The 57,671-nt window shown below is 57.0% G+C and carries 43 protein-coding genes and 7 pseudogenes (1 of these 50 running past the window's edge); 34 read left to right on the plus strand and 16 right to left on the minus strand.

Translation table 11 applies throughout. The features are described 5' to 3' along the window. Positions 1–224: 224 nt before the first annotated feature. The 5 genes and pseudogenes from AFK24_RS29830 to AFK24_RS32000 all read right to left on the minus strand — a co-directional run. Positions 225–446: pseudogene (locus AFK24_RS29830) on the minus strand (transposase domain-containing protein); the annotation flags it as partial. A gap of 104 nt (positions 447–550) precedes the next feature. Beyond that, positions 551–2,212 carry a group II intron reverse transcriptase/maturase gene (ltrA, locus tag AFK24_RS09865; protein ID WP_065833061.1) on the minus strand — a complete coding sequence of 554 codons (1,662 nt, stop codon included), beginning with the start codon at positions 2,210–2,212 and terminating at the stop codon, positions 551–553. Between the two features lie 592 nt (positions 2,213–2,804). Next, positions 2,805–4,133: pseudogene (gene tnpC / locus AFK24_RS09870) on the minus strand (IS66 family transposase); the annotation flags it as partial. Between the two features lie 81 nt (positions 4,134–4,214). Next, on the minus strand, positions 4,215–4,550 hold the full coding sequence (gene tnpB / locus AFK24_RS30655; RefSeq protein ID WP_065833062.1) for an IS66 family insertion sequence element accessory protein TnpB: 336 nt from the start codon (positions 4,548–4,550) through the stop codon (positions 4,215–4,217). Between the two features lie 55 nt (positions 4,551–4,605). Beyond that, complete coding sequence (locus tag AFK24_RS32000; RefSeq protein ID WP_139110480.1) at positions 4,606–4,878, minus strand: transposase; 273 nt, start codon at positions 4,876–4,878, stop codon at positions 4,606–4,608. Between the two features lie 300 nt (positions 4,879–5,178). Between AFK24_RS32000 and AFK24_RS29845 the strand changes: the two genes are divergently transcribed. Then, positions 5,179–5,502 carry a helix-turn-helix domain-containing protein gene (locus AFK24_RS29845; protein WP_080482121.1) on the plus strand — a complete coding sequence of 108 codons (324 nt, stop codon included), beginning with the start codon at positions 5,179–5,181 and terminating at the stop codon, positions 5,500–5,502. A 265-nt stretch (positions 5,503–5,767) separates the two neighbouring features. Here the strand turns inward: AFK24_RS29845 and AFK24_RS09885 are convergent, their stop codons facing one another. Both AFK24_RS09885 and AFK24_RS09890 read right to left on the minus strand, forming a co-directional pair. After that, positions 5,768–6,301 (minus strand): helix-turn-helix domain-containing protein, encoded by a 534-nt coding sequence (locus tag AFK24_RS09885; RefSeq protein WP_065833064.1) that lies wholly within the window; start codon positions 6,299–6,301, stop codon positions 5,768–5,770. A 450-nt stretch (positions 6,302–6,751) separates the two neighbouring features. Then, positions 6,752–7,129, minus strand: a complete 378-nt coding sequence (locus tag AFK24_RS09890) for a hypothetical protein (protein WP_139110481.1) — start codon at positions 7,127–7,129, stop codon at positions 6,752–6,754. Between the two features lie 152 nt (positions 7,130–7,281). Between AFK24_RS09890 and AFK24_RS09895 the strand changes: the two are divergent. Then, a pseudogene (locus AFK24_RS09895) lies at positions 7,282–7,714 on the plus strand (cell wall hydrolase). Between the two features lie 177 nt (positions 7,715–7,891). Here AFK24_RS09895 and AFK24_RS31810 read toward each other — a convergent pair. Beyond that, positions 7,892–11,836, minus strand: coding sequence for a M10 family metallopeptidase C-terminal domain-containing protein (locus AFK24_RS31810; RefSeq protein ID WP_065833066.1), 3,945 nt, complete (start codon positions 11,834–11,836; stop codon positions 7,892–7,894). A 597-nt stretch (positions 11,837–12,433) separates the two neighbouring features. Further along, positions 12,434–12,706 (minus strand): annotated as a pseudogene (locus AFK24_RS09905) (SOS response-associated peptidase family protein); the annotation flags it as partial. Between the two features lie 136 nt (positions 12,707–12,842). Here AFK24_RS09905 and AFK24_RS09910 point away from each other — a divergent pair. Next, positions 12,843–13,142, plus strand: a complete 300-nt coding sequence (locus AFK24_RS09910) for a hypothetical protein (protein ID WP_065833067.1) — start codon at positions 12,843–12,845, stop codon at positions 13,140–13,142. 267 nt (positions 13,143–13,409) lie between these two features. Here the strand turns inward: AFK24_RS09910 and AFK24_RS31555 are convergent. The 3 genes and pseudogenes from AFK24_RS31555 to AFK24_RS32010 all read right to left on the minus strand — a co-directional run. After that, positions 13,410–13,673 (minus strand): annotated as a pseudogene (locus tag AFK24_RS31555) (GAF domain-containing protein); the annotation flags it as partial. Between the two features lie 18 nt (positions 13,674–13,691). Continuing rightward, on the minus strand, positions 13,692–13,883 hold the full coding sequence (locus AFK24_RS32005; protein WP_139110487.1) for a PAS domain S-box protein: 192 nt from the start codon (positions 13,881–13,883) through the stop codon (positions 13,692–13,694). Next, the gene (locus AFK24_RS32010; RefSeq protein ID WP_080482113.1) at positions 13,853–14,203 is read right to left on the minus strand and encodes a PAS domain-containing protein; all 351 of its coding nucleotides are present in this window, start codon (positions 14,201–14,203) and stop codon (positions 13,853–13,855) included. The genes AFK24_RS32005 and AFK24_RS32010 overlap by 31 nt, the downstream gene beginning before the upstream one ends. 336 nt (positions 14,204–14,539) lie before the next feature. Here AFK24_RS32010 and tssA point away from each other — a divergent pair, with 336 nt between their 5' ends. The 19 genes from tssA (at position 14,540) to AFK24_RS10010 (ending at position 42,293) form a co-directional block, all read left to right on the plus strand. Then, on the plus strand, positions 14,540–16,135 hold the full coding sequence (gene tssA, locus AFK24_RS09920; protein ID WP_065833068.1) for a type VI secretion system protein TssA: 1,596 nt from the start codon (positions 14,540–14,542) through the stop codon (positions 16,133–16,135). 90 nt (positions 16,136–16,225) lie between these two features. Next, positions 16,226–16,723, plus strand: a complete 498-nt coding sequence (gene tssB, locus AFK24_RS09925) for a type VI secretion system contractile sheath small subunit (protein ID WP_065833069.1) — start codon at positions 16,226–16,228, stop codon at positions 16,721–16,723. A gap of 3 nt (positions 16,724–16,726) precedes the next feature. Then, the gene (gene tssC, locus AFK24_RS09930; RefSeq protein WP_065833070.1) at positions 16,727–18,211 is read left to right on the plus strand and encodes a type VI secretion system contractile sheath large subunit; all 1,485 of its coding nucleotides are present in this window, start codon (positions 16,727–16,729) and stop codon (positions 18,209–18,211) included. Positions 18,212–18,367: 156 nt separating this feature from the next. Beyond that, positions 18,368–18,856, plus strand: a complete 489-nt coding sequence (locus AFK24_RS09935; protein ID WP_065833071.1) for an Hcp family type VI secretion system effector — start codon at positions 18,368–18,370, stop codon at positions 18,854–18,856. Positions 18,857–18,926: 70 nt separating this feature from the next. Beyond that, positions 18,927–19,346, plus strand: coding sequence for a type VI secretion system baseplate subunit TssE (gene tssE / locus AFK24_RS09940; RefSeq protein ID WP_240500371.1), 420 nt, complete (start codon positions 18,927–18,929; stop codon positions 19,344–19,346). A 3-nt stretch (positions 19,347–19,349) separates the two neighbouring features. Beyond that, positions 19,350–21,065 carry a type VI secretion system baseplate subunit TssF gene (gene tssF, locus AFK24_RS09945; protein ID WP_065833072.1) on the plus strand — a complete coding sequence of 572 codons (1,716 nt, stop codon included), beginning with the start codon at positions 19,350–19,352 and terminating at the stop codon, positions 21,063–21,065. Then, a complete protein-coding gene (tssG, locus tag AFK24_RS09950; protein ID WP_065833073.1) occupies positions 21,029–22,039 on the plus strand; it encodes a type VI secretion system baseplate subunit TssG in 1,011 nt (336 codons plus the stop codon). Before tssF ends, tssG begins: the two co-directional genes overlap by 37 nt. Continuing rightward, positions 22,036–24,738, plus strand: coding sequence for a type VI secretion system ATPase TssH (tssH, locus tag AFK24_RS09955; protein ID WP_065833074.1), 2,703 nt, complete (start codon positions 22,036–22,038; stop codon positions 24,736–24,738). Before tssG ends, tssH begins: the two co-directional genes overlap by 4 nt. After that, positions 24,728–27,391 carry a DUF2169 family type VI secretion system accessory protein gene (locus AFK24_RS09960; RefSeq protein WP_065833075.1) on the plus strand — a complete coding sequence of 888 codons (2,664 nt, stop codon included), beginning with the start codon at positions 24,728–24,730 and terminating at the stop codon, positions 27,389–27,391. The genes tssH and AFK24_RS09960 overlap by 11 nt, the downstream gene beginning before the upstream one ends. Before the next feature lie 62 nt (positions 27,392–27,453). Continuing rightward, positions 27,454–30,852 carry a type VI secretion system Vgr family protein gene (locus AFK24_RS09965; protein WP_065833076.1) on the plus strand — a complete coding sequence of 1,133 codons (3,399 nt, stop codon included), beginning with the start codon at positions 27,454–27,456 and terminating at the stop codon, positions 30,850–30,852. 48 nt (positions 30,853–30,900) lie between these two features. Then, the gene (locus AFK24_RS09970) at positions 30,901–31,851 is read left to right on the plus strand and encodes a pentapeptide repeat-containing protein (RefSeq protein ID WP_065833077.1); all 951 of its coding nucleotides are present in this window, start codon (positions 30,901–30,903) and stop codon (positions 31,849–31,851) included. A gap of 11 nt (positions 31,852–31,862) precedes the next feature. Then, positions 31,863–32,510: a DUF3540 domain-containing protein gene (locus tag AFK24_RS09975; protein ID WP_065833078.1), complete on the plus strand. Its 648-nt coding sequence runs from the start codon at positions 31,863–31,865 to the stop codon at positions 32,508–32,510. Between the two features lie 10 nt (positions 32,511–32,520). Continuing rightward, positions 32,521–32,928 (plus strand): DUF4150 domain-containing protein, encoded by a 408-nt coding sequence (locus tag AFK24_RS09980; RefSeq protein ID WP_065833079.1) that lies wholly within the window; start codon positions 32,521–32,523, stop codon positions 32,926–32,928. Continuing rightward, positions 32,925–33,542 (plus strand): type VI secretion lipoprotein TssJ, encoded by a 618-nt coding sequence (locus AFK24_RS09985; protein WP_065833080.1) that lies wholly within the window; start codon positions 32,925–32,927, stop codon positions 33,540–33,542. Before AFK24_RS09980 ends, AFK24_RS09985 begins: the two co-directional genes overlap by 4 nt. A 58-nt stretch (positions 33,543–33,600) precedes the next feature. Continuing rightward, complete coding sequence (gene tssK, locus AFK24_RS09990; RefSeq protein WP_065833081.1) at positions 33,601–34,983, plus strand: type VI secretion system baseplate subunit TssK; 1,383 nt, start codon at positions 33,601–33,603, stop codon at positions 34,981–34,983. Beyond that, the gene (locus AFK24_RS09995; protein WP_065833082.1) at positions 34,980–35,648 is read left to right on the plus strand and encodes a DotU family type IV/VI secretion system protein; all 669 of its coding nucleotides are present in this window, start codon (positions 34,980–34,982) and stop codon (positions 35,646–35,648) included. Before tssK ends, AFK24_RS09995 begins: the two co-directional genes overlap by 4 nt. Next, positions 35,648–39,373 (plus strand): type VI secretion protein IcmF/TssM N-terminal domain-containing protein, encoded by a 3,726-nt coding sequence (locus AFK24_RS10000; protein WP_240500372.1) that lies wholly within the window; start codon positions 35,648–35,650, stop codon positions 39,371–39,373. Before AFK24_RS09995 ends, AFK24_RS10000 begins: the two co-directional genes overlap by 1 nt. A 330-nt stretch (positions 39,374–39,703) precedes the next feature. Beyond that, on the plus strand, positions 39,704–40,390 hold the full coding sequence (locus AFK24_RS10005; protein ID WP_065833083.1) for a response regulator: 687 nt from the start codon (positions 39,704–39,706) through the stop codon (positions 40,388–40,390). Further along, entirely contained in the window at positions 40,383–42,293 is a 1,911-nt protein-coding gene (locus AFK24_RS10010; RefSeq protein ID WP_065833084.1) for a sensor histidine kinase, read from the plus strand. The genes AFK24_RS10005 and AFK24_RS10010 overlap by 8 nt, the downstream gene beginning before the upstream one ends. Here the strand turns inward: AFK24_RS10010 and AFK24_RS30680 are convergent. Beyond that, positions 42,290–42,490 (minus strand): hypothetical protein, encoded by a 201-nt coding sequence (locus AFK24_RS30680; RefSeq protein WP_139110483.1) that lies wholly within the window; start codon positions 42,488–42,490, stop codon positions 42,290–42,292. The genes AFK24_RS10010 and AFK24_RS30680 overlap by 4 nt on opposite strands. Before the next feature lie 680 nt (positions 42,491–43,170). Between AFK24_RS30680 and AFK24_RS10015 the strand changes: the two genes are divergently transcribed. Genes AFK24_RS10015 through AFK24_RS10025 form a run of 3 tightly spaced genes read left to right on the plus strand, consistent with a single transcriptional unit; the run spans position 43,171 to position 47,149 of the window. After that, complete coding sequence (locus AFK24_RS10015; RefSeq protein ID WP_065833085.1) at positions 43,171–44,469, plus strand: sialidase family protein; 1,299 nt, start codon at positions 43,171–43,173, stop codon at positions 44,467–44,469. Continuing rightward, positions 44,466–45,080, plus strand: a complete 615-nt coding sequence (locus AFK24_RS10020; RefSeq protein ID WP_065833202.1) for a hypothetical protein — start codon at positions 44,466–44,468, stop codon at positions 45,078–45,080. The genes AFK24_RS10015 and AFK24_RS10020 overlap by 4 nt, the downstream gene beginning before the upstream one ends. A gap of 32 nt (positions 45,081–45,112) precedes the next feature. Continuing rightward, complete coding sequence (locus tag AFK24_RS10025) at positions 45,113–47,149, plus strand: LTA synthase family protein (RefSeq protein ID WP_065833086.1); 2,037 nt, start codon at positions 45,113–45,115, stop codon at positions 47,147–47,149. A 74-nt stretch (positions 47,150–47,223) separates the two neighbouring features. On the opposite strand, the gene AFK24_RS10030 is transcribed toward AFK24_RS10025, so the two are convergent. Beyond that, a complete protein-coding gene (locus tag AFK24_RS10030) occupies positions 47,224–47,376 on the minus strand; it encodes a DUF2986 domain-containing protein (protein ID WP_065833087.1) in 153 nt (50 codons plus the stop codon). Between the two features lie 114 nt (positions 47,377–47,490). Beyond that, positions 47,491–47,955 (minus strand): annotated as a pseudogene (locus AFK24_RS10035) (aldo/keto reductase); the annotation flags it as partial. Positions 47,956–48,152: 197 nt separating this feature from the next. Here AFK24_RS10035 and AFK24_RS10040 point away from each other — a divergent pair. Beyond that, positions 48,153–48,653: a heme-degrading domain-containing protein gene (locus AFK24_RS10040; protein ID WP_065833088.1), complete on the plus strand. Its 501-nt coding sequence runs from the start codon at positions 48,153–48,155 to the stop codon at positions 48,651–48,653. A 45-nt stretch (positions 48,654–48,698) separates the two neighbouring features. On the opposite strand, the gene AFK24_RS10045 is transcribed toward AFK24_RS10040, so the two are convergent. Next, complete coding sequence (locus tag AFK24_RS10045) at positions 48,699–49,709, minus strand: LacI family DNA-binding transcriptional regulator (protein ID WP_065833089.1); 1,011 nt, start codon at positions 49,707–49,709, stop codon at positions 48,699–48,701. Between the two features lie 198 nt (positions 49,710–49,907). On the opposite strand from AFK24_RS10045, the gene AFK24_RS10050 reads away from it, so the two are divergent. From AFK24_RS10050 to hemN, 8 genes and pseudogenes are all read left to right on the plus strand, one after another. Then, positions 49,908–51,074 (plus strand): Gfo/Idh/MocA family protein, encoded by a 1,167-nt coding sequence (locus tag AFK24_RS10050; RefSeq protein WP_065833090.1) that lies wholly within the window; start codon positions 49,908–49,910, stop codon positions 51,072–51,074. Positions 51,075–51,088: 14 nt separating this feature from the next. Beyond that, a complete protein-coding gene (locus tag AFK24_RS10055) occupies positions 51,089–52,171 on the plus strand; it encodes a sugar phosphate isomerase/epimerase family protein (RefSeq protein ID WP_065833091.1) in 1,083 nt (360 codons plus the stop codon). Positions 52,172–52,226: 55 nt separating this feature from the next. After that, positions 52,227–53,456 (plus strand): nucleoside permease, encoded by a 1,230-nt coding sequence (locus AFK24_RS10060; RefSeq protein ID WP_065833092.1) that lies wholly within the window; start codon positions 52,227–52,229, stop codon positions 53,454–53,456. A 162-nt stretch (positions 53,457–53,618) separates the two neighbouring features. Then, on the plus strand, positions 53,619–54,518 hold the full coding sequence (locus tag AFK24_RS10065) for a LysR family transcriptional regulator (RefSeq protein ID WP_065833093.1): 900 nt from the start codon (positions 53,619–53,621) through the stop codon (positions 54,516–54,518). Between the two features lie 220 nt (positions 54,519–54,738). Then, positions 54,739–55,638, plus strand: a complete 900-nt coding sequence (locus tag AFK24_RS10070; protein ID WP_065833203.1) for a bifunctional helix-turn-helix transcriptional regulator/GNAT family N-acetyltransferase — start codon at positions 54,739–54,741, stop codon at positions 55,636–55,638. A gap of 145 nt (positions 55,639–55,783) precedes the next feature. Beyond that, a complete protein-coding gene (locus tag AFK24_RS10075) occupies positions 55,784–56,227 on the plus strand; it encodes a CopD family copper resistance protein (protein WP_065833094.1) in 444 nt (147 codons plus the stop codon). A gap of 120 nt (positions 56,228–56,347) precedes the next feature. Beyond that, positions 56,348–57,439 (plus strand): annotated as a pseudogene (locus tag AFK24_RS10080) (coproporphyrinogen III oxidase); the annotation flags it as partial. Between the two features lie 25 nt (positions 57,440–57,464). Beyond that, positions 57,465–57,671: the 5' end (the start) of an oxygen-independent coproporphyrinogen III oxidase gene (gene hemN / locus AFK24_RS10085; protein ID WP_065833096.1), read on the plus strand. It continues 1,182 nt past the right edge of the window; 207 of the gene's 1,389 nt are visible here — the first part of the coding sequence; the start codon lies at positions 57,465–57,467; its stop codon lies off the right edge, out of view.

The following is a 57,671-nucleotide window of genomic DNA, read 5'->3' on the forward strand; positions in this document are numbered from 1 at the left end:
CCAGCAGCCATTTAGGAGAAAACAGTTCGGTGATCTCACCTGATTGCTGCATCGAAATTCCCGTCAGAACGTCCCTCAAATAACTATTAGGGCGTAACCGATGAGTTTGGCCGAGCCTGCAATAGGTTCAGCAACGCCGGCGTGGTGTTGCCACTGCGCCACAATTTTGTGAAGGCCCAATTCTTGCGTCCAAGAGCCCATGGTCGGCATCATGCTTTACTTGATTAAACCGATTTCCACTTATGCGGCAGCAACTCATCGATCTCACTCGCCCGCTGCGTCGGTAGCCGCGTCAGGACATCCTTGAGATAGGCGTACGGGGCATGACCATTTAGCCGCGCTGAGTGGATCAAACTCATGATCGCCGCAGCCCGTTTTCCGCTGCGTAGCGATCCTGCGAAGAGCCAGTTCTTGCGCCCAAGAGCCCATGGCCTGATCTGGTTGTCGGGTAGTCAGACGCGGTTACCCGCGTCCAACCCCCTAAGAACCGTGCATGCGAGTTTCCCAGCACACGGCTCAAGCCTCTACAAAGGCACTGTTAAGTACCCGGTTATACCTCTTTAACATTGGCGTACTGCTGATCTCTGGGGCAACGCAGGTGATAGATCTCAAGATTGACTGCGGCGTCCGTTCCCCCGTCGGCCAACTTTACGATGTGGCGACTATGCCACGGCGTATCTTTGGTAACGGGCTTATGACAAACAGAACATAGGCCGCCTTGCTGTCGCCAGACGCGATAAAGCTTCGCTCGTCCCTTCGTTGATTTGAGCATTTTCTTGTCCCATCGGAACTCGAAATACTCATCCCAATTGGGGTCATGCGGGTTGGCAGCAGCCTTGATCTTGATGTGCCGCACTATCGGCGTGTCCGATTCCTTCAGTAAGGTGTATTCCCTTGCCTTACTGTCTGCGTATTTTTCAACGGTGGAGAACACCCATCGCCGCGAGCCTCGGACTTTGAAATACCTGTCCTTGACCCACCGCTTTCCTTTGCGCGGATGTCGTCTCACCGCCCAGCGCCAGAGCATTGTCCAGACTTCGCTGTCTATCTGATTGAAGACTTTCTTGGCGACCACGTGGCTATGATAGTTCGCCCATCCCCGCAAAATCGGGTTGAGCAGCCCTATCAAATTGACCTGTTTGATCGCCTTGTTGGTCTTGATCACTTCCCGGAGCTTGGCGAGGTGGGCCCTGATGTTCGCTTTCGATGGCTTGATCAGGAGCTTGCCGTTGTACTTGCGCAAGTTCCATCCGAGGAAGTCGAACCCGTCCCCTATGTGCGTTATTTTGGTTTTTTCCGGAGAGAGTACAAGTCCACGCTCTGCCAGAAACTCAACCACGGCGGGCCTGACTTCACTCTCCAGCCACTCTTTCGAACAGCCAGTGATGATGAAGTCATCTGCATAACGCACCATCTGCATTTTTCGGGCTGTCCACTTTGCATTGGGAAACCTCTTCGCCAGCATCGTTTCCAACCCATCCAGCGTCATGTTCGCCAACACCGGGGATATGATGCCTCCCTGCGGGGTTCCGGCGTGGCTGGGGAATAGCTCATTCTGGTAGACGTAACCGGCCTTGAGCCATGTCTGCAAAATCGCTTTATCCATAGGGATGTGGGCGATCAACCAGTCATGGCTGATATTGTCGAAACAGCCTTGAATATCGCCCTCTAACACCCATTCCGCGTTTGCTTTTCGTGACAGCACACCAAAGCACTGTGCGGCGGCATCCGCAGTTGAGCGTTCCGGCCTGAATCCATAAGAGTTCGGGTCGGCGGTGGTTTCCGCTATCGGTTCCAGAGCCAGCAAATGGAGCGCCTGCATGGCCCGGCATTTCATCGCAGGAATTCCGAGAGGTCTTGTCTTGCCGTTTTTCTTCGGAATTAGAACTCTCCGAAGCGGAAGTGGCGAGTAGCCTCGCCGCTTCAACGACGCAATCGCACCGATCTTGGCCCTCGGTGTATTCCAAGTGACCTTGTCTACACCAGGGGTATTTTTGCCTTTGTTTTCAGACACTCGTTTCACGGCCAATGCTTTGCCGCTAAACGAGTGAGTCAGCAGCCATTGCAAGGCTCTCGCTTTGTTATGTCTGCCGTCTTGTACAGCCTTCACAATACGCGCTTGCAGCCCTCTTACTCGACGTTGAGCGTCGGCCCAATTGATGCCGTCCCACGACGTGCCGGAAGGTGCACACGCCAATGCTGCTGCGTTCATTTGCCCTCCCTCCGTTGAAAGGGTTCTACATACTCTCGTGTGAAGAGAGACCATGAGGACGTCTGCCCGCTTTCGCGTGAAGTGATGTTTCAACTTCTATCCAGCCCGTTACAGGATGGCGTTCGCTTTTTCCTCGTTCCTTCGCCCGCACCGCCATGGGCCGTTTTTGCAAATGGCTGTCCCCGAGGGGAGCGATACGGGATTTCCACGTTCCGCTTACTGAAGTACGTCGGGTTAGGTGCCTGCTATCGACCGGGAGGCATGTGGGTCACGAACGCGCGTGCAGAAAAACGCTGTTCCCACCTCCGCTACCTTTTGGTTCGAGCGTATAAGCCATTTCCGCTCGTTTAACTTAACGATCTTTACGCAGGTTCACATGTGTTCACCATACCGACTATCTAGCCCTTGTCCGGCCATGGCTGCCAGAAGGGTACGCCTCTCACGATTAGTACCCAGCACCTTGCGATGCCTCGTCACATTGTCGAAGGCGCTCTTGATTCAGCCTTCTAGATTCACCCGGTGACACGGGTGGTTCCCTCAAAGGGGAACAACTTCTGTAAGCGACTTCGTGTCGCACNACTTCGTGTCGCACTTCTGCCCAGTTATTATCTATGGGCACCGCCCCGTCATCGAGATAGCGCGACAGCGCCGTCCAGCGTTTGAGGCTGTAATCCAGAGCCTTGCTAATAGCCGAGCCGTCGTGCACGAGCTGGCGCTGGGCAATCATCCAGGCATGCAAGGCGTCCATTACCGGCACGGCTTTTTCTTGGCGTATTTGAAGGCGTAAATCCGGTTCCAAGTCGCGGACGTCGCGTTCGATTTCATAGAGCAACTGGATGTAGCGCAAGGCCTGCTCGGCGATCTGGCTCTTGTTGGTGGCGTGTAGCTCGAAAAACTTGCGCCGCGCATGGGCCATGCAGCCGATCTCGGTCACACCCAGTTCAAAGCTGGCCTTGTAGCCGCCAAAATCGTCGCAGACCAGCTTGCCCTTCCAGTCTTGCAGGAAGTTGCGGGCGTGTTCTCCGGCGCGGCTGGGGCTGAAGTCGTAAACGACCGCCGCCAAGTCCGAGAACTGGCTGGTGGCGTAGGCCCAGACATAGGCTCGGTGAGTCTTTTTAGCGCCCGGAGTGAGCATCTGCACCGGCGTTTGATCGGCATGGATCACGCCATGTTCGAGGACAGCATCACGCAGGGCATCGACCAGCGGCTGCAACTGAACACCACAGTTGCCGACCCATTGCGCCAGGGTCGAACGCGCGATAGTCAAACCGGCTCGACCAAAAATCGATTCCTGGCGATAGAGCGGTAAATGGTCGGCGAACTTCGCGATCATGACGTGGGCCAGCAGCCCCGCGGTCGGGATGCCTTTGTCGATGACCTGCGCCGGAACCGGTGCCTGGATCAGTGTTTCGCACTGATCGCAGACCCACTTGCCACGGATATGACGCTCGACGGTGAACACGCCCGGCGTGTAGTCGAGTTTCTCGCTGACATCCTCGCCGATGCGCTTGAGGGCGCAGCCGCACTGGCAATGGCTGTTGTCGGGTTCGTGGTGGATCAGGGTGCGCGGAAACTGTGGCGGCAAGGCGGCGCGCTTAGGTTTTTGCCGAGCCTCGGTCGAAACGGGAACGGGTTGCAGCGCCTCAAGCTCGGCTTCGATGGCCGCGATGTCGGTGTCGATCAGGTCATCGAGCAGGCTGGCTTGATCCGGGCTTAATTGCTCGCTGCGCTTGGCAAACTTGAAGCGCTTGAGCTGCGCGATCTCGTGAGCCAGTTTCTCGTTGACCGTTTTGTGGTGGTGGATTTGCTTGTCCATCGTCTCGATTTTTTGATCGAGACTCTCGACACGCTGCATCAACTGCGCCGCCAGAGCGCGCAGTTGTTCAGGGTTTAGTTGGTCGAGATTGGGAAGCGAAGTCATGCCGCCGATTTTGCCAGAACAGGCCAAAACCGACGATAGGCTCATCGGACAATTGCACGGCCTGGCTGGTCATGGCAGGCGTTATACGATTGAAATCGCGCTGCCTGGCCCGACTCGTTGCCAAGGCAAACCCAGCACCAAGGCGTGCAGTTGTTCGACGCCCAATTCTATTTGAGAGCCGTGCCGAGAACTCGGCCAGAAGAACTTGCCCTGATGCAAACGGCGGGCCGCCAGCCAGATGCCCAGCCCGTCATGCACCAGCACTTTCACGCGATTGGCGCGGCGGTTGGCAAACAGATAAGCACAGTGCGGCTGCGCCGCACCGAACACTGCTACCACCCGCGCCAGCGCAGTGTCGGTGCCGGCGCGCATGTCCATCGGTTCGGTAGCGAGCCAAATCGCATCAATGCGGATCATCGCAACAGGTCTCTCAGAAAGGTCGCGCAGACAGCAGCGCTGTCGGTCGGCCAATTCACTTTGACCGTGCCGCGTGGGTGTGGAATTTCGAGACAAATAGTCGATGACGCGACTTCCGACCTTGCCCCGGTAGGCTGCAAGGGCAGCGGAATGAAAGCAGGTTGCAGCACCATGGTTTTCTGCGTTGCACTCGAATCCATTTATGGACGAGATTAGCGTTGAGGCTGTGGCTCAGCGCGATATTGGCAATCGAAGCTCCGGGCTGGGAGCACTCTTGAATGACTTGGGCTTTGAAGGATTTGGAGTAGGAACGGCGTTGTGGCTGCATGAAAGACCCGCTTAAAAGGCTAGAACTGGTGTCCACTTAAATTTAAGTGCACACCATGTCTTGGCTTTACGGGGCAGGCTAGATGACTTTGCCGGACGCATACGCTTCATCAGCCGAGGTAAGGGAATGGAAATAGAAGGCTGGGGCTGAAAACGGGCACGAGCTATAAGGCGCACAGGTTCCCGCGGCGAAAGCCGCTGACCACCGTCGGCTCATCGCTCTTGAGTGTTTCGTCTAGATAAAGTCACTCATATGGAGGATATGGGCGTATGGTTGAAGATTGGAAGAGGAGTAATCACTATGGACCGCATGGGCGATCGACTAAGAGAGGAACGTAAAAAATCAGGTCTCAGTCAGCAAGGATTCGCGGCATTGGGCGGCGTTGAGGCGAACGCTCAGGGTCACTATGAGAGTGGCAAGCGCGTACCTAAAGCCGACTATCTGGCTGCCATCGCAAAAGGAGGCGTCGATATCTTGTACGTCGTATTGGGCAAACGCACACCTACGGCTGCAGATAGCCTCGATGAGGCCGAACGAACGGTGCTTGAACATTACCGTTCCTTGGACACCGGCGATAAAAACGCCATAGGGCATCTGTCGTCATCCCTGTCCGATTGCGACTGAGCTTTGATGGATCGCTTTGTTTCAATCCTTCCGGCCCTGTTAGCAATCGGTTGGGTTGGGATCGTGCTCGTTTTTCTTTGGGCAATCACCAGCGGCTAACAACCTGTGCAGCTCTGTCCCTGACAGATAAACATTAGCTAGATGGGAGTGATGCGAAAGTCGAGCGGATAAATGGTTTGGTGGTGACGGCAGGATGCCAGAGGAGAAGGCGTTGTATGAAGTCAATGCATCGCAGTTACCGAACCCCCAGCAGAGGCGTAACATCTCATGCAGAAGCATCTCGGTGCGAACCGAGTTTTTTTACCTGGTTGTCACCAATGGCCTCAGCGACTATCAAAGCATTGTTTAAGAGTGCTTCTAAAGAATAGGAGACACGTTCTGGAATATCGTCGTAGCCCTGAACTTCAGCAACCGTAGTGAGATATTTTACAGTCGCAACAATCGCAAGCTGATTTTGACAAAATGAATGAAGCCGAATCGCCCATTCGCTGCCTGCCTGTGAAAGAGAAGCCAACCGTTCGGTTTGCTCGAAGTAGGTCTCGAAGATAGTGTCGAACGAATCCGATATACCGTCCGCTCCGGGTTTTCCCGTTGGCGGCACAGGTTTCCCAGTCAGGACATAAACGACATCAATACCGGCGGTTAATATCTTTGCCAAATAGTCCGCGCGTGGAGATCTTTTTCCTTTCTCATATAAGCCTTGAGCATTAGCTGCAACGCCCCCGACCCGTCCCAGTTCCTGCTGTGTGAGCCCTATGCGGGTTCGTTCCTGTTTGAGCCTGGCGCCAATCGTCGACATATCTCGATCCAAATGGGTAATGCACATAGTGGGAAGGTGGAATTTCTTTTTCAATTCCGCCCGTCTTCTTGAAGTCTAGCAGTGCATCGTGGAAGGATATCCGGCATTTACAGTGCAGAAGTGACGGCCAGCCTGAGCCATAATCGAAAATCGTACCCAGGTATGGCCGGCCAGAGTCGTCCTGTCTCTGACTGTAAGTTTAGCGCATGATTTTTAGAGTAAATCGTGTCGATGACAGGTTTGGTGTTCGTCGGCAGGACGCCGGGGAGGGAGTTCAGCGTTGCAAAACTCAACGCTAAGTTATTGATTCATATAGCCACTTGTGCCGCCTTTTGAGTGACGGCGAACGGCCCATAAATCTGTTATGAATCATGTGGTTGGCGCAGCGCCGGAGATCACCTTGACATGGTGGACTCTATAGCCGGTGTGGCTGCGGACCACCAAGACAAGTTAATTCAGTTTGGCGGACTCGTCTTCATTTTTTTCAGCGACTGGTCCTTCGATCTTGAGTTGCGCGCTGGAGAGCGGGTCAGAGCTTAGCGGAGAGCTGCTGGGACTGCGAATCCAGCGGAAGAAGTAGTAAATTCCCGCCGTGAGGAGCACTGCCGCCACAACAGGATCTGGGATCTTTTTCAGAAATCCCATTAATAAGCCCCCGGCTGTCATTAGCAGAGTTGGGCCGGTGTGAAAAATTAAAAAGTACAGATACACGAGCAACGCACAAAGTATGAACACCTTGATCGCAACCCCAAAAACGGCCAAATAGAACAAGGCGGGCACCACAACTACCGCTGCGCCTTTCAGTTTTTTCGAGGTTTTACGATTCACATTGATTAGTCCGAGCCATCATATGCGCCATCATCGCGTAGTTTTTCGGATTTGGATACGTACCGAAGCGCCTGTGGAGTGCTGAGGTTTAACCACTGCCGATCTCAATTAAGCTTGCCACTGAGCGGGTTTCTTTCTGTCCGCAGAAAAGCATGACCGCAACTCAAAAAGATCGAGACGTACTACACGCATATTGGGCGAGGCTAAGGGCGAAATGTGGATGGGATGGTGGCCGCGGCCTTGACCATTCGCAATCGGGTTGAAATGGGCCTGTACCACGATCGCAAGCCTGACTGGTGGGGTGAGGGCTATGCCGGGGTGTGCTTGAAACCCTGGCAGTTCAGTTGCTGGAACAAGAACGATCCGAACTATCCATTCCTCAGCGGCGCGAAGCAGATTCCGTTCCGAGAGTTTGCCCAGACGCAGATTGCTGCTGACCATGTGATGGCCGGAAAGGTGCCAGATCCAACCGGCGGGGCCACGCACTACTACGCGACCACCATGTCCGCGCCACCGGTGTGGGCGGCAAAGGCCAGGCAGACGCTGAAGCTCGGTCGTCACGTCTTCTTCAAGGATGTGCCGTGATGACGCCGTGACCAAGGAATGATTGCGCTCGCGGCTCGCAAGGATATGTGCGGGAGGCTACTGGAAGGTAAATTGATAGTCCTGCTGTTGAGCATCAACAGAGAGAAAACCCCGACAAGCAACAAGGCTTGTCGGGGTTGCTAGTAACGCAAAGTAGATACGGCTTTAAGCGGTAGGTTAGAGAATGATGTCTGTAGCCGCCAGGATAGTGACGCCGATGAGCTTAATGGCGAAATCGGTTTCGCTGTTTGTATCGGTGTTGCCGTACAGCACACCATCCTGAAACCTCAGTTGCCCGGCTCCGGTAAAGGCAACAGCATTGCCGATGAACGAAAAAGCCTCGTTGTAGCTTGTGTTCGTTATGGCATCCAGTGTCCCCAGATCGATTTTGTCCTGCCCGCGGATGAAGTCAGTGATGACGTCAGTGCTTGCACCGGTCTTTCCCATGTCCGACAGCGAAGTGAAGATGAATGTGTCGTTGCCTGCACCACCGGTCAGCGTATCGTTGCCCGCACCGCCAATAAGTATGTCGTTGCCTGCACCACCATTAAGCAGGTTGGCAACGGAGTTGCCGGTCAGTGTGTTGCCCAGGGTATTGCCGGTGCCATTGATGGCCGCCGTGCCAGTCAGGACCAGATTCTCGACATTGGCGCTCAGCCCATAACTGATCGAGGTCTTGATGGTGTCGTTGCCGGCGCCGGAGTACTCGATCACCTGATCGCCGGCATTATCAACCACGTAGGTGTCGTTGCCTCGACCACCCAGCATCCTGTCAGCACCGACGCCGCCGGAAATGACGTTAGCACCGCTATTGCCGACGAGCTGGTTGTCCAGGGCGTTACCCGTAGCGTCGATGTTCGCGGTACCGGAAAGCGTCAGATTTTCAACGTTGTCCGACAGCGCGTAGCTCCCTGAACTGATGACCAGATCGGTTCCGCCCAGATTCGCTTCAACCACGACGTCCCCACTGTCCTGAACGTAGTAGGTATCGTTGCCAGCTAGGCCTTCCAGGCGATTGTCCAGTCCATTACCGATCAGGGTATCGTTGTAGATACTACCTATGGCGTTCTCGATCCGTGCCTCGGTAATCTGAGTCATGCCATCAGTCAAGGCATCAACCAGATTGGAGCTGTCCGCTGCCAACGTCACGACTGTTCCGAAGCCAAGCTGATCGACAAGGTTGTTGTAATAGGTTTCGTTGCCGGCGGTTACTGCAAAAACCGGTACGATTCCACTGGCCAACAGCTTGGTTTTGAGCAGTGCAACCGTCGGATAGTCTTCGAGCTCCAGCACCGCATCACCGTCATTGGCGACGTAAGACGTGTCGCCTGCCTTGTGATAGTCAGCATCAGTCATCACTACCGCAACCCGGAAGGATTCGGCGCGAAAACCGAGTTCGGTCTGGCGCAAGGCGGCCTGCATCAGCGCTTCGATTTGCGCCTCTGGCGAGTCGCCGCCACTGCCGATGGTCAGCGTATTGAGTGCATTGACCAGGCTGGTCTGATTGGCGGTCATTGCCAGATCAGTGCGATAGACGTATTCGCCCTTGTCGATGAAGGAGGCCAGGCCGAAACGATTGTCAGCCTGAACCGAGGACAGGGCGGATACCACTTGGGGCACTAGAGTCTTCACTTTTGCAACGTCGTCGCCAAACGAGCCGGAGGCGTCCTGGAGGAAGAGCACGTCGAGTGGCACGTCTACCGTGCCTCCGGAGGAAAGCGTCACCATCCGTCCATTGATGTTGCTGGTGCTGCCAGGCGTGAGATCGATGGTGACACCGCCAGTAGCGCCCGAAGCGTTCAGCGTATCAATACCGCTTGTGTCTTCAATCAGGATAGATCCAGTGGTGCCGCTAACGACGTAGGTATCGTTGCCTGCACCACCGCTCAGCGTGTCATCGCCGATCGAGTCGGTTAAACGATCATTGCCCGCATCACCGAAGAGCTGGTCACTGCCTGCGCCGCCAACGAGGATGTCATTGCCATCACCGCCACGCAGGATATTGGCATTGCCGTCACCTGTAAGGCTGTCACCAAATTTGCTGCCTGACAGGTTTTCAATGTTGATCAGGGTGTCGATCCCTGACCCGCTAGTAGCCTGGCTGGCGCCATTGACCGCCACCGTGACACCCGCAGTGGCGCTGGCGTAACTGACGGTATCGTTGCCGCTACCACCATTGATAGTACTGTTACCCACGTTGGCGGAGATCAGGTTATTCAGGGTATTGCCGGTAGCGCTCAAGGCTCCGGTGCCGATCAATGACAGGTTCTCGATGGTCGTGCGGGTTTCGAGCGAAAAACTGACCGTACTTTGAACGGTATCAACACCTGAAGTGTCGGTGATGACATCGGTATTGGTGTCGACGATATAGAGGTCGTTGCCATCGCCTCCGTTCAGTGTGTCAATCCCGGCGCCACCATTCAGGGTGTCGTTGCCAGCCAGACCGTTCAGGATATTGTTGCTGGCATTGCCCAAGAGCGTGTTGTTGCCGGCGTTGCCCGTACCGGTTAACGCGGTACCGGCCAGTGTCAGGTTTTCCAGAGTGGCGCCAAGCGTGTAATTCAGATAGCTGATAACGGTGTCGGTACCACCGGTACTGGCTTCGGTTATGACATCTGCACTATCGCGCACCACGTAGGTGTCGTTGCCGGCACCACCGATCATCTGGTCTGCTCCCGCACCACCATCAATGATGTTGGCTGCGGCATTACCCACGATGGTGTTTGCGAGGTTGTTACCGGTGCCATTGATGGCGCCGGTTCCGGTCAGCGTCAGGTTCTCGATGGTGGCATAAGTAGCCAGACTGAAATTTACCGACGACTCTATCCGGTCCGTACCGGCCGAATCCGTAATGATATCGGTCGTGGTATCGACGACATAGACATCGTTACCGTTGCCGCCATTCAGTGTATCGACGCCGCCCTCACCTTTGAGGGTGTCGTTGCCATCACCACCGACCAGCACATTGTTCGAAGCATTGCCGATCAATATGTTGGCGTTGGCATTACCGGTAGCGTTCTGGGCCGTGCCGGTTAGCGTGATGTTTTCGACATTCAGAAACGTGGCAATGCTGAAGTTGACACTGCTCTTGACGGTATCGATGCCTTCATTGACATTCTCGGTGATCTTATCGCTAACCGAATCGACGACATAGAGGTCATTGCCGATACCTCCATTCATCTGGTCGTCACCCGTGCCACCATCCAGGGTGTCATTGCCGCTACCGCCGATCAGGGCGTCGTTGCCAGCCCCACCTAGGAGGGTGTCATTACCATCATTGCCACTGAGCGTGTTAGCCGCACTGTTGCCGGTAATTATATTGTCGCGCCCATTGCCGGTACCATTAATGGCGGAAGTTCCGGTCAGTGTGAGGTTGGCCTGATGCGCCGCAAGCGCTGATGTCACGCTGCTGGAAATATCCTGGGTGAAATTGACAAGACTGCTTAGTTCGGTCGAACTCATGCCCGTCAAGTAGTTGCTATTAGACAGCCCCGCGAGCGAACTGCCGATCGCCTGTGCTCCGGCCGCATTGTTCGCCAGTGCATAGAAATGCATGACAACTTTGGTTTCCCCAGCGCCAAGCGACAGGTTGTAGCTGCTCTGTGGTTGATCAACAGCGCTGTAGTTCTGACTGGTGGTGCTTGGCGAACCGGCACCTCCCGACACTACATGGACAAGATTGGCATCGGAAGTGTTAGTGCTACCGACGGCAAACCAGTCGTCAGCGGTATTGCGCAAGGTGTCACCGCTGCTGGTGGCGGTCACAACAGTCCTTGAATCGTAATAGATATTGTCCGTCAGCTGAAGATTGACTGACTGTGGGGCAATTCCGGTGTTTTTAACGACTTCCAGCGTGCGGACAAAACCATCGCCGATGTAGGTAGTGCGCGTGAGAGTAATGCCAGAGGCAGAATCTGTCGCAGTGACAGTCTGTGTATTGGCTGTGGCGCTGGCGGATGTCCATGTCAGGTAAGCAGCCGAAGTTGATCCGCTGATGTAAAGGTTTAAGGAGCTGCTGTCCAAAGTATTGGAGGAGGGTGCTGACGTTTTAGCCTGATTGACATTGCCGCGGCTATCGACAGCCCAAGTGTTTCCTGATGCATCCGTATAATTCAATGCCATTGACAATGCTCCTTGCGTTTGAGTATTTCGGGAAGACGGGAATAGGGGAGAGGTTTATTTTTTGCCAAGTGCCGTGCGCGGGAAAAAAATCGGTCCGCTTTCCTGATGCATTGCAAGGGCATTTCGGCGATATAGGTCTGGGGCAATAGACCTGTCATCAAAACCAGGGTTTTTAGGCTCATCAGGACTTCCATTTACAAACTATGGGTGATGGGTTTTTGTTACAGGGGGAAATCGGCTGTGAAGGGGGGCAAGAATAGCCTGCTTGCTGGCCTTCTGCCATGCCTTGGCTGGATTGCCATGCAGGAATTCGCAAGCGCGGCAAAGGGGTCGGATTTAGTTCGGCGCTGTGCTGGGGGGCAGGCACTAAATCCGAGAATCATCTGGCCGATTTGATGGCGGAAAGTGTGCACATGAACCAAGCCGTCGGAGTATTGGCCAAACATTCCCGGAAGCTCGAGAGAGACTGGATGAAAACCGTGGTTTGAAGTCCGTTTTATGCAGCAACTGATTCCCTGGCTGCTTACTCAGTTCCCGCTGGGTCTTCATAAACCCACTCAAACAGTTGTCGATCGCGATGATCGCTCGGTGCGGCTAGATCGCTTTGAAGAATGGGCCATGAGCTACTTTCTCAACTCGAGCATTGATCGGCGCGATGCAGTCTTTAGCCCAGTGCGGGCGGCAGCCCCAGCGAACCATGTCAGCGCGCAGAAACTGACCTTCTTGGTGAAAGAGGGCAAGCTGAGTGGTCGGAGAGGCGTTATAGCGTTCGAAAGGCTGGTCGTCGGCATAGTTGATTAATGCGTTGGGGATGCTCAGCGCTGCCACAAAGTCGTGAATGCCGTCGTATTGGGAAAGTCGTCCGCACATCGTTCGATCCTCGCGCTGGTCTATCAGCGTAGACCAGCGGCAACCTCGTTGGTTGCGCGGCCCCAATCGTCAGGGGCCAATTGATGAAACTTCCGCTCGGATGGATGCTGTTTATTTATCCAGTATTGAGAGGGTCATGTACTTCCTTATTACAGTCATGAGAGAGAAGGGTTTAGCCCGAGATTGGAAGTCTATCCGGCAGACGGTCGGCATTCGCGGCGACATCAACATCAGGAATCAGATGTGCGAGCAGCTCAACCAGACGAGTGACATTGCTGAAATCCGTCCGGCTGGCATGCCGCTCGATGCGGTACCGCTTCCGCCGCTCTTGGATGCCCGGCTATCAGGGATGGCGACCAACGCTTTCACGTTGAGTGGCCTAGAGGAAATCGATGGTGTTCTGTATGCGCAGTCGTGGTGGTGCAGGGAGGTTTGATTTTCGGCAGGACGCCGGGGAGGGTGGAGCGCAAAACCTCTGCTGGAGGCCACGGATTACCGTTTGCATAAGCACAAAAAAGCGGATGTTTTGCCACCCTTGAAAGGGGTTGTATCCTTTTTAAATCAAAAGGTTAGGTCGCTACAGTCCCCAGCATGGGGTGCTAGGGGTCGAGTGTTCGAATCACTCCGTCCCGACCATATAATTCAAGGGGTCGCGAGATTTTATCTCGCGACCCCTTTTTATTTTCAGTGGTTTTTACCCCTACAAAACCACTGGCGCTGGGTGGAATCCTCGGCTGAGAGTAATTTCGATCGGTAATGTGTCACCCGCGTCTATGCCTATATGATCAGGGTCATAGACAGAGCACGTAATCCATTCGGTTTCCGTAAACTTCGCGATGCCAGCAAAACGCATGCTTGTCATGCGCGTTCCCAGCCTCAAGATGTTAGTAGTCGCTACAATCTCCGCTATTGCTGAGCGTTCTTCGGCAGTCAGTAGCGCCTTGGAGATTGCAGTGTTGATGGACATCTTCGGTTCTTCCCACATTTAAAGCTGATGAGTAAAGGGTTCGACAGCTCCAACCACTTGGCGGGTAGGGTCGCAAAACATACCGTGATGTTTGCTTTTTATTTGATCCAGTTGGTAGCCCATCACATTTAGAAACGCGTCGTTTGCGGTGATGATATTTCCGCCGAGGTCAAACTCGATTATCGCGGTGGAGCGCAGCAGGGCATTGATAAGTGCTTCGTTTCCCTAGCCTTATTAAAGGAATCTGTGACATCGGTTGCCAGACACTTCATGTACTGTACTTTTCCGGAGTCGTCCTTTATCGGGGACCACGTCGCGTGCAGCCATATGAGTGCGCCATTTTTATGAATGTACCGATAGTCATCGGTAACTGCCGCCCCGGCTGAAACAGCAGACCTTAAGGTCCGGAAGCACGGTAGCGTGGAGACGTAATCGGGAACCAGCTCAGCCATCGGCCATCCCAACATTTCATTCCTGCCTCTGCGATGAACCCCTGCATCATCATTTTGTGCGCGATTGACGCAGCCCAGCCCGCCCCCCCGTCAGGTCGCATCTGTTCAAAAAAGTGCAATTTTTATTCGTGCTCAACCGCTACAAGGATCTTGTATCCCTATCGTGCGATCGCTGCGGCATACGCGTGCGCGTTGATGTATTCGAGCACCCTGGCGTCCTGAGCGCCATTGCGTGACCGTTAACCCTCGCCAAGGTTCCTCGTTGGTCAATTTTTGTCGCTAGAACTGGGGACAGACGCAGTGATGGCAATTTGAATACCATCGCTTACTCAGTAATAACCCCTTCAATTGAGCTCTAGGTGCTTCGCCTTCAAAGCCAAGTCGCCAAAGCCTACCGACGTGGCGGAATGACGGATGAGTTGTCTCAACCAAGAGTTGGGTTCATTTGCGATCAGTGCGACTAACCCCGCAGGCGTCAACCCTCGAGAAAGTGAGGCGTATGTCCTCGCGCAGGTCGAGCTGGAAAAACTCACCAATATTCACTCCGCTTCAGGCGTCGACTGGCCCAAAGTCGCTGATGCGTGCGCACGGGTTATTCGTGACGAAGGCAAGGACCTTAATGCTGTTGTCTGGCTATTGTGTGCCTGGACCAGTACGACCGGTTTGCCCGGCCTGGCGATGGGCATCCACGTATTACGCGAAATGCTCGAGCTGTATTGGGACGATTTGACGCCGCCCGTCACTCGGCTACGAGCTCGGCGTAATCAGGCGCAATGGCTCCTTGACTGGCTGACCGTGAAGGTCGACGAGTCGTTCGAGCCTATGCCAGGCGCTCTTTTACAGGCCCTGCTGGAAGACTGGCAGGCGATTGACCGATTCTGGCGCGACAAGGATGACGACGGTCCTAACTTCCTTGTATTGAGTCGACGCCTGTCATTGTTACCAGTGCTCGCCAGCGCGCCGCTTGTTGCCGCAGAGTCTGAGCCTGAGCAGGTTGAGCCGCCTGCCACAAGTGAAAGCGAAGTTGCGCCTGCGTCGGCAACAACCCGGCAGTCGCCCGGTGTATCAGCAGCATCCAAAAAGGCTCCACCTGTTCTGGCATCACCGCCAGACCTGGGTAGCCTGGAAACTGATGACGCGATTGAAAGTGCAGTGAGTGGCGTGTTTGGCGCGCTTGCTCCTCTCGTGACGTTTTGCCTTGAATCTCGAACAACATTGCCATTGCTGTTCCGCCTGAATCGCCAGATGGCGTGGACAACGCTTACGCAATTGCCTCCCGCCCAAGGCAATGTCACCCGCTTGCCACCGCCGTCTGATTCAGAGCTGGAAAGCTTCAACCGTTTGCAAAGCGTCGGTGAGCCGTTGGATGTCATTCGATTTTGCGAAGGCAGGTTGAATACCTTTCCGTTCTGGCTAGACCTCAATCGCGCAAGCCACGCGGCGCTGCTTAAGCTGGGTTCCGCAGCCGTCTCGGGTGCTACGAGTCTTGTGCTGGAGACACGCCACTTCCTGGCTCGACTTCCTCTATTGGCTGAACTCGCATTCGCCGACGGTCGGCCGTTCGCAGACGGCGCCACGTGCGCCTGGCTCGCAGGACTGGCTCCGGTAAATCGCGCCACTGCTGGCGACGCATTACAGGCGTTGATTGACGAGGCTGCGCAGGAGGCTGCCGATGGCCGGCTGAGTGACGCGATGAATCGTCTACAGGACAACCTGCGTGAGGTCAGTGGAGGCCGTGATCGCTTCCGGTTGCGCTGCGCTCAATGTCTTTTATTGCATCGCTTTGATCCACGTATCCAGTTGCACGTTGCGGTTGATGTGCTGCTGCAAGAAGCAAACGAGCAGGGGCTGGACCGCTGGGAGCCCGAGCTGGTGCGACCCCTTTTAGAGCTGGCAATCAGCCGTGAGGATGGTGGTGAGGCCAGAGTGACATGGGCGAAGCAGTTGGCCGCAATGGATCTGCCTGCTTTCTGGCGTCTTGCCAGCCCAGAAATGAGTTCTATCGCGTAACAGGCAACACCCGACAGGCATGTACATGTTCGTGCCTTGAGTTATTCAACGGCCGCGTCGAGCGTGCCCGGTAAACAGGAGTGGGATTAAATGGCTAGTGAAGGTTCGGTCGCGCCTAAAGAGCGCGTCAATATTGTTTACAGCTCCGACACCGGTGGCGCTCAAGAGCAGGTTGAGTTGCCGCTGAAGCAATTGGTTATCGGCGACTTTACCTTGCGTAATGACGATACGCCGGTTGAGGACCTTAAACCGATTCGCGTCGATAAAGACAACTTCACGGATGTGCTCAAGGGTCAGAACTTGAGCCTGCAGTTGGCAGTGCCCAATCGCCTGGCAGAGAACGCCCCGGCCGATGAACAGATTCCAGTATCGCTGACGTTTCAGTCCATTCGCGATTTCGAACCTGATGCCATCGTCTCCCAGGTTCCGGAGTTGCAACAGCTCATCGCTTTGCGTGACTCGCTCAAAGCCTTGAAAGGCCCAATGGGCAACCTGCCGGAGTTCCGCAAACAACTTCAGGCCCTGATGAATGATGACGGTGCCCGCGAGCGCCTCCTTTCGGAACTTGGCGTTAAGGACAAGGAATAACCCATGAGTGAAGAAAAAAGTCAGGCCTCGGCCAACACCGGCCAAGCGGCTGAATCCGTTTCGTTGCTGGATCAACTGGTTGAAGCTACCCGCGTAAAGCCGGGTGACGAAGCGTATGCGGTTACGCGTCAAGGGCTCGAAGCGTTCGTCAGCGAACTGCTCGAACCTGCCCGGCAGAGCGAGAAAGTCAGCGCCGGTTTGATCGATGACATGATTGCTACCCTTGACGCCAAGCTTTGCCGTCAGGTGGACGCAATCATCCACAACGAAAAATTCCAGAAGCTGGAATCCTCGTGGCGTTCGTTGAAGTTTTTGGTCGACCGCACCGATTTCCGCGAGAACAATAAGCTGGAAATCCTCAGCGTCTCCAAAGAGAAGCTCCTTGAGGATTTCGAAGACGCTCCGGAAATTACCCGCTCAGGCTTGTACAAAGCGGTCTATACCGCTGAGTTCGGTCAGTTTGGTGGTCAACCGTTCGGTTCGATAATCGGCAACTACGAGTTCAATCCGGGTCCGCAGGACATGAAACTGCTGCAATCGGTTGCAGCCATTTCGGCAATGTCTCACACGCCGTTCATTGCCGCCGCCGGCCCGCAATTCTTCGGCATCGACAGCTTTGCCGATCTGCCTAACCTCAAGGACTTGCAAGCGGTCTTTGAAGGACCGCAGTTCACCAAATGGAATGCGTTCCGTGAAAGTGACGATGCCCGGTTTGTTGGTTTGACCTTGCCGCACTTCCTGCTGCGCACGCCCTATGGCGAAGACACAATCCCAGCCAAGACCTTTCGCTATAACGAGAACGTCAGTGGCGGCAACAAGGACTTCCTCTGGGGTAACGCTGCGTTCGCGTTCGCCAGCCGCTTGTCCGACAGCTTTGCCCAGTATCGCTGGTGTGCCAACGTTATCGGCCCGCAGGGTGGCGGTACCGTCGGTGACCTGCCGGTTTACAACTATGAAGCCATGGGTGAAACCCAGACCAAGATTCCAACCGAAGTGCTTATCTCCGAGCGCCGCGAGTTCGAATTGGCTGAACAGGGTTTCATCGCCCTGACCATGCGCAAAAACACCGATAACGCTGCGTTCTTCTCGGCCAACTCCTGCCAGAAGCCCAAGTATTTCGGCAACGACAAAGAAGGCAAGGAAGCAGAGCTCAATTACAAGCTCGGCACCCAATTGCCTTACATCTTCGTGGTCAGCCGCCTGGCTCACTACATCAAGGTCATCCAGCGCGAAAACATCGGCACCTGGAAAGAGCGTGGCGATCTGGAGTCGGAACTCAATACCTGGATTCGCCAGTACGTGGCGGATATGGACAACCCGGCAGCGGGCGTGCGCAGCCGTCGTCCGCTGCGTCAGGCCGAAATTACCGTAAGCGACGTCCAAGGCGATCCAGGTTGGTACCGCGTCGGTTTGAAAGTGCGCCCGCACTTCAAGTACATGGGCGCCTCTTTCACGCTTTCGCTGGTGGGCAAGCTCGACAAAAGCTGATTCTCGCAATGACTGGGCGCCCTGAGGGTGCCCATCAACGTGTTCTGCCGAGGTTCATTGCCTCGGGGCTTTCCTGAATGAGTTCAAGGCGCCGATCCAGGGCCAGGGGTTCTGGTCAGCGCCTGAAAATTAACTGATTAACCCGGAGTACCTGTTATGCCAATGCCATGCTACTTGAGTATCGAAGGCCATAACCAAGGCAAGATTGAAGGTTCCAGTACGGTTGCCGGCCATGAAGCGAAGATTCTCGTTCAGGCAGTAGAGCATCTGATCGACATCCCGAAGAACCCGCAAACCGGCCTTCCAGCAGGCAAGCGTGTTCACCAGGGCATGACCCTGACCAAAGAGATCGACAAGGCTTCGCCAAAACTGCTGCAAGCCCTGACCTCGGGCGAGCAACTCAAGACCGTCGTACTTGAGTTCTATCGCATCTCCCCTAAAGGAACCGAAGAGAAGTACTACACCATCACCTTGAGCAATGCGGTGCTGGTCTCTTCGCGTACGTGGGTGCCAAACGTCTTGAACCCTGAGTTCAAGCAGATGGGCCACATGGAAGATATCGGCATTACCTACGAAAAAATCGTTTGGACCTGGGTGCCGGACGGCATCGAAGCCGAAGATTCGTGGTTGGCGCCAAAAGCGTAAGCAACGCTTTTCGATATGTCGCGCCGCCCTTGAACAGGGCGGTGTTTTCAGGACTTGAGGAGACAACGCCGTGAGAGAAAAACGTTTGTTGGAACGCATCGTCGGTCTTCAGACTGACAGTGAGCGGTCACGGCTGACGCAGGCGCAAGTCCTGACACTTTCGATACGTGAACATCTTCAGCGCATTCTCAATACCCGTCAGGGTAGCGTTCCGATTGACCCTGAGTTCGGTGTACCGGATTTCACCAATCTGGCCGGTTCGTTCGCCACAGGCGAAACCAGCCAGATCATTAAAAACATGACACGCATGATCGCGCACTACGAGCCGCGTCTGAAATCGCCCCGCATCCAAGTCAGCGAGGGCCATCAGGAAGTGCTGTCGCTGAGTTTCAGCCTGGACGGCCTCGTCGAGATTGATGACCAGTACATTCCTATTCATCTGGCGACGCGGGTTTCCTCCGACGGCCGGGTATCTTTGGCGATGCCCTAATTTATGCTCAACAGCCATTACCAAAGTGAGCTAAACAACCTGCGGCGGCTGGCGGACGAGTTTGCCCGCAAGAACCCGGCGCTGGCCCCTCTGCTCGGAGTGGACTCGGCCAGTGATCCCGACGTCGAGCGCCTGCTCGAGGGTGTCGCGTTTCTTACCGGCATGGTTCGTCAACGGCTCGACGATGAGTTTCCTGAGTTCATTCAGGAATTGGCGCAGTTGCTGTATCCGCATTTCCTGCAACCATTGCCTTGCATGACCTTGCTCCAATACAAACCCGGCGTTGCCTTGCAGGAAGTCATGGACGTGCCGGCGGGCAGTGAGGTCGCTTCAGTGCCGATTGATGGTCAACGCGTGGTTTTTCGCAGTGCCTATCCGGTGGCTCTGGAGCCTTTGCAGCTGACGTCTGCCCAATGGGAAGGGGGCAGCGGCAAAGAGCGCAGCATACTGCTGGAGTTTGCTTTTACCTGTGCCAGGCCAGACGCCTGGGAAGCGGACAGTCTGTGCTTTTACCTGGGTGACGGTCTTGCGGATGCCGGAAAGTTGCTCAGATTGTTGCAGCTCAATTTGCGTGAAATTCGCATCAGCGCGCCGGGCCTGCCGCTTACCGTATTGCCATCCCGGCACTTGCGCGGCCTGGGGTTCGACACCCATAACTCGTTGTTGCCGTACCCGGAAAACGCTCACCCAGCTTATCGCTGCGTGCAGGAATACTTTGCGTTGCCAGAGAAGTTTCTGTTTGTCGAACTGTCTGGCTTCAGACAATGGCGCAATCGTGGCAATCAGGGGCGCTTCAGTGTGCGTCTGATGTTTGATGACTTGCCGGACTGGACTCCCGATCTGACGGGTAGCAGTTTCATGCTCGGCGTGACCCCCGCCATCAATCTGTTCCAACAAGATGCTCACCCGCTACGCATCGATCACAAGCAGCCGGACTACAGAGTCCAGCCCGTCGATCATAGCCAGCGAGGCAGCATGAGCATTCATTCGGTGCTCAAAGTGGTCAGCTACACCGCCGCAGGGGGCGAGCGCAGGCTGCAGCCGTTCAATTCATTCTCACAAAGCGAAACATTCACGCTGCGCATTCGTGCTTCAAATATTGACGCTCAGGGCTACGAGCATTTTCTGAGCCTGCCTTACAACAATGGCAAGGCGCAGGAAGAGATGACGCTCTCTATCGGGTTGTTGTGCACCAATGGCCAACTTCCAGAAAGCTTGCGCCTCGGCGATCTGAGCCACCCCACGGACAGTTCGCCGCCGCGAGCCACGTTCACCAATATTCGCAGCGTCACGCGCGCGCAATCGCCAAAGTTCGACGACACGCTGTTGTGGCGAGTGCTTTCCCAGCTCAATGCCAACCACTTTCGCCTGGCCGATCGCGATTACTTGTGCGGGTTGCTTTCGCTGTATCTGCCCGGTGACTCGGACGCCGCTCAAAACGCCAATCGCCAGCGTATCGAATCCATTGAGCGTGTCACGGTCATTCAGGAACGTCGTTTTATTCGCGGGTTACCCATTGAAGGCAGCGTCATCCAGGTGGACTGCCGCGGCGATCACTTCCTGAGCCCCGGCAATGTCTACATGTTCGGCTGCGTGCTCGACGAGTTTTTTGCTGGCTGTGCGGCTGCCAACAGCTTTACCGCCTTTACGCTGCACGACAGCGCTAACCACGAGACCTTGAAATGGCCAGCGAAGATCGGGCACCAGCGCCTGCTGTAGCAGACCCTCTGCTCAGCCAAACGCGTGACTACGCATTTTTTCAGGCACTGCGTCTGTTACGGATGCGCTTCACTGACGAAAAGGCGTTTGCCGACAGCGTGCGTGTGCGGCCGCGTCTGGGCCTGGGTTTTCCGCAGCGCGATCTCGAAAGCATTGAACTCGACGAGCAGGGCCACTACCGCATAGAGGCGAATTTTTTTGGCTTGTATGGGGTGACTTCACCGCTTCCGACTTTCTACACCGAAGACCTGATAGACGAGCAGCAGCAGGGGCATTCCGCCGGCCGTGACTTTATCGACATCTTGCACGCATCACTTTACCCGCTGCTGTTTCGGGCATGGGAGAAGCATCGGGTCTGGATCAGCATCAACGAACGCAGCGAGCTCAATAGCCTGCGTCATTTACAAGCGCTCATAGGGGTTGCTGATGCTGGGCCTTCGCACCGCGACGACAGCCTTGAACTGCTCCGGTTTGCCGGCTTGTTCAACCAGTACCCGCGTTCTGCTCTGGGTTTGCAACAGCTGGTTCGGGCGGCACTCGGCGGCGACCCTGTCGAGGTGGTGCCCTGCGTAGAGATGCGTTTGCGCATTGATCGCCCAGCACGCACTTACCTGGGAATGCAATGCGGTGTGCTGGGCGAAAACAGTCTGCTCGGTCGGGAAATACTGGACCGCAGCGGCACCCTGGACATTCGTGTCGGGCCTATTAGTGCGGCCCGCTTCAACCTGTTGTTGCCGGGGCAGCCCCTTTACAACCGCCTCGAAAAATTGGCCCACCTCTATATGCAGACGCCTTTGCGCCTGCGGTTGGTCGTGAGTCTGGACCCGCAAGAGCAGCACTGCGCCACGTTGGGTAACGGCTGGCAAAGTCTGGGGCTGGACACTTGGCTTGGCGACCGTACCGTAAAAGATGACGTTGTATTCATGTTAACCGCTGGCAACAGCTCGATACCCGAAACGAGGACGCTGCAATGATTCAGGTAGAACTCAAACCGCTGTTCGCACGGCTCAATGTGTATGGCACCAAAGCCCTGGAGAACGCGGCGGGCCTGACCCTGGCGCGCACCCATTACGAGATTTCGGTAGAGCACATGCTGCGTCAGTTGCTGGAAGATCCTAATGCTGACACCACACGTATTCTGACTCGTTTCGAAATCGACCCGTTGCGCTTGCGAGCCTTGCTCGATGATGGCCTGACGCAACTCAAGAACGGTAATCCAGGGCGACCGGTGTTCGCCAGCCTGCTCACCGAGTGGATTCAGGATGCCTGGCTGATTGCCTCGCTGGTGGTTGGCACCGGTCGTATTCGTGGTGGGTCGTTGCTGTTGGCGTTGGTTTCCCGTTTGGGTTATTACACCGCCGGTACGCGTTATGGCGAAATGCTCAAGCCGATTTCTACTGATGCCTTGACTGCCGAATTTGCTCAGTTGCTGGCCGGTTCCAGCGAGGGGCCGCTGGACAGCCTGCAAATCGGCTCGGCGTCCTCGACTGTTGCCAGCGCTGGCGGTGTTGCACCGGCTGCTGAAGATAACATCGCCCGGTTTTGCGAGGACCTCACCGCCAAGGCTGCAGCGGGGCGCATTGACCCGATTTTCGGTCGCGACGATGAAATTCGTCAGATGATCGACATCCTTGCTCGTCGTCGTAAAAACAACCCGATAGCCGTGGGTGAGCCGGGTGTCGGCAAGTCCGCAGTGGTGGAGGGGCTGGCGTTGCTGATCAGCCAGAACGAAGTGCCCGACTTCCTCAAGAACACCCGCCTGCTCAGCCTGGATCTTGGTGCACTGGAGGCGGGTGCCAGCGTCAAGGGCGAGTTTGAAAACCGCCTTCGTGGGGTCATTGAAGAGATTAAGGCGTCTACCACCCCTGTCATCCTGTTTATCGATGAAGCGCACATGCTGATCGGCGCTGGCGGTGCCGCTGGTGGGTCCGATGCGGCTAACCTGCTCAAGCCTGCCCTGGCCCGGGGCGAGCTGCGCACCATCGCAGCCACTACCTGGTCTGAGTACAAAAAGTACTTCGAAAAAGACCCGGCCCTGGCGCGTCGCTTCCAACTGGTCAAGCTGGATGAGCCGAGCGTCAAGACTGCTGTGCTGATCCTGCGCGGCCTTAAGGGCCATTACGAAAAAGTCCACGGCGTGAGTGTACGCGACGACGCAATCGTGGCTGCGGCCGAGTTGTCGGATCGTTACATCACTGGCCGCCTGCTGCCCGACAAGGCCGTGGACCTGCTCGACACTGCCAGCGCCCGGGTGCGTATCGGGCTGGGTATCAAGCCCGCTGATCTGGAGCGCATGGAGCGTCAATTGTCCGGGTTGGGGCGGGAGCTGACCGCACTTGAGCGCGACCAGGCCAACGGCTTTCCGGTGGAAGAGCAGCGCCTGGCTGACATCGCCGATGAAAAAGCCGGGATTGAAGACCGTCGTATAACGCTGGAAACCCGTTGGCTCGCCGAGCGCCAAGCGGCGTTGCGTGTGCTCGATGCCCGCAAACAGCTGGCGCTGAAAGAAGAAGATATGCCCGTGCCCGCCGAAGGCGAAACGGCTCACGCACTGGCCTCGCTGGAAGAGCGTCAGGCCGAGCTGGAGCAGGCTCGCCAGTCGCTTGCCGCGCTGCAAGGTGACGAGCCACTGCTGTTCACTGAGGTCAATCCGGACGCCATCGCCAAGGTCGTGTCCGACTGGACCGGCGTGCCGCTGGGCAAAGTCTTGCGTGATGCGGCAGGTGGCGTGCTGGCTCTGGCAGCCAACATCAAGACGCGCATTCGCGGGCAAGACACTGCGGTCGAGCAGATTGCGGAAATCCTCAAGGCCGCACAGTCGGGGCTGCGCGATCCACAACAGCCATTGGGGGTGTTCTTGCTGGTAGGCCCGTCGGGCGTTGGCAAGACCGAAACTGCGTTGGCGGTGGCCGAACACTTGTTCGGCGGTGAGCAAGCAATGATTTCAGTCAACATGAGCGAATATCAGGAAAAGCACACCGTCAGCCGCCTGGTGGGTTCGCCTGCTGGTTACGTTGGATTTGGCGAGGGCGGCATGCTGACGGAGGCGGTGCGCAAACGTCCGTATTCAGTGGTGCTGCTTGATGAAGTGGAAAAGGCGCACCTGGATGTGGTGAACATTTTCTACCAGGTCTTCGACAAAGGCAGTTTGTCTGACGGGGAAGGGCGGCAGATTGATTTCTCCAACACGGTGGTTCTGCTGACCAGCAACCTGGCTACCGAAGAAATCCAGAACCTGTGCGTCAACGGGCGTCCCGACCCCGACACACTGGCGGAAAAAATCCGGCCGACCTTGTCCCGTCATTTCAAGCCAGCACTGTTGGCGCGTATGACGATCGTGCCGTTCTTCACATTGGGTGGCGAGCAACTGGCTGGCATCGTACGGCTGAAACTGGGTCGACTCAGCGAACGCCTGTTGGCCGCATCGAAAGTGCGTCTGACTTTCGCTGACGAAGTCGCCGATGCCATTGCCGCTCGCTGCACGGAAGTGGAAAGCGGAGCGCGCAATATCGATTTCATCCTGCGCAAGAGCCTGACGCCGCGTCTGTCGGATGTACTGCTAGGGGCGATTGCCGATCAGCGCCCACTGGCCGAACTGCACGTTGGCGTGGACACCTGCGGCGAGTGGGTGATCAGCAGCGTCGCACTGGACGAGCGCAGCGATGCATCTTAACGATGAACATGTCAGCTCATTGTCGGTTTCCCGTTATCGCGGGCACCGCGGTCCCTGCATGGTCGTTACTGTCGGGGTGCTTTACGGTGCCGATCAAAACATCGTGCCCGCAAATGAAACGCAAGCCTGGCTGAACAAACGCTTTGGTAAACAGCCCTTTGACCGAGGCATGAAAAAAAGCCGGGGCACCTTTGCCGTTCAGGGAAGTGCTTACGCCGCGAACGTCACACAGCAAGACGGTATGGCAGTTCGGGTGCGGATGGGTGAGCTGGATAAAATCCTGCACGTCCATCCGCCCCGTCAGTGGCACAAGGGCTTGCTCGGTTGGAGTCCGCTACCGAGCGGTGTGCTGACTGTTCTGCCGCTTGAGTTAGGCCTGGCATACGGCGGGGCGGGCAGCCAAGACAACCCAGATGGGATCGGCTATGTACTCGACGCAGGTCAGGCTGACGGGTTGGCTTTGCCGCAGATCGAGAGTCCGGCGACGCCATTGCGTGCCCCAGGGGAGCGTGCACCGGTGGCGAGTTTTCTACCACTTGCGCCGCAATCAAGTGAGCGCCGCGCCTTTTTAGGGACTTGCGACGAGGCATGGAAAAAGCTGCGGGCGCCCTTTGTACCGATGGACACCGACCCACGCTGGTTCGACGAAGTGGCACAGGACCAATGTCAGCAGGGCTATTGGTCGGGCCATGAAAACTGGTTGGCGCAGGGCATGCACCCGACTCAAGCGCAGGTAGCGGGGCGCCTGCCCGGCTTGCGGTTGCGCTTGTTTGTCCAGCGGCACGCACTTGGCCCAACCGATGCGGGTGTCATTGAAGAGACGGCGCTTGATCTGGATACGGTCTGGCTGTTTCCGGATGAAGAGCGCCTGTTACTGCTGTATCGGGTTGAGGTCGATGTTGTGGATATCGACGGCGACGATCTGGCGGGATTGGCAGCTGTGTGCGAACGCCTCGGTGAAGAGGCCAGAACAGCTGAGCACTGGAAGGCTGAGTTGTGGCGGCAACGACCTGCCAAGGCATCGAGCGCATCGCCAACCCCGGAGCCGTTCGAGCCGGGCCCGCATGCCGCATCGCAAGCCTTAAGCGCGCAACTGCCGGCGTTGATGGCTGAAGTCAGTAAACAGCATGCCAGTTATGGCGTGGAGCTGGAAAAGCTAGGAGCACAGGCTGCCTCCACGCCTGCTGTGGACATGGACACGGGCCAGCTTAATTTCGTCACCTTGGTGGAACCCCTGAAGCAAAGGACGGATTGTGCTCATGCAAGCCTTGCTACTGAGCTTAACCCGTTGGCCGGGAAGCACGTTCCGCCCGCCGCCGCGCCGCTAGCCGATCAGACAGGAATTGAAGCGCTTGAGGCCGCTACGGCGCAGTGGCAGGCAGGTCTTGAACAACAGATGGCCGAGTTGAACCGTCTGCTGGAGGGCATGCCGCCTGATGTGTTGGCGCAATTGCACGCGCAGCAGCTTGCGGGTTCTTTGAGTCTCAATCAGTCAATGAGCGGTGCCGAATTGGCGGCCCTGCAAGCCTCGATGGAGGCCTCGAATGCTGATCTTGCGAAACATACGGCGCTGCTGGAAGCAGAACTCGCCCAATTGCAGAAAGACACCGCGGCACTCGATCCGGCTGTTTTTGCGCCGGTCCCTCCTGAGGTAAAGCCTGCCTGGACGCGGGAGTTGTTGCAAGCCGCCTGCGATGCCCGCCAGGCCCTGGACGGTGTACGGCTGGTGGCACTGGATCTGTCCGGGATGAATCTCATTGCAGTCAACCTGGGCAACTGCGTGTTGCAGGGTTGCAAGCTCAACGGCGCGGCCCTCGGCGGCAGCAATTTCAACGGCGCCCAACTGACTGACTGCGACCTCAGCGACGCCGATCTGGCCATGGCAGATTTTGCCAACACGATGCTGGAGCGTTGTGTGTTCCAACGTATCAAGGCCGCCCAGCTCAACCTGGCGGATGCCTACGTCGCCGACTGCGATTTCACGCAAGCCGATTTAAGCGCGAGCAAAGCAATGCGCGGAAGTTTTACCCAGTGCCGCTTCAACAAGGCGCTGATGCAAGCCGTTGATTGGAGCGGGGCGCGCTGGAGCGATTGCGATTTAAGCGGTGCCGGGCTGGCTGATAGCCAACTGGGCAAAACCCAGATGCGCGCTTGCCAGCTGGATGCAGTCAGCCTGCGCGCTGCCGACCTGCATCAGGCCGACTGGTCGGATGTTATCGGCAGTGACATCGATTTGAGCAACGCCCATTTGCAGAACTGGCGCGTGGAGCCGGGTTGCCAGCTTCCCGGAATACGGCTGGACGGTGCCGATCTGACGCAGGCCAGCTTGCAGGCCGCGAATCTCAGTCGCGCCAGCCTGCGTAATGCGTGCCTGGCCAGGGCGCTGGTGATGCGTTGCAACCTGAGCGACAGCGATGCCTACCGGGTCGATGCTCGTGGCGCGGACCTCAGCTCCAGTGACCTGAGCCGGGCGCAATGGGTCGGTGCCAATCTGTTCGAAGCCCGCTTGCGCAAGGTCAGGCTCGAGGGTGCCGACTTGAGCGGCAGCAACTTGCACGGCGTAAACAGCGAAGGAGCGCGAGGGCTTGGCGCGCGCCTTGAGGGCGCGTTGATGACACGTTGCCGATTAACCGAGGACTTGGCAAATGCTTGAGCCCGCCGGTTCTCTTCTTTTTGTCAGTGTTGTCCGTTGTGACGACGAGCAAGGATTTCAATATGCCCGCTAATGATTCGTCCCTGTGCAGTTTCACCTCTACTGCATTGCCAGTGGCCAGCGGCGACCCCACGTTTGTCGTACTCGACTGGCACGGTGAGGAAGGCATTTCGCGACCGTATCGTTTTGAAGTCCGCTTGGCCTGTGAACAGCAAGTGCTCTACGAGTGCATGCTGGGTGAAAGGGCAACGCTGATTTTGCGTGACGACGCGCAGGCTGCCGAGAGCAAATACCATGGCGTCGTGACTGAAGTAGAACAGCTGGAAAGTGACGAAACCTATCAGTATTACCGGGTGGTGCTCGAGCCAAAAATGGCGCTGCTGCGCCAGTGTCACTTTTCGGATGTGTGGCTGAAAACCTCATTGACCGCGTTGATCGCCGACATCATGAGTAACGTCGGCTTGCATGCCAAGCCCGCCCAGGACACGGTTGGTATCGACTACGATTACACCGTGGCATTTACCCAAAATGCAGCAGTCGGTGAAGCCGAGTTTATCTGCCAGTTTGAAGAAAGCAGTTTTGCTTTTCTTTCCCGCCGCCTTGAGCAGGCCGGCGTTTATTATTATTTCGAACAGGGCAAAGATCGCGAGTTGTTGGTGCTATGCAACGACATCGCCAGGCAGGGGCCATCAAGCCCCATCGCACTCACTTACTTCCCCATGAATGCGACCACCACGGCGGTCACTCAGGCAGTACTGCGCTCTTTCAAAAGGCGTGTGACTCATCCGGTCAAGCGTGTTGTTTTACAGGATTTCAATCCTAATATCGTCACTGGCATGGTCATGGTACAGGGCGACTCCAGAAGAGGCGCGTCGCCTGACAGTACCTACATTGCGTATGGTGAACACTTTGCCGATGTGGCAACGGGCGACCTGTTGGCCGGCCTGCGCGCACAAGCCCTGAGTTGCCGGGAAAGCGAGTTTCATGGGCGCGGCCGGGCCACGGAGTTGAGGGTCGGCGCAACGATGATGTTTTCCACCGCCTTGTTTGCCGGTGCAGATAATCTCACTAGCGAGCGCGTCGATGCGGTGGCCGGTCTCGCCGGTACTTATTTCATTATCGAAGTCAAACACCGTGGCAGCCAGCCGCTGCCCACCGGCGATACTTACCAGGCAGGTAACGGCGACAGTGAAACGCACTTTATAGCCCTGCCCAGTGATGTTCAGTACCGGGACAGCTGTAAAACGGCAAAGCCTTACATTGGTGCGCCTATCAGTGCATTTATTGATGCAGAAGATGCAGTCCTGACCGCTGAATCACGGCTTGCGGGTGATGTTGATGATCTGACTCAGGCCGCGAAGACCCTTAACACCTCGATACCTGAATTGAGCATTGCTAAAGCGGCTTCTGAGAAGGCCGATGCCGAGCTTGCCGTCGCAAGTGCCACCACGAAGCGTAAGCGTGACGAAGCAACAACCTATGAGCTGCGTTATGAACCCGGTGTAACGCCTCAACTCCATGCCAGCCACCTTGCCGAATATAAACGCGTGGCGGCGCAAGCCGCAGTGGCTGAAGCAACACTCAAGACTGCCGCCGATACAGCCAAAAGCGTTTACACGAAGGCGGGTGACACTCAGACAAACGCGCAGGCAAAAGAAACGTTGAGCTCGCAGACTATGCTCGCCGACTGGAAGTCAGCCAATACGCCTTATTTGAACAGTGAGGGTTGCTACAAAGTCAGGTTTCCGTTTGTTCGTGCAAGTAAAAGTGGAACGTTATGTTCTGCGTTTGTGCGCATGGCGTCCATGTCCAGCGGTGTTGAACACGGTATGAACCTGCCGCTATTACCGGGCACAGAAGTGTTGGTGTCGTTTTTGGGTGGCGATCCTGATCGGCCTATTATTATTGGCAGCGTGCCGAATGCGGTTAATAAAAATAAAGTCAACGAGACCAACAAAACCCAGAGCGGGCTGTCCAGCCCGTTGGGTCATTTCCTGGCCATGGACGATGTACCGACCGGTCCGCTGATGAAAATGGGCTCACCGGCGGGGCAATCATCGCTCACGTTCGGCCAGGGTGAGGTCAATGGTGTGAACTTGCGCACCGCGGATCACTTGCAGTTGTCTTCAAGTTCATTAAAACAACAGGTACCTGATATATACAGTTTGAGCATTGGCGCCGATGAGGTAACAGGCTCGAGCGCTACCGCGTTCTATGCAAAATCACCCGACGATTTCAAAGGGCTGGTCGATGCCAGCTCGCCGACAGGCATTGGTAAACGCCCCATACCCCCGGTCGCAACGATTGCTGACGAAATAGCGCTGACCACCAAGTGGGGCGGCACCCCTTGGACGATACCGACTACCGACTGGAACTCCAGCACCACAGCGTCAGACTCGAACCGGCCTGATATTTCCACCCGGCTTGGCAAGAGTCTTAGTCTGGTGGACCTCTGGAGCAGTGTCGGTTGGGGGATCGCCAATGCCGTTACTGGCTTTACTCCATTTGTAGGGGCGTCGCACTTTGGGCACGCCGATACCAAAGTGTCGGGCAAGGCACCATATTTGGTCGAGCTGAATACAGCTGCCACCCAAACCAGTGCCAATTTTGGTACACGCAAGGAAGTGCTTGACGATTTTCAGTCTGCGATCTATTACAGCTACAGTGGTGAAAAAGCCAATGTCAATATTGGTAAAGGTACCTACATTTACGATACGTATCGAAAAGAAGATGCAACCGCTATACAAATCAATACGACCAGCCACTCCGTAGACACCATTATCAGTGCAATGGATGCCACAGTGGTCGACGTGACGAGCGAATTCTACAGTGTGGCTGGAATTGTAAAAGCCAGTATTTCTGGCAATAAGCACAAAATCACCATGACTGAAAAAGGCATTGTTATCGAAGCCATCGGGGCGCCTATTCTGCTCAACGGTGATGTGGTTATTGGCGGTAGTTTGCTGGTCAAGGATGATTTGCTGGTTGAAGGTGATGCAGGTGTCAAGGCTGACATTGTTGTTGCCTCGTTGTACGCCACGAACGCTTCAATAAATGTATTGGAGTCTTTGACCTCAACTGACGGCAAAGCCGTGCTGACACTTGACCCTGACGCGCTCATGGAAAAGACCGTGGATACCTTTAACTTAAAATATGGCAGCCCCTTCGGGTTGGGTGTTCTCAGTCTCGACCGGCTCTTGGGTTATGGTGCTTTAGCCATGGAATATTCATTAAAGACTCAGCATGGGTTATTGCAGAACACCACAGGGCAGTTGGGTTCCACGATCAAGATGCCGAGCGTAGCGGCGACAAATCTTTACAAGTCTCAGTCGGCGATCAAAGGCTTAAGTCACAAAGTAGAGTCAGCGCGAAAAGCTTATGCTGCGGGCAAAAAACTATTCTCAAATACGTCTAATCCTCAGAAGAAAATTGCAGTCGACACCATTAAGTGGATGGACTGATGCGTACAGTCAATCGGCACGTTTTAGTGTTAAGTGGGGGGCTTTTCAATGGTCGGTAGTTCGTTGAGTGCAGATGCGCTACGCCTGTGCCTGAGCGAGTCGCAGCCTGTTCGAAATGTGCGGTTGGCCGGCGGCGATTACCGGGGCCTTGACCTGAGCCAGGCTCGTTTTGAGGACGTGGATGCCTGTGGCGCGCAGTTCGCTGGCGCCACTCTGACCAACAGTCATTGGCGCAATTGTCAGTTGAGCGACGCTGATTTCACTCACTGCGTGATTGATGGCGTCACGCTGACCGACTGCACGCTTGACCGGGCGAACCTTGCCGGCGCGCAAATCAGCGGGGGGCGTTGGTTACGCACGGGTGCAGCAGGGCTGACCTTGAGCCAGGCACGGCTGATTGGCGTGTCTTTTGTGGAGTCGACTTTCGACGCACTGACGCTGACAGGCGCAGCGGTCGAGCGCTGCCAGTGGGACACTTCGACTTTTCTACAGCTCGATGCGCATGCGGTTACCTGGAAGCAGGTCCGGTTGACCCAATGCCATTTTGAGTCGGCAGTTTTTTCCGCGGCCATTCTCGAGCAGTGCGCCTTCGATCAGTCGACGTTTGCGGCGGCTGACTTTAGCCGGTGCGTGGCGGACTCAACCTCCTTTTATCAATGCAGGGCCGACCGCATCACGTTTGCTGGCGCAAGCCTGCGTAAAGCCATTTTCAGTCAGGCAGCCCTGCCAAACGCCGACTTCGGTGGCGCGTGTCTTGAAAAAGCCAATTTCAATGATGCGGATGTCACCCGCAGCGTGTTTACCGGAGCTTCGCTGCGTTACGCCCAATGCCGTGCCTTGCAGGCTGCCAAGGCTTCTTTCGTTGCCGCCGACCTTACAAACGCGAATTTCGATGGGGCGCAGCTTGAAGGCTGTGACTGGCGCGAAGCCAATCGCGAATCCATTCGTCCCGAAGACAGCGAGCGCCTCGCGGCACAACGCTGGCAACCTACTTTATAGGCGCTCCCTTTATGCATGAAGCTCTGCAGTTTCTCGATCAACCCGCCACTGTGCGCCATGCGCGCATCAACGCCGTCGACGGTGAACGCTTTGGCGTGGTCAGCGCCGAGGGCCATCGTTATTGGCTGAAACCTGCGTTGGGCTGCCTCTTGCAACCGGCAGTAGGGGACTGCGTATTGATTTCCCTGTCGGGTGATCAGGGCTACATCCTCATGGTGCTCGAAAGAAGTCAGGCACTGGCCACTGAACTTCGTGTGCCCGGTGATTTGCAGCTGAACGTGGGTGCTGGCTCGCTGAGCATCAAGGCGCGCGATGGTGTCGTGCTCGACGCCGGTAGCGGGCTGATGGTCGATGCCGAAAACACCACTTTCACGGGCCGCAACGTTGAGCTGGATATCCGCTTGCTCGCAAGCAATGGCGGCCGCGCCGATAGCCATTGGCAGGAACGCAATGAGCACGCCGAGCGCCATTGCCAGCAGGCCACCCGGCACGACGCGCAATACGGCGACAGCCGCCGCCGGGTGCAAGGCCATGAAGACGCCCATGCAGGTTCGTTGCGTCAGCGTGTCGATGGCGACTGGAGTGTACGGGGCGAAACGCTGGACCTGTTCGCTGAAGTGGCAGTTGCCATTGATGCCAAACGCATCAAGCTGGGTTAAGGAGTGCACGATGTTCATGCTCAATAACGGCGGCGCCCAAGCGACTGCCTCGCAACCGGATACTTGTAAGACCACCACAGCTGCGGGCCCCGTCCCGCTGCCGTATCCCAATATCGCGGATTCCAGCATGGCCGACCCGGGCGGGCTGGTGAATGAGGTGCTGGTGGCCGCCATGCCAGCGATGAATCAGATGAGCAAAGTGACGCAGAGCAGCGGCGACGAGGCTGGCGATCAGGGTGGCCTCATCAGCGGCGTGAACGTGGGCGAAATGGCCTTCAGCAGTGGCAGCACAAAGGTCATGGTTGGCGGTAAACCTGCTGTCATGGTCAGCAGCCAGACGCTTCAGAACGGCACGCCCAGCAACACCATTGGCGTCTTTAACCTGGGCAGCCAAGAGACAGTCGAGGTGATGCAATGAGCCTTCGCAAGATATACATCGCACTGGCTTTCGCGCTGCTGAGCGCATGCAGCACTCAGGACCTCACCCCCGAGCAGAAAGCCCTCAACGACCTCAAGTGGGACTACGCCGAGAATGCCATCGAACTGACGTTTACCGCCGACAAAGACCTGAACCAGTACGACGGCCAGGCGCATAACCTGATGGTGGTGATTACCCAGTTTGACCAGATCAGTGCGTTTTCTGCCTACACCGGCAGTTCCCAGCAGTTAAGCAGCCTACTCCTGATGAATAGCGCACCGACCGGGATGATTGGCTTGACGCGCCTGTTCATTGAGCCGGGGCAAACCCGGCAGCTGAGTCTGCCGCGCCTGGAGGGCGCGAAAATGGTCGGCATTGCCGCAGGCTACGCCCACCTGGACCCGACACGCAGCGCCAAGCTGTATCAGATCGGTGTCGACGTTACCTCCACCGGCTGGTTCAGCAAAACCTGGACCGCAGCGCCACGACCTATTGCGATTGACCTGCTCGTCGGCCCGGACGCGCTTTTGCGCGGTAAGGAAAGCCGTCTCGCGATGCCCAAGCCCGTACAGCCACGCGAAGGCGAAGTGCGCCTGCCGGGTGCCACGGACTGACCTTTTGATTTGAGTCGTGCAGTCATCCTTTTTAATCTTTTGTGCGAACGCGAGCCCTATGAATATTGATCAGTTGTTGTATTGGCATCAGGGCTTGTTCCTCCAGCCTCAGCATTTTCAACAGAATGACGCCCGTATCGAGTACCGGCTGACGCGCACCACCGAACTCAATCATCCCTACCCGTGGGGCCTGATTTCATCGAAGATCAACGAGCCTGCCCTGGTTGCCAAGCAGTGCCTGCTGGATCAATTGTCGGTTCGCTTCCCCGAGGGCACGCTCGCCGAATATCCGGGCAATGCGGTGCTGGAGTCCCGCACGCTGGACCCAGGCGAGTTCAGTGGCGGGCGCACGTTGTATGTCGGTCTGCGTCGCTTGCTGCCGGGCGATGCCAACGCCCAGGTCTTCGAGACGCTGGCCGAGGGCGCGCGGGCCGAAGCGCGCTTCATCGTTGCAGCCGATCCCGAGGTGATCGGCGACCGGCTCGGCAACTCCCCGGAAGCCCGGGTTCGCGCCATGTCCTACGTACTGCGGCTGTTCTGGGAAGACGAGCTGGAGCATTTGAGCGCCTATGAGTTGATGCCGATTGCGCGTCTGGATCTGGACGGCGACCGCGTGCGGCCGATTCAGCGTTATGTGCCGCCTTCGGTGAATCTCGGCGCGTCACCGATGCTCATGCAAACGTTGCGCGAGGTTCGCGACGAATTGGTTGGCCGCGCGCGGCAACTCTCGGTGTACAAGCAGCCGGGCGAATCGCGACGCGGCGACGTCGACGGTGCCCAGATCAATCATCTGATGGCCTTGGCAGTACTCAATCGTTACGGCCCGCGATTGACCCACTTGCTGGAAACGCCGCAGGTTTCGCCGTGGGAGCTGTTCGGCACACTGCGTCAATTGGTGGGCGAGCTGAGCCTGTTTTCCGATGTCTGCGACATGCTCGGTGAAACCCCGGATGGACGGCAGTTGGTGCCGCCTTATAAACACGAGGACGCGGGTGTTGCGAGCATCGCACTGGTGGCGTTGATCGGTCAGCAACTCAATGAAATCAGCATCGGCTCGGAGTTACTGGTGCGCCTGCCTCTGAGTGAAGGATTGCACCAGGCCGAATTGCCGGATGCCTTTTTTGGGCCCCGTCATCGGTACTTCCTGGTGGCGCGCAGTGCGGTCGATCCGGTGTGGCTGGCCGAGAGCCTGCCGCTGGACGGCAAGCTGGGCGCTGTCAGTGCCATGGAAGGGCTAGTCAATCGCGCGTTGCCGGGTGTCGAGCTGATCTATCTGCAAGTGCCGCCCCAAGGTCTGCCCCGTGTGGCGGGCGCTTTGTATTTCCGCCTGGAAACACTCAGCGATGGCTGGGAAACGCTGCAGAGTGAGCGCCAGGCGGCGTTTTTCCTGCCTCAGCCACCGGCTGATTTGATTATTGATCTGGTAGTGGTGCGTACATGATGACTCTTCGCCTGGCGGACTGCTGGATGCCGATCTTCGAGGCCGCAAAAACCGGCATCGCCAACCCTGCGCAAAGTTGGGAGTCTTTATCGCCGCAGTTGATCGCCCAGCTCGACAGTGCCGCGAATCGAGCCCGGGAACTGCATTTTGCCGAGGCCGAAGTGCGCGAGGCGCTGTTTGCGATCGTGGCCTGGATCGATGAAACGGCCATGTCTCAAGAGTGGCTTGGTTCTGCGGGCTGGCGGCGGGCGCCTTTACAGCGCCATTACTTTTCTACCAGCCGTGCCGGCGTCGAGTTCTTTCAGCGGCTGGAAGCGCTGCCGGAAGCGGCAGCCGGTGCCCGGGAAGTCTTCGGCCTGGCCTTGTTGAGTGGCTTTGAAGGGCGCTACGCGACGCGCCCCGGTGGTGAGCTGGACCACTACCGCCGGTTATGCCTGGAGCGGATCATTCTCGATAACAAAATGGTGCCGCTGGATGCCACCAGTTACCTGTTCGAGCAGCCTCAGGAACATTTGTCCAAGCGCAAACGCATTGTTCGGCGTGGCCTGCCCGGAATTTCTCTGGCGCTGTTGGTGGGCGTCCCTCTGGTTATTTTGTCGGTGATGTACATCAGCCTGGACATATCCCTCGCTCGACACGTCAGTGCCATTCTGGAGGCCCACTGATGTTGAAGAAAATCGGGATTTTCCTGCTTGGGGTTCTGGCACTGGTGATTCTGGCCGTGGGGCTGTGGGCATTGGCGCTCTACGAAGACTGGCCGTTGTGGTATGTGCCCGTCATCTTCGTCGGCGTTATCGTGTTCGTCGTGATTGCGCGCTGGATTGGTCGCCGCTGGCATGCCTGGCGTTTGCGCGCCCGGATGAAAAGCGAGCTGCCGCAAAGCCGCCGCGAGGAAGCCCCCAATCTGGACCAGGACTGGAAAGCCGGCGTGCAGTTGTTGCGCGGCTCGCGCCTTGGTCGAATGGGGGCGCCGCTGTACGCGCTGCCCTGGTTCCTGATGCTGGGCGAAAGTGGTAGCGGTAAAAGCAGCCTGTTGCAGCACAGCGGACTGACGTCAGCGTTAAACCCTCATAATCGTGACGGGCAACCAGCGCCCACCGGAACACTTGATTGGTGGTTTCTGGAGCGCGGCGTGGTGCTTGATCCTGCCGGGCGTCTGGCCCAGGGCAGCAGTGACGCGGGCCCCGAGTGGCGGCGTTTGTTGTACTGGTTGCTGCGTTCGCGGCGTCGCGAACCCCTCAATGGCCTGCTGCTGGTGATTGATAGCACGCGGCTATTGAGCGGCTCCGACGAAAGCCTGGCCGAGCAGGGGCAGGACCTGCGGCGCCGCCTTGATGATCTGGTCAAGGTTTTCGGGGCACGGCTGCCCGTGTACTTCATCATCACGGGCGCTGAAGCTGTGCCTGGTTTAACTCAATGGGGCGCTGCGTTGACCCCGGCCCAGCGAGAGCAGCCGTTCGGCTTGCTGAGCAAGCAACGCGATAGCGCGGCAGCGAGTTTTCTTGACGAGATGTTCGGCGGTATTGGTCGACGCCTGTTCGACCTGCGCATCGAATTGGGCGTGCGCGGCCTGCCCGACGCCGATGCGTTCAGCCTGCCGGAGCGCATTGGTGCTTTGCGCCCACGGCTGGAAAAACTGCTGCTACCAGCCTTTGCAGCCAACCCTTATAGCGAACCACCTTTGCTTTGCGGGCTGTTTCTGACTGCTCAGGGGCAGGGCAGTGCCGCGCAGCATGAAGGCTGGTTCAGCCATGATTTGTTCGATCAGTTGCTGCCGTCGCAACGCTATGCATATCGTCCCATCGACAGTTGGCGGCGCTGGCGTCGCCTGCTCGTCCATGCTGCCGTCATTGCATGGCTGGCATTGTGTGTTGGCTTTGGTGCATTGATGATTTATGCCGATCGTCATACCGAGGCCGTGCTCGCCCAGGCGCTCAACGATCCACCTGCCGAGAATGACTTTGCCGGCGGCCTGGAAACCGATCTGGATGCCTTGCGCCGCTTTCGCCTGGCGTTGCTCAATCTGTCCAGGGAACAGCAGCAGGGCTGGCAAAGCCTGCTTCCGTTCTCGAGCAACATTGATGAGCTGATACAGCGGTATCGTGCCGACTACGTTGGGCTTTTCAGCCGTGAAATACGAACACCGGTGTTTGACGGGTTTATCTCGCAAAACCTCAACCACGCACTTAATACGGGTGATCCGCGCCTGATTGCGGCCTACGCAGAATTTCTGGTGCGGCGCATCAATCTACTGGACGCGCGTCTGAATAATCAGTCGATGGAGGGCTTGCCGGTACCAGGCAACGAACTGGGTATTCTCAACCAGACCTATGGCTCCAAAGAAAAGATCAGTGCAGGTCAGATGGCAACCCTTGGTGACAGCTATCGATACTGTCTGGAGTGGGACACCGACATCCCCTGGATGCAAGGGCAACGCGCAGGTTTGCTTGCGCAGCTGGACAGCATGAGGCTGGAGAATCGGCCATTGGATTGGTTAACGGCCTGGGCCGAGCAGCAAGGCAATCTGCCGCCAATTCTGCTCAGTGAATATTGGACCGATACGGATACCCCAAATCTCAGTATTTCCGGTGCCTATACATCTGAGGGCCATAGCGCAATTCTTGGCTTCATCGATGAGTTGGGTCGTGCCAGCCGTGATCAGGCGTTATGGAAAGACCGCAGGGTCAAGTTTCTTCAGCAGTACCGCAGCGATACTCAGGATGCCTGGTACGCGTTCATTAAAGGCAGCCTGCTGAGCGCGCAAACCCGCTTGAAAACCCGCAGCGACTGGCAACAGACCCTGAGTGTGGTCGGCACCGCCAAAGACCCGTTTATCCGCTTGCTGCATCGCAGCGCCGAGCGGTTTGCACTGATTCCATTGGAACACCGGGCACCCTGGGCAAGTCGCACGGTGGCAATGGATCGCTTGCTCAAACTGGCCGCCAATGATGACTTGCACACCGAGTCGGGTGCGTTGGGTAATTTCAAGGTGACCAATGCGCTGGGCGGTGATGTGCTCAAAGGCATGGTCAATGGTGGTTCCATCGAGAGTGGCGTCAATGGTCTGCGCGATGAATTGACTCAGGCCCGCGCGCTGGCCAGGTTCCAGCAATTGATGGCGGGTGTAGTGGCTGATTTACAGAAAAACGACGCACAAGCGTTCCAGGTTGCCCTTGATACCTGGGGCTTTGGTGCCGATCCTGCGGTCAAAGCGGCGCCGCTGTGGGAAGCCGACAGTATTCGTAAAGCGTTGATCCAGGCGTTGACGGGGCCGGACCCGCGCGAAGATGTGGTCTGGTCGTTGGTGACCGGACAACTGGACTTCTCCTTGCATTACGTTGCAGAAGTGGCTGCCTGTCGCCTGCAAAGTGACTGGAGCGGCCAGTTGCTCAGCCCCATTGAGGGGGTCCGCGATCCGGTCATGCTCAACGAACTGCTGTATGGCGAACGCGGTCAACTGCCGGCGTTCATGAATGGCCCGGTAAAAACCTTTGTGCAGCGTGACGTTCAGCGTTACAGCGGACGGGAGTCATTGGGTGTGCAGATTCCGCTGACTGGCGCCTTCTACGCTTATGTCAGCCGTATGCAGCACGCGCAGAACGATCTGGTCAGCGCTCAACGGCAAAGTCAGACCCAGCAGGCGACTGACCAACAAAGCAAGCAGGCGTTGGAGGCTGAGCAGAAAACCCTCGCAGCGCAGCGGGCGGAACTCAAGCAAAGCATTGCAACGCTGCAGGCCACCGCTGCGGTGGTGGAGTTATCTGCCTCGCCATCCCAGGTAAATATCAGCGCCCGCTCCTTGCCTCAGCAAACGCGTTTGACGCTGCAGTGCAGCGGCCGTTCTACAGTGCTTGATAACTTCAACTTCCCTACCAGCGCTAGTTTTGTCTGGGCGCCAGGGGCTTGTTCGGATGTTTCACTGGAGATCAGCTTTGCGAACTTCAAGCTCACTCGGCACTGGACGGGTGATCGGGCGTTCGTGGACTTTCTGCGTTTATTCAATGGTGGCCAACATACTTTCACCCCTGATGATTTTCCAAGCCAACGCAATCTTATGGGTAGTGAAAACCTGATCGGCATCCAATTGACTTATCGCCAGGAAGGCGAGCAGGTGTTGTTGAATAAGTACGCACAGGCAGACCAGTTGCAAATGCAGTTGGGTGTCATCGATGAGCGACTCAAAGCAATCAATGAGAAACTTATGGCAATGGAGGCTCAGGCAGCGGCCATGAATGTAAGCCTTTCAGCTCTTGGCTCAACGGCTCAGCAAGGCGTCGCCAACATCCAACCTCCAACTCAGATCGCCTGGTGCTGGACTCCGAAGCCGTTGGATGCAGGGCTGTTTGCTCCGGAGCAAGCAGCCCCTGGACCTAAGCTGCAACGACGCTAAATCGGCTGAGCGAAAAGGCTACAGCCACATCCAAGCCTGATGCTCGCTGGTGGGATGCTATTCCGACCACCATAACCCTGGTGGTCGGCTCGCTTGTCCATAAACGAATACGCAAAGACCCTCTTTCCCAAGGCTACGTAAAGCGCTTGCTGTCAGGCGCAGCACTATGAGTCCTGTTTGCGTCTGACGGGTCAAATCGTACGCAGATGGCAAGGTAAGTATGTCCCCACTTATAGCGACACGGCGGAGCTTAAAACCCTGTGTATGTTCACGTGCCAATGCGTTGGCTGCGTTATTATCGCTGCCCCAAACCCACTCTCCTGGATCAACATGCATACCCGTAACGAAAGCATGCCTATTCGTGTGGTTTTGGTAGAAGACGACGTCATCTTTCAACAGGCGTTGCGCGACACCCTTGCAGCGGCAACAGATATCGAGCTGGTAACCGTGGCCGGAAACTGCGCCGAAGGTCTGCTGGCCCTGGAGCAACCCTCTGCGGATGTTCTGCTGGTGGATCTGGGCTTGCCTGACGGGTCAGGCATCGACGTGATTCGCGCTGCACATGCGCGATGGCCGGATTGCAACATCATGGTCAGCACCGCGTTCGGTGATGAGTTGCATGTCATGCAGTCTCTGGAGGCCGGTGCGACCGGTTATTTGCTCAAGGACAGTACGCCTGCCAGCGTCGCTGCCGAAATCAGGAGCCTGCATCAGGGCGGCAGCCCCATTAGCCCGTTAATTGCCCGCCAGATACTCATGCGCTTTCGCGGGCAAGAAAAGCTGCCGCCGTCGGTACCGGTCGCTGCGGACAAACCCCGTGCGCTCCTGTCGGCAAGAGAACAGCAAGTGCTGCAATACATTACTAAGGGTTTTACGGCAGAAGAGATCGCAGGGCTGATGTCGGTTTCCCGGCACACTGTGCTGACATTCGTACGCCGGGTGTACAAGAAGCTGGAAGTCAGCTCCAAGACTCAGGCCATCTATGAGGCCCGTAGTCAGGGCTTGCTAGATGAATAGGCGTTGGATCGCCGCGCTATTGCTGACGTTCTGGCTACCGGGTATTGCTGGCCTGACCACTGCCCATGCGCAAACGGCACTGCATTTGACGGCAGGCGAGTTGTTGAGCACCCCAAGTCAGGGATTCTCTGCGCCCCCTTATGAAGTGGACGAACGACTGTTTTCGGGTCAGTGGCAACCCGTTGAGTTACCTCACGCATTACCCCGTGAGTTAGATCTGTCTGAAGACAGTCACGACTCGCATACAACTCCTACGATAGTGAGTTGGTATCGCCTGCATGTACCAGCGCAGGTCTCCACCAGTGATTTGCGCACGCTCTATCTACCGCGCTGGAAGACAGATGGGAAGTTGGCGGTCTACGCCGATGGCCGGTTGCTTTATATGTCCAGCGACAACGTGTACTGGAATGGCTGGAATATTCCTCTACTGATACCCCTGGAAGCCACCAGCAATGCCCACGTGCCCAAGGTCATCCTGCTGCGGATCGAACGACCACGCTTTTCCGGCGGCGGTATTTCTTCCGTCTGGGTCGAGGGTGGCGACAGTATGAACTGGCGTTATCGAGTCCGCTACATGATGCAGGTGGGCTTGCCTTATGCGGGCAGCACGGCGTTTCTAGCCATCGGGACGTTTTCTTTTTTTGTCTGGTGCTGGCTGCGTCGCGAAACCTCGTATCTGCTGTTTTTCTTCATTTCGGTCGCCTCGTTTATCCGCACACTTCATTACTATGTTGGGGAAAACAAACTGCCTATTTCCGAGGAGTGGTTCACCTGGCTAACGATCAACTCCTTGTTCTGGATGGTTGTAGTCACGCATTTATTCCTCAATTATCTTCATCGGCGACCTCAGCGCTGGCTAAACCTGACCGTTTACCTGACGACTTTTGGCGTCGGGGTTTTCACCCTGCCGGCCCTGTCGGGTTTACTCAATGCTTATGCCTTGGCACCGCTGACGTACCTGGTGGTGATAGTGGTCGGTTCAATGGTGGCCGGTGGCGGCCTGTATCAGTCCTGGCGTGTGCGCTCCCGGGATGGCCTGATTCTTAGCGGTTGGGCAGTGATCGGGATGCTTTTCGGTTGCCATGACTGGGCTCTGCAAAACAATTACTTGAGCATTGAAAACATCTACCTGGGACCTTACAGCAATATCGGTGCTTTCCTGATCTGTATGCACATCATGTTTCGCCGCTACATTCAGGCCAACGAAAGCGTCCTGCAACTTAATGAAAGCCTTACGTTTCGCCTGCAAGAGCGTGAAGACGAACTCGAACTTAGCCATCAGCGCCTGCGTGAGATTGAACATCGGCAGATACTCAGTTGTGAGCGCCAACGCCTCATGCAGGATATGCACGACGGCATGGGCTCGTCGCTGTTGGTCGCCTTACTGTCAGCAGAGAAGGGCGAGCTGGACTCAGCTATGCTCGCCGATGTCCTCAAAACATGCATTGATGACCTCAAGTTGACCATCGACTCCATGGAGCCTGTGGAAGCGGATCTGCTTCTGCTGCTGGCCACCTTGCGATTCCGCTTGACGCCTCGTCTGGAGAGCGCCGGGATAGCCCTGCGCTGGGACATCGAAAACGTTCCTGCGCTGGACTGGCTCGACCCGCGCAACGCCTTGCACATTCTGCGTATCCTGCAGGAAGCCTTTTCCAACATAATCAAGCACACCCAGGCCACGGTGATTTACGTCGCCACATCGTTCGACGACGAGCATGTCAGAGTGATTGTGACCGACAACGGGCAAGGGTTCCCGGCACAACCGATGTCGGGCCACAAAGGCAAAGGGCTGAGCAACCAGTTGAGTCGCGCCAATTCGATTGGTGCGCAGATTCAACTGGAATCCAGTGATAGCGGAACACGATTGACGCTGGTGATGCCTATTAAAGGCTTGAATCGTTAGAGCGACCACCCTTTCATTCCAACCGCCAACGCCACAGATATCGGCAAGGTGAACGCCGCCAGTAACGTCTGAATAGCGATGATGTTGGCGATCAGCGCGGCATCGCCGCCGAGTTGCCAGGCCATCACGCAGGATGAAGGCGCGCGGGGTAGTGACTGGACTTCTTCCTGCGGGTGTCGCGAGGCGTCGCACGCCAACTGTTGTTCCGCGGAGCTGGATTCTTGGATGGGATGGGATTATTTCGGAAAATTAAAAGCACGACTTGTGGCCAGCTTTTTGTATAGTGTATTTGTTGTCGGCCAATTAGTCGTACTTCTGGAAATTAGCTTTGATTGCGTTGATTATCAATCATGAACCTAGCCTATGACGACGGCGCTGATTCAGCAGCGGTGTAAGTTGGGAAAGACGTCATCGACTCGTTCGGCGTGTGCTTATAGTCTGAGGACAGCACCGGACTCTCGTAGAGCAGAACATCGCTGAAGCTCAAGTAAATACTCGCTTGTAAAAATCCAGCGTAAAACTTTGGAAGCTTTCAAGAAGTATGAAAAAGGAGGTGGGATGCTAGGGGGCGAGTATTCGAATTACTCCGTCCCGACCATATAATTTAATGATTTAGCCCAATCGGTAAAGGTTGGGCTTTTCATGTCCGAAAAAATCTCACATTTACGCCGCTATACGGATCAAGAAGGCCCGGCTGATCGTCGTCAGCCTGACTCACCGGCTGTCGAAAAACCTCCCGTTCAAGACTGTCGCGACACGTCTGGCCCGTGGCGCAAACAATTGCTTACATATAAACGACGAGTTAAACGCTACGTTTGTAACGTCCAGTGTTAGGTTACGGCGCTTGTTCGGGCTCCGAGATGCACAAAATCCACTTATGCCCATCAACTTCCCCAGTATTCCAGCCTTTGGTGTTTACCTTGCGCTGACCTGCCTCTTTGCGGCGGCGTGGTTCACCCACCCCGGCACTATCCACTCTTCCTTTGCCTTGATGAATCCGGTGATGGCGGTGGCAGGCCAGGTTGCCAAGCCCATCTACACCAGCCGCTTCGCCTCGTCCGGGCTGGTGGATTTCGTGCATTCCTCGGCGGTCACCGCCTTGCCGGACGGCAGCCTGATGACGGTCTGGTTTGCGGGCTCGCGCGAAGGTGCGGCTGACGTAGAGGTGCGTTCTGCGCGCTTTGACGCCGGCTCCGGCGAGTGGGGTGCCGAGCAGGTGCTGGCGACGCGGGATTCAACCCAGCGCGGTACGCAAAAGTACATTCGCAAGCTGGGCAATCCGGTGGTCGCACTGGCGCCGGACAACCGCCTTTGGCTGTTCTACGTGTCGGTGTCCATGGGCGGCTGGGCCGGCAGCGCCGTCAACGTAATGGTGTCGGACGACTTCGGTCGACAGTGGTCCGAACCGCGTCAGCTGATCACTTCGCCTTTCTTGAACATCAGCACGCTGGTGCGCTCGGCCCCGGTGTTTCATGCGGACGGTTCCATTGGCTTGCCGGTTTACCACGAGTTTCTGGGCAAGTTTGCTGAATACCTTTACCTCAGCGCCGACGGCGACGTGATCGACAAATTCCGTATCAGTCACGGCAATAACTCGCTGCAACCCACCGTGGTTCCGCTGGATGGACAGCGGGGCATCGCGCTGCTTCGTTACGCCGGCAACATCCACCACCGTGTGCTGGCAACGCGCACCGAAGACGCCGGGCAAACCTGGAGTGAGCCTTATCCGCTTGCCCCGTCCAATCCAAATTCTTCACTGGCGGCCATTGTCACGCCCGAGCACGGCCTGCTGGTCGCGCTCAACGACCTGCGAGACGGGCGTTTCAAGCTGAGCCTTTATGGCACCGACGCAAAAATGGCTGACTGGCGATCGCTACGCGACCTGGACAAATCCCCCGATCCCGAGGGCAATCCGTTTTCACCCGATGCCTACAAGGAAATCATCGGCGATCAGTTTCGAGGCTCCAGTGGCGCGCTGCGTCTGCCGCTGGAGGCAAAGTTCCTGAGCAATCTCGACACGCGGGTGTGCACCACGCGCGGGTGTGAATTTGAATATGAATATCCGTATTTCATCCGCAGCCCCGACGGGATGTATCACGTGGTTTATTCCTGGAACAACACCTTCATCAAGCACGTCACCTTCAACGATGCATGGCTGTCCGAGCGTATCAATTGATCAACCTGTGGCAGGCGCACGTCAGTTTCGCCATGCTCATCTTTCTGTTGCTGCCTTCGTTTGGCCTGAACAAGCTCCTGCGCGTTGTCCTGCTGTTCGCTCTGCTGGCATGCAGTTTTATAGTGCTGGACGGTTTGTCATTGGCAACTTATCTGCGCAGCTACATCGATGACCTTGCCACCACGTCAATGGTGTTGATGCTGTGGGGCTGTTTGCGCAGGTTGGATTTGCTGCCGCCCGCGCGTCGTTCTGTTACCGGTGTATTGATCCTCTTCGCCGCGATGGCGCTGGTGCTGTACCCGGCAACTCTGGGTTTGAGTTATCTGGACCCTTATCGTTTTGGCTACAGCCCACGCCCCATGCTCATGGTTTTTGCATTGCTCACGCTGGGCCTGTTTTACCTGCGCAACGGCTTGGCCGTGGTGATGCTCGCCAGTGCAACGCTAGCTTTCAGCGTCGGGATAAAGCCTTCGCAAAATTACTGGGACTACCTGGTTGACCCGCTGCTCGGTCTGTTTTGCTGCTCGGCATTGCTGCTGCGTGGCACGCGCTGGGCGTACAGCAACTTCAGACGCCGGCGCGGTTCGGCGCTTGCTGGCGAGTCAATTTGAGACTCACGACATTTTTTAACAGGGGAGCAGGAATGGGTTGGTTGCACGCGAGACGCTTGCATTATTGGCTAGGCGCAACAGCTCTAATATTTGCACTGTTCGCTGTGCTGAGGATGGTGTTCTTCTTTGGCTTTTCCGGTTTCGACGCCCGAGCCTTGAGTGACCAAAGTGCAGTCATGGAAACCCTGGGCATCGGCTTACGTTTCGACCTGCGCCTGGCCATTCTGGTCATGCTGCCGTTGGCGGTGCTGGCGTACATACCTCGCTGGAACCTGATCGGCAGCCGTGTGCTTCGCTGGCTGGCGCGAGGCTATTTGTGTGTAGTCCTGGGCGTCATCCTGCTGGTATACATCATCGACCTGGGTCATTACGCGTACCTGGGCGTGCGAATCAACGCCACCGTCCTGCGTTTTCTCGAAGATGCGCAGATTTCCCGCGACATGGTCTGGCAAACGTACCCGGTTATCTGGATTTCCCTGGGTTGGCTGCTGACAGTCGCGCTGACGACACTGGCCCTGGTGAGGTTCGAACGCATCACTCTAGACCGTCCCCGCAGGATCATTCATCCATTGTCCGCGACCTGGGGTGGTGTGGTGATGGTGGTCCTGGTGCTGGTGGGTATTCTGGGCCGCGTCGAAAACATGAACCTTGAAAATCCGGTGCCGCTGCGTTGGAGCGATGCGTTTTTCTCTGGCAACAACCAGATTGCTGCGCTGGGGCTGAATCCGGTGATATTCCTCTACGACACGATCAAGGTCGGCCAGTCTCGATACGACGAAGCACAGGTGCGCGAACACTACGCAGTGATGGCAAACTATCTGGGCGTCGACAAGCCGGATGCGCAGACGCTCGACTTCGTGCGGCATCAGGCGCCGCAACCTTACAAAGTAGCGGGCGCCCGGCCACCGAATGTGATGTTCGTGATGCTTGAGTCCTTGGGCACGAGCGCGGTCGGCGCGTACGGCAACCCGATCAACCCGACGCCGAACATTGACCGACTTGCCAGCCAAAGCTGGTTCTTCGAGCACTTTTACGTGCCGGTGACGGGCACCGCAAAAACCGTCTGGGCGAGCATTTCCGGTGTGCCGGACGTCACCCGTCAGGAGACGGCCACGCGTAACCCGCTCATTACCCGACAGCACACACTGATCAATGCCTTCACTGGCTACGAGAAGATCTACACCATTGGCGGCAATTCCGGCTGGGCGAACATGAATGCCCTGATCCGGCAAAGTATCGATGGCGTGCGTCTGTTTGAGGAGCGCGACTGGAAATCCCCGGTGGTGGATGTCTGGGGTATTTCAGATCTGGACCTGTTCAAGGAAACCGACCAGATTCTGCAAGCGCTGCCCAAGGACAAGCCGTTCTTTGCGTATGTGCAGACGGCTGGCAACCACCGTCCGTTCACGATTCCCAAAACCAACGACGGGTTTGAGGTCAAGCATCCGACCCTGGCTGAAGTGCAGGCGGCAGGATCTCGCAGTGTCGAGCAGTACAACGCCGTGCGCCTGCTGGATTTCAACATCGGGCGCTTGATGGAGATCGCCAAAAAAGGCGGTTATTACGAGAACACCATCTTTGTTTTGTTTGGCGACCACAACACGCGCATCGCGCAGATCCCGTTCCTGGCGCCGGCTTACGAGCAGCTGGGCCTGGAAAGCAACGCGGTGCCGATGATCATTCATGCGCCCGCTTTGCTTGGGGTACGCGATGTCAAGGAAGCGGTCGGTCTGGTGGATTTGCTGCCTACGGTTGCGGGCATGGCTGGCCTTGAGTTCCGCAACAGCGGCCTGGGCCGGGACATTCAGCAGCCCGCGCCTGAAGGTGAACGCGTGGTGCCGCTGGTCCTGCGTGAAGGGACCTTCCCGCTGATCGCCGGTGTCACGCAACACTACATGGTGCAAATGCAGCATGATGGCAGCTCGCCAACGTTGCACGACCTGGCGTCACCGACGCCGCTGGATGACGTCTCCGCGCAAAACCCGACAGAGTTCAAGCGCCTGTCCGAGCTGACGCGCGGCATGCACGAAGCTTCTCGGCTGATGCTGTACCAGAATGTGCGCAAGTGAGCTGTAGAGGTTGGTGGGCCTGAGGTTGCAGGCAAGCGCTTGCAGGCTCATCTCAGTGCTCACCCTCGGCAGGGTCAGGAAATGATTTCGTCGTGGCTGGATTCAGCAGCCAGTTTCAAACGGTCAGCTTTACTGACGTATTTAGACTTGCCTGCCGGTGCCAGTTTTGCACTGGCCTTTTTGGCATGAGCCTTCAATAGCTGCTGGATCTTTTTACGGCGATTCATATTTTCTACCCGGCTTGTAAGTTCCTGAATGATGCCAGCTTATCAATAGCGAACCAAACCCTTGGTGGCGCGCTCCCGACAATCGCAGCCGGGAGCACCTCCTATCTCAGAGTCTCAGAGGTCGGTCATCTTCAGCGCTGCCTCGGGGAGGCGTTCGCCCAGCACCTTGATCTTCGACACCTCTTCGCCAATCACACCAAGGTCCTGTGCCGTCAGTTGCAGGTCGATGGCGCCCAGGTTTTCCTCCAGACGGTGCAGTTTGGTGGTGCCGGGGATCGGGACGATCCAGGGTTTGCGGGCGAGCAGCCACGCCAGGGCAACCTGGGCTGGCGTTGCACCCTTGCGATTGGCGACGGACTTGAGAATTGCCACCAGCGCCATGTTGGCCCTGCGCGCCTCGGCGGAGAAACGCGGGACATGGTTGCGAAAATCCGTCGGGTCGAACCTGGTGTCCTCGTTGATCTTGCCGGTCAGAAAGCCGGCCCCAAGCGGACTGAACGGGACGAAGCCAATGCCCAGTTCTTCAAGCATGGGCAGCAATTCGAGCTCCGGCCCGCGCCAGAACAACGAATACTCGCTCGCGGCTCCACAACAGACTGAGTTTGCTTATGAATTGTGCTCAGTGTGCATGCACGGTTCAGGCGCTAATCGTAGGGTTACGGCGCTTGTAGTATGCCTCTGGAGAAGAGTCCTGAATCAACACCGGCTCGCCACTCATGATTGTTGATACGATGAGATCCCTTCGACGTCAGCCATTTTGAACAGGCGCTCAGCAGATGAACCCGAAACGCCAGGAAGACCTTCAACGTATCGCGTATCAGGAGCAGGTGCTGCGCTTTCGAGCGTTTGACAAGAGCACGGCGTGGGACCTGGGACAACGTTTGAAAATCGCCTGCGAGGAAGCAGGTGTGTTCACCACCATTGAAATCAGGCTCGGTCGGGAAACCGTCTTTTTCTACGCAATGCCAGGTACCGCTGCGGAAAATACCGACTGGGCACGACGCAAGAGAAACGTCGTGGAAATGATGGGCCGCAGTTCCTACGGCGTCGGTTTGTCAGCCGAGGAAGAGGGTGTCGCGCTGGAGGTGTCGATGGGGTTGCCGCCGCGTGACTATGCCAGCCATGGCGGCAGCTTCCCGTTGAAATTGACGGGTGGTGACTGCGTTGGTGTCGTCACGGTTTCCGGACTGCCGCAGCGAGAGGATCACATCCTGGTGGTGCAAGTCCTGGCGGCAATGTGCGGTGTCGAGCTGGCCGATGTGGCGTTGCAAGTCTAGCGCCACGGGTCTTTTGCAGGTCGGGCGTGCAAGTCGTGGGCTCAGTCAGGATTGCGGATCGGCCGGTGCTGCCGTGCTATTACGCAACGCCAACTCAAACGGCAGGACCACATGACGCTGGGCAAGCGATTTCTTCTCAATCAAGGCGATCAGCATCTCAACGGCTTTCTGGCCGAAGGCTTCGGCGGGTTGGGCGATGGTCGTCAGCGGCGGGTCGCAGTACGCAGCGAAGGGAATATCGTCGAACCCCACCAATGAAACATCCTCGGGAACCCGCAAGCCCTGTTTTTTGATTTGTTTCAGCGCGCCGATGGCCATCTCGTCGTTCTCGCAAAAGAGCGCGGTGGGGCGCTCGGGCAGTTTGAGCATCGCTGCCGCGCCGTCGAGACCGGCCTGCAAAGTGAAATCGCCGTGACAGATCAGAGTGGGATCGGAGGTGATTCCAGCCTGCTGCAATGCATCCTGATAGCCCGCCACTCGATCACGGGTCAACGGACTGCTTTTCGGGCCCTTGATCAGGCCAATACGACGATGGCCCAGGTCAATCAGATGTTCGGTCATTGCCCTGGCTGCGGCGCGGTTATCGAGGCTGATCGTCGGATGGCGGCCACCTTGAATTACCTCGCAGGCGTTGACGATGGGCGGCAACTCGGCGGTGGGGAAGGGGGCTGAAAAAGGGTCATAGGCGCGCAACTGGATCACGCCATCGGCTTGATGGGCGTAAACCAGCTCGGCGAATTCTCGTTCGATTTCCTCGCGGCCTTGAGTGTCGCACAGCAGCAGCCGATACCCGGCGGCTTGCGCAGCCTGTTGTGCGCCACTGATCACGCGGGCGAAAAACACATTGGCGATGGCCGGTACCAGAATCACCAGGTTGCCGGTTCGGCGCGAGCGAAATTGCACCGCCATCAGATTCGGTCGGTAACCGGCCTTTTCCACGGCAGCGTTGACCTTGTCCCGGGTATCGGGGAGCACGCGCTCAGGCGACTTCAGTGTTCTGGACACCGTAGCCACCGAAACGCCGGCAAGCCGGGCTACTTCACGGATATTGGACAAGACCACCTCGTTATCGAACAGCGCGGTCGGCGAGCTTACCGCAGGTCGGGCGTGCCCTGAAATGTCTGTGGATTTTAATCCGGGGTTTGACACCTCGTACAACCGGGACTAGATTTCCATCCATATGTAACCGGTTACATCTGGATCGTCTTCAAGCCGGAAACCGCCTCACACAGAGACACACAGAGAAGAATTTCGATGAACGTTGCAGTGCCAAAAATAAGAATCGGATTCGTCGGGGGAGGCGAGGGAGCCTTTATCGGCGGCGCCCACCGTCAGGCTGCCGGGCTCGACGGGCGTTTTGAGCTGGTCTGCGGCGCGTTCAGCCGCGATGCGCAAAACAATCAGAACACTGGCACGGCGCTCGGCTTGCCGGCTTCGCGCTGCTACAGCGACTGGCAGCACATGCTCGACGCCGAGCGTGCGTTGCCCGCCGAGCAGCGCATGGAACTGGTGGTGATCGTCACCCCCAATCATTTGCACGCGCCGGTGGCCAGCCGGGCGCTGAGTGCGGGTTTCCATGTGTTCAGCGAGAAACCCGCAGCGCTGAATCTGGCCGAATTGCTCGCCCTCAAAGAGGTGGTCGAGCGCAGCAACCGTCTCTACGGCCTGGCCCACACCTATCTGGGTTACCCGATGGTCTGGCAGGCGCGGGAGATGGTGCGCAGCGGCGTGATTGGCGCGGTGCGCAAGGTGATTGTCGAATATCCCCAAGGTTGGCTCAGCCAGGATGTGGCGGGGCAAGGCAACAAGCAGGCCGGTTGGCGTGATCAGCCCGAGCTGTCCGGGGCGGGCGGGTGCATTGGTGACATTGGCACTCACGCCTTTTCTCTGGCGGAGTTCGTCGCCGATCAACCTATTCAGCAACTCTGCGCCCTGTTGGGCGTGCACATCGCCGGGCGACAACTGGACGATGACGCCTCGATGTTGTTCAAGATGGCCGAGGGTGCCAGCGGCGTGCTGATTGCCAGCCAGGTCTGCGCAGGCGAAGAGAATCCGCTGAAAATCCGTGTTTATGGTGACAAGGGCGGACTGGAATGGCGTCAGGAAGAGCCCGCCAGCCTGATCCATCGCGCCCTCGATCAGCCAATGCGCGTGTTGCGTTCCGGTGTGGGCCAGCCTTGGTTGTGCGCAGCAGCAAGCCAGCGCATGCGCTTGCCCGCCGGGCACCCGGAAGGCTATCTCGAAGCCATGGCCAATCTGTACGGCGATCTTGCCAGCGCCATTCGCGGCGACGTCGTGGGTAACGATGCCCCCGGCGTCCCCGGAATCACGGTCGGTCTGCGTGGTATGGCCTTTATCGAGGCCGTCATCGCCAACCATCGCGGCGACGCGAAATGGACCGAACTGACGTGCACCCCATGACTCCGGAGACTTGCATGAACGACACTCCTCAAGCCTATAGCGGCATGCGCGGTCCGGGGATTTTCCTCGCGCAGTTCATGTCCGCAGAAGCGCCTTTCGATACCTTGGCCAACATTGCCCAATGGGCGGCAGCGCAAGGATACAAAGCCATCCAGCTGCCGACCCTCGGCAAGCAGTTCATCGACCTGAAACGCGCCGCCGAAAGCCAGGATTACTGCGACGAACTGAAATCGGTCTGCGCCCACGCGGGCGTGGAAATCAGTGAGTTGTCGACCCACTTGCAAGGTCAACTGGTGGCCGTGCATCCGGCGTTCGATCAGTTGTTCGATGACTTCGCACCGGTCCATTTGCGCGGTCAGCCCCAGGCACGAACCGAATGGGCCATCGAGCAGTTGAAGCTCGCCGCGCGTGCCAGTCAACGCCTGGGTTTAACAGCCCACGCGACATTTTCCGGCGCATTGCTCTGGCCCTATATCTACCCTTGGCCGCAGCGGCCGAGCGGGTTGGTCGAGCAAGGTTTTGCCGAGCTGGCCAAGCGCTGGCTGCCGATTCTTGACTGCTTCGAGGAGGCTGGCGTCGACCTGTGCTACGAGATCCATCCTGGCGAAGACCTGCACGACGGCGCCTCGTTCGAGCGTTTCCTGGAGGCGGTCGATCATCATCCACGCGCGGCCATCCTCTATGACCCGAGTCACCTGCTCCTGCAGCAAATGGACTACCTCGGCTTCATCGATCGCTACCACGAGCGAATCCGCATGTTCCACGTCAAGGACGCCGAGTTCCGGCCGGATGCTCGTTCGGGTGTCTATGGCGGTTATCAGGGCTGGGTCGAGCGGCCGGGACGCTTTCGTTCTCTGGGCGACGGCCAGATCGATTTCAAATCGATCTTCAGCAAACTGACCCGATACGACTTCACTGGCTGGGCCGTGCTGGAGTGGGAGTGTTGCCTGAAGGACTCCGCGCAGGGCGCAGCGGAAGGGGCGGCGTTCATCGAGAAACACATGATCAGCAAGACCCGAAAAGCCTTTGACGATTTCGCCCGCGTGTCATCCGACGAAGCTTTCAATCGACGATTGCTGGGGTTGCCCGACGCCTGAATAGCGCCTTATCTGGCTCTCTCTCCCCAAAAAAAACAATAAGAAGGTGACTGTTATGACCACGATGAACGCGCGATTGAGCGCAATGATGTTCCTGCAGTTCTTTATCTGGGGTGGATGGTTCGTCACCCTCGGTACATTCCTTGCCAGTAACCTGGGCGCCAGCGGCGGGCAGATCGGCATGGCGTTCTCCACACAGTCCTGGGGCGCGATCATCGCGCCTTTCGTGATTGGTCTGATCGCCGACCGTTTCTTCAATGCCGAGCGCATCCTCGCTGTGCTGCATCTGATCGGTGCCGTGTTGTTGTACCAGCTCTATCGAGCGCCGGACTTCAGCGCGTTTTATCCGTTTGTCCTGGCTTACATGATCATCTACATGCCGACCCTGGCGTTGGTGAATTCAGTGGCGTTCCGGCAGATGCGCGACCCGGCCCTTGAGTTTTCCCGCATACGCGTGTGGGGCACCATCGGTTGGATTGTGGCCGGCGTGGTGATCAGTTTTGTGTTTGCCTGGGACTCCCAGGCTGCGATTTCCTCCGGCGGGCTGCGCAATACCTTTTTGATGTCGGCGATTGCGTCTCTCGCGCTGGGTATCTACAGCTTCACATTGCCGAATACCGCACCACTGCCGCCTGAATCGGGCAGCGGTGGGCTCAAGCAAATGCTCGGGCTGGACGCCTTGGGCTTGCTGAAAGACCGCAGCTATCTGGTGTTCTTTATCGCCTCCATCCTGATCTGCATTCCGCTGGCGTTTTATTATCAGAACGCCAATCCGTTTCTGGCGGAAATCGGCGTGGCCAATCCCACCGCGAAAATGGCCATCGGTCAAGTCTCCGAAGTGCTGTTCATGCTGCTTTTGCCACTGTTCATTCAGCGTTTCGGCATCAAGATCGCGCTTTTGGTAGGGATGCTGGCGTGGGCCTTGCGCTACCTGTTGTTCGCTTACGGCAACAATGCTGATCTGGTGTTCATGCTGTTCACCGGCATCGCGCTGCACGGCATTTGCTACGACTTCTTCTTCGTTTCGGGCCAGATCTACACGGACGCCAAAGCCTCGGAGCGCTTCAGAAGTTCGGCTCAGGGCCTGATCACTCTGGCTACCTACGGGTTGGGCATGTTGATTGGCTTCTGGGTGGCAGGGAAGGTGACCGATCATTACGCCTTGGCGCCAGGCCATGACTGGAAGAACATCTGGTTATTTCCGGCAGGGTTTGCCTTGGCTATCTTTTTCTGTTTTTCGCTGGCGTTCCAGGGCCGGCAGCCGGTTGCGCAATCGACTCACTGACCACCTTGCCTTGACCGAGGCACCGTTGCCGCGCGAGTCTTCGGTGCGGGGCGGGATCGTTGCTGATCCCGGTGCCGCTACCGGGTGAGCACATCCCTGCAAGACACCCGATGCCTGATAATGCACCGTCGTTATCATTACGTCTCGAATTCGGACCCGTCTATGGATAAGTTGCTGGCGCTGAAAATGTTTGTCGAAACCGTGCGCTGTGGTGGTTATTCGTCAGCGGCGCGCAAGCTCGGCATCTCCACTTCGTCAGTGACGCGGCAGGTGGCGGCGCTGGAAAACGAGTTGGGCGCGAGCCTGCTTAACCGCACCACACGCAATACGAGCGTCACGGTAGCGGGGCAGAACTATTTCGAAAAAGCAGTGGCGATCCTCGACGCCATCGACGAAGCCGATGCCGTGGTTACCGACCGTGGTAGCGCAGTCCAGGGGCGTTTGCGGGTCAGCGTGCCGGTGGAATTCGGCCGGCGTATCATCGCTCCCCATCTGGGACGATTGCTTGATCGCCATCCTGGCCTGGAGATCAGCCTCTCGCTGAGCGACGAGGTCACTGACCTGCTCAGCGAGCAAATCGATGTGTCGGTACGTCTCGGTTCATCGGTCGTCAGTGATGACATCGTCAGTAAGCGTTTGGGTGATTTCCAGCGTTGGGTGGTGGCGAGCCCCGAATACCTGACGCGGACCGGGCTGCCCCGACACCCGCGTGACCTGTTGGAGCATCAGTGCCTGCGTTTCGATTACCGCGCCGGACACCAGAATTGGACGTTCCAGGGCCATGAGGAAGTCATTCGCGTGAATGTGCAGGGACGGCTGCAGAGCAACAATGCTGACATTCTGCGCGAGGCGGCGCTGGCCGGTGGCGGGGTGACTCTGTTGGCCGATTGGCTGGTGCGTGACGACGTTGGCAAAGGTCGGCTGACCCGCGTGCTGGAGCAATACGAGGTCAACCCTGGGAGTGCAAGTACCTGCATCAATGCGCTGTATCTGCCCAATCATCGCGGTTCCAGTCGCATCAATGTGTTTATAGAGTTTCTCAAGGAAATACTCGCCCCCTGAGCACGTCCTGTGCATTGGGAAGGACAGCGTTGGGCGCCGCGTGGCCAGTCGCCACGCCATCATTGGTAAAGCAGCTGGCCATATTTTCGCCGACGGCCCATCTTGATTTGACGAATAGATAGTTGTGCAATACAACTAACTGTACGTATCGTCTGAGGTATTTCCCGTGATCCATTCCCAATCGGGCCTGATCGACCAAATCCGTTCGGCCTCGCGTCTCATGGTGCGAGAGCTTGGCTTCATGCGTGCCACGCTGGCCGCGACGGGTTATCCGCCGTCGTCGGTGCACACAATAGTGGAGATCGGGAGTCGGGAAACGCTGACGGCGGGCGAGCTTGTTGAGCTTCTTGGCCTGGAAAAATCCAGCGTCAGCCGGATGGTCCGCAAGCTCATCGAGGGCGGCGAGATCGAAGAAATTCCACATGAGGATGATGCGCGCTCCAAGAAGCTGCGGCTCACTGAGCAGGGCAAAAAGACTTTGCGAGCCATTGATGCGTTCGCTACGAAACAGGTAGACGCGGCCGTGTCTCACTTGACCGAGGAGCAACAACAGACGGTGAGTGAGGGCATCGCCCACTATGCGGCCGCCCTGCACGCGCATCGGTGCGGTACCGAGCTGCCCCCGACGCAGTTGAGCATTGCCCGAGGTTACCGTTCTGGGGTAATCGGCCGCATCGTGCAGATGCATGCCGATTACTACGCAAGGCATTCCAGTTTTGGCCAGCCGTTCGAAAGTCTGGTCGCAGCGGATATGGCTGAACTGATGGGACGTTTGCACAATCCACGCAACGAGGTTTGGGTAGCTCTGGATGGCCAGCGAATTGTCGGTTCTATCGCTATCGACGGCGAAGGAGAGGGCGGCGAAGCGATTCTGCGCTGCTTCATTCTCGATGACTCAGCGCGAGGCAAGGGTGCAGGCAAGCGCTTGCTGGCTGAAGCGATGAAGTTCTGTGACGAGAGCGGCTTTTGTGCAACGAGACTCTGGACGTTCCAGGGCCTTGATGCCGCTCGCAAACTTTATGAAGACTTCGGTTTCAGGTTAGTGCAGGAGCAAGAGGGACAGCAATGGGGCGCGCGGGTCACGGAGCAGTGTTTTGTACGACCCGGTCCTGCGTCCTGACCTTTATCTTGATTGGCGTCAAACGCTTGGATCGGTGTGCTCTGTATCCTGCAGAGGAACTCAGGCGGTCAGGCGGTCAGGCGCACGCGCGAGTGGATTCCTCGCTGTGAGTGAATCGTGTTGCTGTATCGAGAGCGAAAATCCCATGCTCTATCCGCTGTTTCTCACCTTGCATCTGTTTGCCGCACTGATTTTCATCGGTACGGTGTTTTTCGAAGTCCTATTTCTGGAAAGCATCCGCAAACAGCTGCCGGCCAAGGTCATGCTGCTGGTCGAACAGGGCATCGGTCGTCGCGCCCGCGCCTTGATTCCATGGGTTCTGCTGGTGTTGTTCGGTGCCGGGCTGGGGATGGTCTGGCTGCGTTATTTGCCTGTCCTCGCGACACCAATGGCTTCATCGTTTGGCACATTGCTGATGGTGAAGATCGTCGTCGCGGTCAGCGTACTGCTGCATTTTCTGGTCGCCATGGCGCTGTTCAAAACTGGTCGGATGAAGGCTCGATTCCTGCATTTCATCCATGGCAGCCTGTTCTGCCATATGGTCGTCATCGTTCTGCTGGCCAAGGGTATGTTTTATCTGACCTGGTGAGCGGATTTTCCCGCAGGTCCGTTGCGTAACCAGCACTTTGCTCATGCTTGATACAAGTCAAGGAGCACAAGGCGCCAAACCCCGACACTGGTGGTCCGCAGCCTGTCTCGGAGACCCGTCATGCTCAATTTATTTCACGATCCCAGCGGGCTTGACGCTCGGTGTGAGCAAAGCGTGCTCGATCCCAACGGCCATGTCGACACTGAAAAATTCCACGCAGGTATCGGCTCTCTGGATTTGCTGCGTGCCCTGCGCGTCAGCCGCAAGCGGGGCCGCCCGCTGTCACTGAATGTGCAGCTGCCTGCCAACCTGAAATCATTCTCTTGTTCTTCGCGCGATAGCTCCGGCGAGCACGGTGGTATCGAACGCTATCTGCAGTGTCTGGAACATGAAATCAACCTCGTCAGTTGTCACCTCAGGTCGGAACAGCTGGTCGAGCAGTTTCATCTCGGGGGCCGCACACCGGCTACTGCACACCTGCGGCGGCTGATGAGCCACCTTCGTCGCCGCTTCAATTTTCTCGGCCATGAGTCTGGTGACTACAGCATCGAAGTGGACCTGCACCATACCGATTGGTCGACCATGGGCGTGCTGCGTGACCTGGGCTTCAATCAGGTCAGCATCGGCGTTCCGGACATCGGCGTTGACAGTGAGATGTCGGGGGCTTGCTACCAGAATCCGGCGCCAATCCATTCGCTGGTCGATGCCGCTCGCACTTTTGGCTACCGCTCCATCAATGTCGATCTGGGCTATGGCCATGCCTGGCAGACACCGGAAAGTTTTGCGCTGAAACTGACAACCATCATCGAACTGGAGCCGGACCGGCTGCTGGTATTTGATTATGCCGAGCCACCCCATCGCTATCGGCCAATGGCCGGAGACAAACTCCGGGCGGCGTGCAGCCAGGAAGATAAAGGCGCCATGCGCCTCATCTGTTTTACCCAGTTGATCGGTGCTGGTTATCACCACATCGGCCTGGGGCAGTTTGTCCGGCACGATGACGATCTGGCGATTGCTCAGGAGCGCGGCCGATTGCGTCGCAATTATGAGGGATTTACCCGTCACGGGTATTGCGACCATATCGGCTTGGGTTTGGGCGCTATCAGTCAGATCGACAATTTATATACGCAAAATACCGACGATCTGCAGCGCTATCAGCAGCAACTGGACAGGGATCAATTGCCAACCAGTCGCGGCTGGCGCTGCGAGGCATGAACCCGATGCAAGTGGATTGATCATGACAACTTCATTTAATTTCAATCGCGCCCTGGTCGAAAAGTATGACCGTCCGGGGCCGCGCTATACCTCTTACCCGACTGCGCCGCAGTTTCATCAGGCGTTTGCTGTCGATGACTATCAATGTGCCGCCTCCGACAGCAACCTGGTGGCGGTGCCCAAGTCCCTGTCGGTCTATATCCACATCCCGTTCTGCAAGAGCCTTTGT

Source organism: Pseudomonas syringae, from assembly GCF_001698815.1.
GTDB classification, from domain to species: domain Bacteria; phylum Pseudomonadota; class Gammaproteobacteria; order Pseudomonadales; family Pseudomonadaceae; genus Aquipseudomonas; species Aquipseudomonas syringae_A.

Bases quoted from the DNA above. Each gene is read 5' to 3' on its own strand.
- AFK24_RS09970 (WP_065833077.1), top strand. From the start codon at position 30,901: ATGGTCGGTAGTTCGTTGAGTGCAGATGCGCTACGCCTGTGCCTGAGC.
- ltrA (WP_065833061.1), bottom strand. From the start codon at position 2,212: ATGAACGCAGCAGCATTGGCGTGTGCACCTTCCGGCACGTCGTGGGAC.
- AFK24_RS09960 (WP_065833075.1), top strand. From the start codon at position 24,728: ATGCATCTTAACGATGAACATGTCAGCTCATTGTCGGTTTCCCGTTAT.
- AFK24_RS10060 (WP_065833092.1), top strand. From the start codon at position 52,227: ATGACCACGATGAACGCGCGATTGAGCGCAATGATGTTCCTGCAGTTC.
- tssB (WP_065833069.1), top strand. From the start codon at position 16,226: ATGGCTAGTGAAGGTTCGGTCGCGCCTAAAGAGCGCGTCAATATTGTT.
- AFK24_RS09985 (WP_065833080.1), top strand. From the start codon at position 32,925: ATGAGCCTTCGCAAGATATACATCGCACTGGCTTTCGCGCTGCTGAGC.
- AFK24_RS10040 (WP_065833088.1), top strand. From the start codon at position 48,153: ATGAACCCGAAACGCCAGGAAGACCTTCAACGTATCGCGTATCAGGAG.
- tssA (WP_065833068.1), top strand. From the start codon at position 14,540: ATGAGTTGTCTCAACCAAGAGTTGGGTTCATTTGCGATCAGTGCGACT.
- AFK24_RS31810 (WP_065833066.1), bottom strand. From the start codon at position 11,836: ATGGCATTGAATTATACGGATGCATCAGGAAACACTTGGGCTGTCGAT.
- AFK24_RS09995 (WP_065833082.1), top strand. From the start codon at position 34,980: ATGATGACTCTTCGCCTGGCGGACTGCTGGATGCCGATCTTCGAGGCC.
- AFK24_RS10015 (WP_065833085.1), top strand. From the start codon at position 43,171: ATGCCCATCAACTTCCCCAGTATTCCAGCCTTTGGTGTTTACCTTGCG.
- AFK24_RS29845 (WP_080482121.1), top strand. From the start codon at position 5,179: ATGGACCGCATGGGCGATCGACTAAGAGAGGAACGTAAAAAATCAGGT.
- AFK24_RS10010 (WP_065833084.1), top strand. From the start codon at position 40,383: ATGAATAGGCGTTGGATCGCCGCGCTATTGCTGACGTTCTGGCTACCG.
- AFK24_RS10055 (WP_065833091.1), top strand. From the start codon at position 51,089: ATGAACGACACTCCTCAAGCCTATAGCGGCATGCGCGGTCCGGGGATT.
- AFK24_RS10030 (WP_065833087.1), bottom strand. From the start codon at position 47,376: ATGAATCGCCGTAAAAAGATCCAGCAGCTATTGAAGGCTCATGCCAAA.
- AFK24_RS32000 (WP_139110480.1), bottom strand. From the start codon at position 4,878: ATGCAGCCACAACGCCGTTCCTACTCCAAATCCTTCAAAGCCCAAGTC.
- AFK24_RS09910 (WP_065833067.1), top strand. From the start codon at position 12,843: ATGTACTTCCTTATTACAGTCATGAGAGAGAAGGGTTTAGCCCGAGAT.
- AFK24_RS09885 (WP_065833064.1), bottom strand. From the start codon at position 6,301: ATGTCGACGATTGGCGCCAGGCTCAAACAGGAACGAACCCGCATAGGG.
- tnpB (WP_065833062.1), bottom strand. From the start codon at position 4,550: ATGATCCGCATTGATGCGATTTGGCTCGCTACCGAACCGATGGACATG.
- AFK24_RS09980 (WP_065833079.1), top strand. From the start codon at position 32,521: ATGTTCATGCTCAATAACGGCGGCGCCCAAGCGACTGCCTCGCAACCG.
- tssK (WP_065833081.1), top strand. From the start codon at position 33,601: ATGAATATTGATCAGTTGTTGTATTGGCATCAGGGCTTGTTCCTCCAG.
- AFK24_RS10000 (WP_240500372.1), top strand. From the start codon at position 35,648: ATGTTGAAGAAAATCGGGATTTTCCTGCTTGGGGTTCTGGCACTGGTG.
- AFK24_RS10065 (WP_065833093.1), top strand. From the start codon at position 53,619: ATGGATAAGTTGCTGGCGCTGAAAATGTTTGTCGAAACCGTGCGCTGT.
- tssG (WP_065833073.1), top strand. From the start codon at position 21,029: ATGGCCAGCGAAGATCGGGCACCAGCGCCTGCTGTAGCAGACCCTCTG.
- AFK24_RS10050 (WP_065833090.1), top strand. From the start codon at position 49,908: ATGAACGTTGCAGTGCCAAAAATAAGAATCGGATTCGTCGGGGGAGGC.
- tssC (WP_065833070.1), top strand. From the start codon at position 16,727: ATGAGTGAAGAAAAAAGTCAGGCCTCGGCCAACACCGGCCAAGCGGCT.
- AFK24_RS09935 (WP_065833071.1), top strand. From the start codon at position 18,368: ATGCCAATGCCATGCTACTTGAGTATCGAAGGCCATAACCAAGGCAAG.
- tssF (WP_065833072.1), top strand. From the start codon at position 19,350: ATGCTCAACAGCCATTACCAAAGTGAGCTAAACAACCTGCGGCGGCTG.
- AFK24_RS09965 (WP_065833076.1), top strand. From the start codon at position 27,454: ATGCCCGCTAATGATTCGTCCCTGTGCAGTTTCACCTCTACTGCATTG.
- AFK24_RS10005 (WP_065833083.1), top strand. From the start codon at position 39,704: ATGCATACCCGTAACGAAAGCATGCCTATTCGTGTGGTTTTGGTAGAA.
- AFK24_RS10025 (WP_065833086.1), top strand. From the start codon at position 45,113: ATGGGTTGGTTGCACGCGAGACGCTTGCATTATTGGCTAGGCGCAACA.
- AFK24_RS09975 (WP_065833078.1), top strand. From the start codon at position 31,863: ATGCATGAAGCTCTGCAGTTTCTCGATCAACCCGCCACTGTGCGCCAT.
- tssH (WP_065833074.1), top strand. From the start codon at position 22,036: ATGATTCAGGTAGAACTCAAACCGCTGTTCGCACGGCTCAATGTGTAT.
- AFK24_RS10070 (WP_065833203.1), top strand. From the start codon at position 54,739: ATGGTGCGAGAGCTTGGCTTCATGCGTGCCACGCTGGCCGCGACGGGT.
- AFK24_RS10075 (WP_065833094.1), top strand. From the start codon at position 55,784: ATGCTCTATCCGCTGTTTCTCACCTTGCATCTGTTTGCCGCACTGATT.